A 57,671-nucleotide genomic window follows, 5' to 3' on the forward strand; every position below is an offset into this window, starting at 1 on the left:
AATTGAACCATAACATAAGATGTATTTAAATGGTATTCTTTTTATTATTTCGGGTAGTGCATTAATATTGAACCTTAACATAAGATGTATTTAAATGAATTTCTGCTTGTATGAAAATCTGCTTTTAGTTCACATTGAAACATAACATAAGATGTATTAATACTTCACTTTTTTAAACAAGCAGAATTAGTGTAAACAAAAGGGGATAGTTTGATTTAAAATTAATTAGTATTAAATTTTTACTTGTTCATTTAGGAACAGTGAAACACTATCTTACATAATTAAGAAATATATATAAAAATTTATAAAAAGGAGCTGGTCTAGTTGAAAAAAAGAGATATCATGTCTGGTTTAGTGGCTTTCTTTATAATTTTAGGATTGTTTGCCGCTATACCAATAAATGCATTTGCTCTATCTATTGACATTGATGATTTAGATGTTTTGGCAACGCTCACTGCGCTAGCTAATACTGATCCAACCATATCAATTGATAATTCATCCCTTAGTTATACGGAAAATGAAGATGCAACGCAGATAGATGCAAATGCAACTGCAAGCGATGCTGACGGAGATTGTGATTGGGACGGTGGTAATTTGACAATACGGATTACTTCAAATAATAAAGCTTCAGATGAGTTGAGTATTCCTATAGTTGGCAGTATTAATACTAATGGAATAAACTTACGAGATGGAACAACAGTATTTGGAGCGCTTAACTCTTCTGGGGGGACTGTAACAAACAATACGGCGCTGACTATTACATTTAACAGTAATGCTACAAATGCGCTTGTACAACAGACATTACGTGCAATATCATATAGAAGTACGTCTGAAAATCCTTCAACATCAAACAGAACAATAACGTTTACATTAACTGATGGAAACAGTGGCAGTGTTAGTGATACACGTACTGTGGAGGTTTCGGCTGTAGATGATGCTCCAACGATAGTAACAAATGATGGCTTGACGTTGAATGAGGATGCAAGAGCCACGATTCCTTTAGATCTATTGAAAGCAGATGATGTGGATACAGATAATGCTACCCTAACATATACAGTAACATCAAGTCCATCAAATGGAAAATTAGAAAATACGGATAACCCAGGAGTAGCTATAAGCAGTTTTACCCAGAAAAACTTAATTGATGGGAAAATACAATATGTACATGACGGAAGCAATACAACTTCAGACAGCTTTACCTTTAAAGTAAGTGATGGTACAAATGAATTAATAGGACAGACTTTTAGTATCACAATTAATGCTGTAGATGATGATGCTCCAACGATGACAACAAATAATGGCTTGGCATTAAATGAGGGCGCAACAGCGGCAATTCCTTTAGATATATTGGAATCAGATGATGAGGACACAGATAATGATATCCTAACATATATAATAACATCAAGCCCATTAAATGGACAATTAGAAAACACGGATAACCCAGGGATAAGCATAAATAATTTTACCCAACAAAACTTAATTGATGGCAAAATACAATATGTACATGACGGAAGCAACACGACTTCAGACATCTTTATATTTAAAGTAAGTGATGGTACAAATGAATTAACAGGACAGGTTTTTCGTATAACAGTAAATCCAGGTGTTAATAGTACGATTAGCCCTATAACGGTGAACTTCGATAAAAATACATCAGCGCAATCCGATATTAACATAACAATGACACTTAATGGAAACACGTTAAGTAATATTAAGAATGGAACAGATACGCTTACATCTGGTAAGGATTACACGGTATCAGGCAGTACGGTTATAATATCCAAAGCATATCTTGCAAATCAACTAACAGGGAATGTAACCTTAACGTTTAATTTTAATATTGGTGATGCACAGACACTTTCAATTGTAGTAACTGATAGTACATCCTCTGGAAGCAGCAGTGGAGGTCATTCATCATCATCTAGTAGTGGGGAATCACAATCTGTGGGAACGTCTTCTTCCTTTACAAATTCTAAGGGTCAGACAGTGACCACAGTAAACATTAATACTGCGAAATTGGATAAAGTGCTTGAAACAAAAACTGATAGACCTATAGTAACTATTCCGGTAATATCTAATTCAGATATTGCAATAGCAGAATTAACTGGTCAAATGATCAAGAACATGGAATCAAAAGAAGCTGTCTTGGAAGTCAAGACTGTTTCTTCAACCTATACACTGCCGGCAGCGGAAATAAACATGGAGTCTATTTCTGAGCAGTTAGGTGAAAGTGTAAACCTTTCGGATATTAAGGTTCAGATTCAAATTGCAGAGCCTTCTGCGGATGCCATTAAGGTAGTCGAAAACGCTGCCAAGGCAGGTAATTTTACCATTATGGTGCCAGCGGTAGAATTTAATATAAATTGTACCTATAACGGAAAATTGATTGATATCAGCAAGTTTAATTCTTATGTGGAAAGAACCATAGCAATTCCCGTGGAAGTGGATTTAGCCAAGATTACAAGCGCAGTTGTTATAGAACCTGATGGTACAGTACGGTCTGTACCAACTAAGGTAATTCAAGTGGATGGAAAATATTATGCAAAAATAAGTAGTTTAACCAACAGTATTTATACGGTGATATATAATCCCATTGATTTTGTAGATGTTGAAAACCACTGGGCAAAAGATTCCATCAATAATATGGGTTCCAAAATGATAATTTCAGGCGTAGGGAAAGGAAAATATAACCCAAACAGTGCTATTACTCGTGCAGAATTTGCAGCAATTTTAGTTCGAGCACTTGGACTTGAGACAACAACAGGTGAAAATCAGTTCATTGATTTGAAAAGTACAAATTGGTTCTGTGATTATGTTAATACCGCCAGCGAATACGGAATTATTAATGGAGAGAGTGAGGGTACATTTGCTCCAAATGATAAGATTACTCGAGAACAGGCTATGGTGATGATAGCCAGAGCAATGAAAATTACGGGTATTGAGCCCACAGTGACAGAAAGTGAGATCAGCACACTTTTGGCTGAATATACGGATGCACAGGGCACATCAAGCTATGCCAAGGCAGACGTTGCTTCCTGCTTGCAAACAGGGGTCATATCTGGGACGAGCAGTAGTACATTGGCTCCAAAGAATAATATCACAAGGGCAGAAGTAGCGGTAATTGTAGAGCGATTATTGAAAAAATCAGAGTTAATATAAGTTTATGTATTATAGACACCGTTTTGGGTCAACCAAAACGGTGTTTGTCTTAGCTGAGAAGTTCAAGGGTTACAAGAGAAATGAACCTTTTTAGATTTAATCTAAAGAATTGAGTTGGGTTGGTAAATTTTTAATAAAACCTTGAAATTTCAATAAAAAGTGGTATTATTAAAATTAAGAAATGGCATATTTGCAGGCATTGAACCATAACATAAGATGTATTTAAATTAGTTTTGTTATAAAAGCGTTGTCAGTATTAACACATTGAACCATAACATAAGATGTATTTAAATAAAGTAAAATGATTAACGTAAGATATATGGATTTCAATTGAACCATAACATAAGATGTATTTAGTGACTTTTTTATTATAAAATTTTGAACAAAGTGGCGTTATTTATATTAAGTAATAAGGAGTTTATATGATTATTAAGAATATAGAAAAAGACAAGGTATGTGACGCATTATTATTAATTGAAAAAACATTTATGGAGTATGAGGCTTCAGAGTATTCAAAAGAAGGTATCAGTACTTTTAAGGAATTCTTGTATGATGAAAATTCAATTAAAGACCTTGAATTCTTTGGTGCATACATTGAGAGTAAACTTGTAGGTGTTATTGCTACTAGAAATAATGGAAGTCATATTACTTTGTTTTTTGTAGATGGAAAATATCATAAGCGGGGTATTGGCAAAGCACTTTTTAAACAGGCTCTCAAAAATGGAAAAACAAATACAATTACTGTAAATTCCTCAACTTATGCTGTTGATATTTACAGACATTTAGGTTTTATTCCTGATTCTGATGAACAGATAAAGGATGGTATACGATATACACCAATGACATATACAAAATAAGCATAATCGTAAACTAAAAAACTTGAATTTATCCATAGTAATTTAAATAAATTATCCCTACATACATTTTGTATTAATGATATACATTTTTCATTTAATAAAATTATTTTACCAAGTGGCTAATATATTCAAAGTATTGTAACTTAAGTAATTTCAATGGTTATAAACACTTATTTAAATTTAATCTTAAAAATAGGTTAAGGCTGGTAAATTTTTAATAAAACCTTGAAATTTCAAAGAAAAGTGGTATTATTAAATTTAGCAAATGGCATATTTACAGGCATTGAACCATAACATAAGATGTATTTAAATTCTATTATTTTTCTTTCCACATCTTCAATTTCAATTCATTGAACCATAACATAAGATGTATTTTTGTTGCAGGTGGATTCTACATTCACCTTATTTTTTATCCTTTTATTTATTTTGACATATAAATATCATTTTTCTTCATGTGCTTCTTCATCTTTAGCTTGTTTATAAAGAATCATAATCAACATAATATAATCTTCTTTTTCACACGCTTCCTCAGTTAGTCTTTCTATTTCTTGATCTGTAAGTTCTTCCCCTTGTGCGAACTGATCTACCGTTTCAATATTTTTTACTAGCCAACAAACTGCCTGCTGTGCCTTGTATGGCAGATTTCTTATTAGCTTTTCAATCTGTTTTATTCTTTGTTCTTTCTCATTCATAACAAGATCACTCCTCTTATTTATAATATTGGAATGTATATATTCCAATATTATCACAAACAATTAGGTAAAATCAATAATGTAATGCATATATTCCAAAATAAATTTTTAGGAGGATCTTTCATGTCAAATAAAATTAAACAAGATATTTCTATTGGTGCTAATTTGAGACGGCTTCGAAAGGATTCAAAATTATCTCAAGAAGAAGTTGCTGCTAAACTGGAACTTATGGGACTTTCAATCAGCAGGGAAATTATTTCTCAAATGGAACTAGGTCATTATAGTATTAGAGTTAGTGTGCTGTTGGCTTTAAAACAGATTTACAATGTTGATACCTTTGACGAATTTTTCAAAGATATATAAATTTTTTTGACTAATGTTTGATTTACAATATTTTTCATACTGGTTTTGAATTTCAAGATTAAATTCCTCATTATTATTAAACCAAAGCATAAGATTTCTTTAGATATTCACGGCTTATTCATATAAACATATCAAATTCACCGTACGGCTTAGTTTGTACGGTTTCTTCAACTGCAATAATTTTGGAGGTTTCAAGAAAATAGAATAAATTTTATGTTGATCTTATAAATTTCCCTTTTAAATTTTGGGGATGATTTTTTAAAAAATAACTTCTTGCTGCATGAAATAAAATAATAGTTATATTAAATATAATATTTTATACCAAAATATTCCACAAATTTATACAAAATATGGTAGAATATTAAACAAGAGAAAGAAAATTAGGAAATTTTTCAGGGTAAAGGGAGGGAGATAATTGAAATTTATCGAATTAGTAGTTACCGTAATTCTAAAAAAAGATATTTATTTCGCAGACAGCGGATATGTTATAGGTAAAAATATAAATAAACTTATGCTGTTAGACAAAGATTTAAGAGAATTACATGTTAAAAAGCAATATAAAAATTATGTATTTAATAGCTTTTATCCACTGGAAAAGGACAAGCTTTATAAAAAGGGCAAGGCATATGTCTTTAAAATAAGAGGATTAGACGATGAGTTTATGAAGAAAGTACATAAATACTTAAAAGTATTGGATAGTGATGATTTTGATGTTATTTCGGCAGCATTTGAAGAAATAGAACAAGGTAACATCCGAGAACTATATACACTTACCCCGGTAATTATAACTATAGATGATAGACCTTGGCTTCAAAATAATGATTTACATTTATTTATAGACAGGCTGGAATCGAATCTTGAAAAAAAATATAAAAGCTTTTTTAACGAGAGTATTGATATAAAAGGAAAGCTTATAGAAAATATTAGATTTAAAAATAAAGTTCCCATGTCTTTTAACTATAAAAATGTAAAACTTCTTGGAAATAAAATCAGTATAGATGTTAAAGAAAATATTGAAGCACAAAAAACAGCATTCCTTGCTTTAGCAGTAGGAATTGGAGAAAAGAATTCTGCTGTGGGAGCAGGCTTTTGTAATAGAAAATAATGCAGTTTAAATTTGTTTAATATGTATCTAAGTGATAGTTTTTATATATAGAGGTGGTGTAAAATTGCAAAAGATAAAAATAAAATTAAAACTATTATCTGACATGTACAGTCATGGTGATAATATGGAAAAAGCAGAGTTTAGAATAACTGAATTAAAAGCACTTATGAGAAATACATTCAGAGAAATATATAGTTTTAAAAATTTGAAAGATATGATAGAAAAAGAAGGAGCTTTATTTGGAAATACTAAGCATAAATCTCCTGTATCATTTAGACTAAAGTCTATAGTACCTAAAGAGAAACAAGATTCTAGTTACTTAAGGACTAATACAGAAGTAACTTTATATATGATGATAGATGATTTTAATTCTGATAGTTATGAATTTTATCTTTATTTATTAATACAATCGTCTATATTAGGAGGACTGGGAAAAGATTGTAAAAAAGGTAAAGGTAGATTTAAAATTGAAAAAGTTGAGATAGAGGGAAAAAGTAAGTATGAAAATTTGTTAAATATGGAACACATAGATTTTTTGAAAAACTACAACGATTTACAATATAACATAAAGAGTGAAACTATTAGATTAAGGAAAATAAAAAAATCAACTGATACTATCGTCACTTATGAACCATTAGTAGAAGATTTAAAGTTTCCTTATTTAAAAGAAATATCTTTTGCTAAAGATTTTCCAAAAAAGATATACAATAATGATTTCTAATTAACTTCTTACAAGAATAACCAAATAATAAAAGTCATATAGGGGAAGGAAAAATATAATGAGTTATTTATTAGGTATAACAATTGGGCCGGTACAAACCTTTATACAAGAATCTAGAAAACTAATGGATTTATATAACAGCAGTAAAATAATATCTCAGATTATGATAAATTGCTATAAATATATAGAAACTAACAGTAGTAAATGTGAATTAATATATCCTAATTATGGCGATATAAAAGATGAAGTAAAAGCAGATTGCTCAAATTATATGATATTTGAAATCCAAGATTTGATTGATATGGAGGAAATAGAAAATAAAATATATGAAAATTTTAAAGTAGAAAGTAAGGTCTTAAAAGAAAATTTTCATTTGTTTTGGGCAATGTTAGAAAATGATACAGAGTATAAAGATAAATATAAAGAACTTATTAAAATAATGAAAGGCATAAAAAATACTTATAAATTTGAACAGTACGAGCAAAAAGAAGGACGATATAAATGTAGTATATGTGGAAAAAGAAACGGTACTCATGCAAAAGGTAAAAATGATAAAGCTTTAAGCTCTGATGAACTTTTATGTGAATTATGCTATTTTAAAAGGACTTATAATCATGATGATATAAATAATAAAATTCCATCAATATATGATATTGCAATAAGCAATTGGGAAAATAAATACAAAGAAAAAATACTTCAATATTTAAGTGTTATTATTAAAAATGATGAAAGCATTGATTATTATATTAATTTTAAAAATAAGAAATACTATAATCCAAATGAATTTAAAAACATTATAGCATTGATGGATAATCAAAAAAAATATAAAGATAAGCTTGATGAATATAAGGGTGAAATCAATATTAAGATTAAAGAATTAAATAAGGAGTCTTTAAAAAAAGTATCAGACAAATTAATTGAAATTTATAAAAGTGATAAATTGAATATTCCTATACCAAACTACGAGTATTGTTTTATTCAGTTTGATATAGACAATTTAGGGAAATGGATGAGCAAAGAAGAGGTAATCTGCTCAAAGGATAACCAAAAGGAAATTTCACGTGAATTAATTAGTTTTACTAATAACGTTTCAACTGAATTATATAAAGAAGATAAAAAATTGAGAGACAGCGTTAATATAATATATTCTGGTGGAGATGATTTTTTAGCAATTTCTTCAATAGATAATATTGAACTTATATTTAAAACTATTGAAAAGCACTATAATAAATTATTAAATAACTTAAATAATTTTTTTAAGTATGATAAAAAAATTACTTATTCAATTAGTATTACAATAGCTCAATGCAAAGATCCAATGAGTTATGCATTAGAAAAAACAAGATTAGAATTAAATAAAGTGAAAGAGCTGTATGAAAATGTTGGATATCAAAAGAACGGAGTAGCTATTAACTATATTATTAATAACGGTAAATATATAACCACATATATGAAAAAGGATAAATTAAAAGAATTTCTTAATTTAGTAAAAGAATATAAATCATTAGATAAAAATAAAGATATATCTTTTTCATATATTAATAAATTAAATGAAGATTTCAAGGATTTCAATTATGAAAATTTAACTAATGAGGAAAAGATTTTTCTATACAAAGTAATATCAAAAGACCTAATAAGAATTATTTCAAGATCCATGGATAAAGACAATTATGCAATATATTCAAAGGATTTATATTATTTTATTATGGAAATAATCAAAGATAATTTTAACAAAAGTAAAAGAGATAAAAATCATTTTGATTTAGATATTCAAAATGTAATTAATATTTTAAATATGTATAAAAAATTTTGTGAAATAGAATTTAGGGATGATAAAGATGAATTATAAATTATTAAAAATAAAACCAACAGATAATACTTTCTTTGGAACCGGAAATAGATTTAATTATGATATTAGTGATGTAATAAAAAGCAGAAATATAGCATATCCATCTACATTTTTTGGAGCTGTTTTTACAGCCCTATTATCTCAAAACAATGACTTTAGAGAAAAGTTTTTTAGAGATAAAACATATGATGAAGAAGAAATATTAAGTTTAGGACAAATATATTTATATAGTGAAAAAGAAAACAGAACATATATAAAAGCTCCTTTAGATTTATTTATTAATGAATATAAAGATATTGAATATGGATATTTTAAAAAAATTGATGGGTTTTCGACCTCGTTAAATTCTAATTATTATTTAGATATTGATGTGAAAGATGAAAGGTTGAAAGACAGCTTTATAAGATTGAAAGATTTTTATAAGTCGTATCCTAACTTACAAGATTATAGATTGAAAGTGTTAAATGAAAATAATATTTTTGCAAAGAATAACAAAATAGGAATAGGAATTGATAAAAATACAAAAAACGTTGAAACGGGTAAGCTTTATAAAATACAGCAAACAGAATTTATAAATGATGAATGGTCATTTGTAGTTGAGTATGATATTGATAAAGATTATTTAAAGAGAAATTATAAGACAGAAGTAAAACTAAATGATGGGTTTTTAAAATTAGGGGGAGAGAATAAAGTTTGTAAATATAAAAACATAATAAACGATGAAATAGAGGAATTTTCTAAAACGAGAGAAGAAAATAATAGCCATTTAAAAAAAGATACGATATATAAAATCATTCTAACCAGTGATTCTTACTTTGAAAAAGATATAGAAAATATATTGAATGAAGATATTAATATAAAACTTTTAGGTGTAGTTAATGATAAGCCTATTTATATTAGTGGATATGATATGAAAAAAAGAAATGGTAAAGAAGTAAAAAATGAAAAAGGTATAAAAAAGTCTCATAAAGGATATTCTGCAGGAACAATATTTTTAATCAAGAATAATGCTGAAAACATAAATTTAGATGAAAGTATTAGGAAGAAAAATGGTACAAAGGGGTTTAATAATTATATAGCTGTTGAATGTAATAATATTGAGGAGGTAATAAAATGAGTGAAAGAATAGATACATTGGTTATTTGTTCAACATTAAATCAAATAACTAATTATTTAATGATAAAAAAATATAAACCAAAGAATATCTTTAATATTACATATAGTGACTCTAAAGAAAATGATAAGTGGGACCAATATTTAGATAGTTCAATAGAAGAAAACATTACAAATATTGAAATCGATATTAAAGATTTAAGTTATTTTGAAGACGTTAAAAAGATAATAAAAGAAAAGATAAAGGATATAGAAGAAATATATTGGCATATTACAGGAGGTCAGAGATTAATTTCGTTAGCTATAAAAGATATAATAAGAGACAGAGAAAAAGATAAATTCTTATATATTGAAGGTAATACAGAGAAATTAATGATAAATGATTATAAATTTGAAAATTCAATTGAAGAGGATTACTTTGATTGTAATTTAACCTTTGGAAAAGCTCTAAAACTAGTTGGTTTTAAATTAAATGATAAAAGTAAAGACAAATCAAATAAATCTGAAGATATAAAAAGCATGATTGAAAAACAAATCAAACAAGAGGATGAAGAAAAATATAATTTCTACGTTAATTTATATGACTTTTTAAATGATGAAAAAGAAGAAAATTTTTTTGAAATAAGAAAATGTTATATAGATAGCGTTCCTCAAACAAACAAAAAAGATAAAAAAATAGAATTTACAGAAAATTATAAAACAAGTTATAAAAATGCTTTACTTTTTTCAAATAGATTAAAGGAAAGTATTCAAAAGAAGTATATAAAAGAAGTTTTTGAAAAAATAAAGAAAGAAGATAAAGATAATAAATTAGATATAAATAAAGATAAAGGCTTTAATAACCTTTTAAAAAATCAATCTCCTATAGGATATATTTTTGAAAATATTATATTTTATAAAATTTGTTCAATACTTGAAAAAAAAGATAGTAAACATAATAAAATCGTTGATATCATAGGGAGTATGAAAACTTTATCTGAAAGGAAGGAAATTAAAGGAATTGTTGATGAATTAGATATTGCGTTACTAACAAGTACGGGTAAGATAATAAATTTAGAATGTAAATCAGGTGGGATGAGCGGAGATAATGCGAAAAGCAATAAATATACAACTTACAGACTTTCAGGTGTTTTCGGAATGCCTTATTTAGTATCTCTATTGAAAAAAAATGAAGATTTACAAAATGAAAAAGAGGAATTTATTGTAAAGAATATTATAGGTGCTTACAATTCTGCTAAGAGAGCTGAATTAAATGTTATTAACTTTGATGAACTTGAAGAAGAAATAGAGAAAATAATAAAATAAAGGAAACAGGAGAAAAAAATGTATAATGAAGCAAAAATGATATATATAAAAATGTTGACTCCAACACATGCAGGAGCAGGACAAACACTTCAAAATGTTGATATGCCAATTCAAAGAGAAACGAATACAAATATTCCTAAAATAGAAGGCTCAAGTTTAAAAGGTTCTATAAAGCATAGTATATATAGACTTTTAACTTCTGAAAGAAATAAAGCTACTAATGAAAAGGAAAAAAAAGAAGAATCAGTAAAATTAGATACTCTAGATAAAATATTTGGCAGTGAAGATGGGGATTCAGCTAGTAGAATAGGATTTACAGATGCAAAATTATTATTTTTTCCAATAAAATCAGCTACAAAAATATATAAATTAATTACTTGTCCATATATATTAAAAAGGTGGATAGATGATCTACAATATGTTAAAGGTTGTTACAATGATAATATAAAAGAAATAGATGATAAAATTAATAACATTAATGAAATTAATGTTAATGAAGGAAAATGCATATCGAATGAAACAGATAATAATAAAGAGAAAGAAAAAAGTCAAATATTAGAAGAATACATATTTGATAATTTAACAATCAAAAAAGATAAAGATGTTATTGCAGATATTTGTGATGTATTAAAATCAAACAACATAAAAACTGAAGAGCTAAAGGAAAGAATGGTTATATTAAATGATACAGATTTTATAGACTTGGTAAGTATGTACACAGAGATAATAACAAGAAATAAGATTGATCCTGATTTAGGAACAGCTGAAAAGACAGGTCTTTTTACCGAAGAATATTTACCCACAGAAACGATAATGTATTTTATGGCTTTGTCATCACCTGAATTTAATAAAAATATAGGCGATAAGACAGGAAATCCTTTTGAATATTTAAATGATAAATTAGAAGAAGTCTTTCATATAGGTGGTTTTGCAACTATAGGAAAAGGGTTTGTAAAATGGTTAAATAAGAGTGATTTTTGTAAAAAGGAAAGTAGTGATAAGTTATGAGTTTAAAAAATATAAATCTTGAAGTTTCTAAATATGCACTTAAATGTGTAGAAACAGTAATAAATCATACAAATGAGGAAGATAAAACAAAGAATATAGACGAAAAGAGTTATAAAACACTAGTGAAGAAAATGCCTACTTTAATTCAAAAAAACGGATTGATTAATACTTTAGTTTTTAACTTATCTAAGCCACTTAATAATAAAACTTCTAAAAATAAATGTCATAGAGAGGTTTTAAAAAATATTATAGATTGGACTGTTGAAAATCCAAAATTGTGTAATATAAAAACTAAAACAAGAAACTTTAAAGAAAGTGAAAATAAAAATATAGATAAAAATGATGAATATGAACAAGTAATAATCAATTACATTAAATGGGTTACGGATTTAAACCCTAAAGAGTATAGGTTAGTAACAAAAGAAATGATGATGTTATTTGGATGGATAAAAAGATTTAGTGACGGAATGATAAAGGGGGATGAAGAACATGAGTGAAAAACTCCATATCAAACGTGTAGAAAAATCAGAAAAAAATATTGTTTATTGTGAAGGGAATATAAAAGTTAAGGCTATTACAGATTTAGAATTAAATAAAGATGATATTGCGTTTATAAAAGAAGATAATAAAGGGGAAAGGACTTTACAAAAAGAGTATATTTATAAAGATTTACGTGATTATTTATATCAAGATACTAAAAATAAAAAGCAAATATCTAATATTTCATTAAAACTAAATAAATTTTCAAATATCTTCAATTTAGATAAATCATATACACAATGTCAACTAGATTTATATAAAAGAATAAATAAAAATATTAGGTGTATTTGCAAAAGTTTAGAAAATACTTTTAAACTCGTAAAAATTACAGCCCCAGTAGCAAATAAATTAGTTATTGGTTTAGGGGGACATTCAGTTTTTGAAAATGATATTACATTACATCATACATATGGAGTTCCGTATATTCCCGGACAAGCAATTAAAGGAATGTTTAGAAACTATATACTGCAAAACCATTGTAAATATGATGAGAAAGGAAAAATTATAGATAATTATGAAAAAAAAGCAATTAAGACAGCTTGGTTTTATTCAATATTTGGCGGAGAAAAGGGAGAGGGGAAGAGTATTGCTGGAAAAGTAATCTTTATGGACTCTTTCCCAGCTGGTAAGTTTAATATAAAAAGAGATGTAATAGCTTGTCACCATCAGGATTATTATACTTCTGGTAATAAAGTTCCTCTTGATTCAGATAAGGTTAATCCCATTAAATTTTTAGTACTGGAAAAATATAAAGATGATAATGAAAATAAAGAAAAGAATAATAATAAATTAAATAGTAAAAAAGAAAAAATTAAATTTAAAATTAATATAGCAATAAAAAAAGAGCTGTTGTCCTCAGGTACAGAAAAAAATAGTGAAGAATTTATAGTTGGTGAACTTATTGATGCTTTGAATTACCATGGTATAGGGGCAAAGACTTCTGTAGGATATGGTTATTTTGATATTGATAAAGAAAAGTTTCTTGATAAATTAAAAAAGGAAAATGAAATAAAATTAGCTGAAGAAAAGAAAAAAGAAGAAGAACGAATATTTAAAGAAGAAACAAAGAATATGTCTGAACTTGAAATTGAACTTTATAAAATAGATAAAATAGAAGACACTGAAACTAAAAATAATGATTTGATGAAGCTTTTTAAAGAAAAATAGATTCATTAGAAGGAGAAGAACAAAAAAATCTGGCTTTATATGTAAAGGCATATTTAGAAAGTACAGATAGATGGGAGTATAAACCTGAAAATAAAAAGAAAATTAAAGATGCAAAAAGAATTGAAAAAATCTGTGAAATATTGAAAATACAAAAACCCGTAAACTGATATTTGATAAATAGTATTATAATTTGCAAAAATATGAGTTAAAAATAAAGGTTTAAAGATTTTTTATTGATTTAATTTTAGTAATAATTGATTATAATAAAATATTATATTTAAAAAATATCTCTATTATAATACTACACCATTTTACCAAGCAGGCAATAAATAAAAAGTATTGTAACCTAAGCAATTTCAATGGTTGCAAATACTTTTTTTAATTTGATTAAAAAAAACGGTTGAGGTTGGTAAATTTTTAATAAAACCTTGAAATTTCAATAAAAAGTGGTATTATTAAAATTAGCAAATGGCATATTTTCAGGCATTGAACCATAACATAAGATGTATTTAAATCTGATAATAACAGCGTTACCATTTTTCGTGCTTATATTGAACCAAAACATCAAGGTATTAAATAAATTAATAACAGACATAGCGAAAGGTTTCTTTTATAAAATAAGGAGATTCGTTATGTCTGTTTTATTTTTTCTCTTTTATCATTTCCAGATTATAAAAATATTTAATTTTACAAGACTTATAGAGATAAACATATCTAATAAAACTCCAATTAAGTAAAAATATAGAAAATTTTTTAAAATATGTGTCACATTTCATCATATTTAATAGTTATTAAATATAGAAGAAATAATTTATTAGCTTAAGGAGGTGCTTATTAATGTCTAATATAAAATTTAGATGGAATGGAGATTAGTTGCTTTTTATTAGTAGAGAGGCTATTTTTTATATGGTTTTAAGAAAATATTATGAGAAAATATACGTAATAAAGTAAAACTTAAAATACTTAATATTAAACAAAGGAGAAAACTATGAAAAAGAAAAGAATAATTGAAATCTTGGGAACAGCAGTAGCAATTTTAGTAATGGCAACAAGTGTTCCTATCTTTGCAACTGATTTAGGTGGATGGGACGAAGAAGAAGGTTCTTTTTCTTTACAAAATGCAGAAGGGTATTCACTACAAACTCAAAAGGTAGATTCTTTGCAAAATGATATATCAAATATAAGTACTACAAAAGCTAAATCAACTGCTAAACACACTGGAAAATCAGAAAAAAAACTTATTAACGGAACAACGAATAAAAGAGCACATGGTTGGACTACATGGAAAGGGGTGTATCATTATACAACTGCCCAAATGAAAAGGTATGGAAAAGTAGTAACTACAGATACCGATTGGGATACGGGTGGAACAGAAGCAATTTCTCCATGGTTGGCTTTTGATGGAGAGTCTCTTGGTCATGCTAAAACTTTTTATGGAAATTAGAATGATACTAATTGTTTTAAATTTTAAGAAAGGTCGGGAAACTGACCTTTTATTTTTAGAAATAGTACTTGTAATGGTACACATTGTATGTTCATTTAAAGTAAGTATTGATAAATAAGGGGTAAGTATGAGGAAATATAAAAAATATTTGATTATTGTTATTTTAATAGGAACACTTTTTTTATCTATGTTATTAGACCAATATCAAATTGTAGAGGGGCAATTAAATTTGGAAAGCAATAGAATGTATTCGCAGAACAGTAGAGTAATAGAGAATCTAAGTATAATAGAAAAAAATAAAAATTTAAAGGAATATTCTTTTAGAGTATTTGGAGAACTTAAAGAAATCCCTTTCGTACGATCCTATTACTCCAATAATTATAGAAGCTGGGAACCTATGCTAAAAGAAGGACGATTTTTTAATAAAGAAGATACAAAAGAAGCTATAGTTGGCAAAAATGTAGAGTTAGAGTATAAGGGAAATGAGAGATATTATGTTTTTAATGGGAAGAAGTATAAAGTAATAGGTTATTGGGGAATTGAAGGAAGCAGTTTTATGGATGACCAAATACTCCTAAATGATAGTAGATATTTTGAAGATAAAAATGTAAAAACAGTATTGGATAGTGAAAGTATTGAAGTTTTTGAGACAAATGGTATAAAATTTTTAGATATTCCGGTAAAAGATATATGGAATCCGATTAATGATCAATTTTTTACAGAGTGGATTATGAAGTTGAGCAAATTACTTTCTATATTAGTGTTTGCATTTTGCGGAATTATTATAAGCTTACAATTTAAGAAGGAAAGTGAGATAAAGCATTTAATAGGTACAAGTAAATATAGGATATGGATAAAAAAATTGTGGTTTTTATGTTCACTTTTTATATTATCTTTCATTATTGTTATAGGATACACTTGCTTTACTATGCCTAAGTTAATAAAGTTTGAAATATTGTTGAAAAATGTAATATACTTTATTATTTTAATTACTTCTTTTAATCTTAATGAACTGTATTTAAATTATAGGAGGCTTAAATGTGGAAATTAAAGGAATTTAGATGGTATATATGTAACAATTATTTACTTCTATTTTTGCAAGTTATTATACTTTTTCTGGTTTTAGGTCTTATTTATGTATTTTTACTTTTCTCTCATAATTTATTTGATACAAACAATAAGTTTAACGAAATATATTCAGATAAAACAATGTATGAATTAGTATATTACTTTGAGAATCCAGATAGATTTTCTGATTTTAGAGATTCAGATGCATCAATGGCAAGACTTAAAAATTTTTATGATGTTTTAAGCCAAGAGAAATCATTTGATTTTTTATCTTCTTGCGATCAACAAGTTGCTATAACAAATTTTAGAGGTGATAATAAATTCAAAGATAGCGATCATACATATGATATGAATGGTAAAACCTATATAAATATTAAAAGTATGCAGATGAATCAAAAAGCATTTGAGTTCCATAAAATAACAGTTGATAAAGGGACAAGCTTTCAATGGGATGGAATTGATTATAAAGGTAACAAAATACCTGTTATTCTAGGGGCTGAATATGAAGGAGTTTATAATATAGGTGATATTATTGATGCTAATTTTTATTCCCTTGATGTGGAACTGGAAGTTATAGGATTTTTAAAGAAAGATTCAACAATGTACCATAAATATGAAGTTAGAAGATGTTTAAATCAATATATAATATTGCCATATCCTGAAAAGGGTTATAAAAACATGGAAAAGTATTTTAGAGGTATATTATATTCTTCAATGATAAATGGTAATATTGTAATAGAAAATAAGGATAATGCATTACAATTTGTTTTGGATAAATTAAATGATATCTCAAAAACTACAGGATATTATGAATATACGTTAATTGGTATTCCTATATTTAAAGTGCAGTATAATATGGTAATGACTATCATTCAATCAAATAGAAATTTGATTATAAAAATTCTAGTAACTTTGATATGTATTACAACTTTTATCATGTGCAGCATTTCCTACTTTATATATCAAAGAAGGCAGAGCGTTTATAAGCTTTACAAAATATTGGGCTACTCGCAGAAAGATATTCAAAGTATGATTTTTAGGGAATTGAGTTTTCCATATATCATATCTTTTATTTTACTGTCTATTTATTATTTTCAAAAATGTTGGCTATATTGGCAATGTACATTAAAACTAGCTCTTATTGATCTAGGATGGATGTGGTGCGTATATTTATTTATAGTATATGTTCATAGGCATAATGGTAAAGAATTAAATTTATAGGGGGATATAATGATAAAATTAGAGAATATAAATAAATCGTATAAAATGCCCAATAAAAAAGATGAAATATTATTATTCAACGAGTTAGATTTTAACATGGGAAGTGCAAAAATGGTTTCGATTCAAGGTAGAAGTGGCTGTGGAAAGACTACTTTACTAAACATAATATCAGGACTGGATACTCAATATATTGGAAAATATTATTATGAAGGAAATCTTATAAAAAAATCCCACATGACGGAAAATCGATTTGAAAATATAGGTATTATAACACAAAACTATAATTTGTTAGAAGATAGGAATGTATATCATAATATTGCTATTGCTATTCAAGATTTACATATTTCTAAAAGTGAAATCAAACGTAGAGTAAAAAATTCACTTGATATGGTGGGGCTATTCCGATTTGAAAAAAAATATCCAGATGAATTGTCAGGTGGTGAAGCTCAGCGTGTTGCCATTGCAAGAGCTATTATTAAAGAATCAAAGTTATTGTTAGCGGATGAACCTACAGGGGCATTAGACGAAAATACAGAAATTGAAATATTAAAATTGTTTTTAGAATTAAAAGCAAGAGGGTATTGTTTGATTATAGTAACTCATAATAGGGCAGTTGCAGACATATGTGAAGTACAGTATAAAATTGAAGATCATAAATTACTTAAAATCAGATAGAAATAAGACATATAATAATAAATTATTTTACCAAGTGCCAAATAAATTAAAAGTATTATAACCTAAGTAATTTCAATGATTACAAGTACTTTTTTTAATTTAACTTTAAAAATAGGTATAGGCTGGTAAATTTTTAATAAAACCTTGAAATTTCAATAAAAAGTGGTATTATTAAAATTAAGAAATGGCATATTTGCAGGCATTGAACCATAACATAAGATGTATTTAAATGTAATTGCGATTTTGCCATTATAATCGTTTACGGATTGAACCATAACATAAGATGTATTTAAATCCTCTTGCCAATACACTTTCTGTTTCTTTCTCAGATTGAACCATAACATAAGATGTATTTAAATCTGATAATAGCAGCGTTACCATTTTTCGTGCTTATATTGAACCAAAACATCAAGGTATTAAATAAATTAATAACAGACATAGCGAAAGGCTTATTTTATAAAATAAGGAGATTCGTTATGTCTGTTTTATTTTCTTTTATCATTTCCGGATAATAAAAAAATTAATTTTACAAGACTTATAGAGGAAAATATATCTAATAAAACTCCAATTAAATAAAAACATAAAAACTTTTTTAAAATATGTGTCACATTTCATCATATTTAATCGTTATTAATATATAGAGAATAAAATTGCTAATAATTTTAAAAAACTAATTATTTTTATAAACTTTATCTAATTATATTATATTTTATAAATCGTTTATAGATAATCAAAGGGCAACATTTTGAAAAAGATTAAGAAAAATTTAAAATCAGATTTTATTTTTATTATTTCTTATAAAATAATAAATTTTTTGGACAAGTATTGTGAATATAGATTATTAGCGAAAATTCAATTACATATTTAGTTTATTATAAGACAGTTAGCCAATAAGTAGAAATTTCTGCTTATTATTGATTCTCAATTAAGCTAATTACAGGAGAACATAAAAATCTCTTCAAAAGCTTAATAGAAAAATATATATTTGATTTCTTTGGAAATTGTAAAGGATGGTGATGCTTATGATTGTGATTTAAATTTGTATTAGATAATTTATTTTTTAGAGTAAAACTTATGGGAAAAGATTAATGAGTAGAGAAAATACGAGGAGGAAAAATATGAAAATATTAAACAGAAACAAATGGATAGGGTTATTGGTAATGGTGGTATTTGTTGCATCATCTGCAACTGCCTTTGCAGCCAGTTACACAAACAAGGTAACCTTTAGTGAAAAGCTTCCAATGAATTGCCATAATACTACAGTAGCGCAAGCATCTAAAACTACTAGTGAAGATTATGGCAGAGTACAGATAACTAATACTCCTAGTGAAGATGGTATTGCTTGCTGGTTCCGAACAAAAGATTCTCAAGGTAATTATAATTATGATCTTGATGAACTAGTTTTTATTAAAGATAAAAAGAAACATCATGTTAATTATGGTTCTGATGTTGCAACAGGCAAGAAAACTAAAGCGGAGCTAAGAATGGAAAACGAAACTCTTACTCAATACCATAGAGACACAGTTAAAGGTAATGTTTGGTTTAATTAATAATTATTCGTTAAATAACAATTAAGGTTTAAATTTTACATAAAGTGTGGGTAATGTATAATACCTTGCCCACATTTTATAGTTTGGAGTGAAAATGAACTTATTATATGAAGAAATTAAGAAAATAACCAGGAGGAAACAATTTTTTATAATGACAATTGTACTGTTTGGTGCTGTATTTTTAGATTTTTACGCTACTTGTGGACATTATTATGGCAATCAGTTGTCACTTGTTCCGTCAGCATATCAAAGTATTATTATTTATAATTATTTTCCAACTCCAATATCAATTGTTTTTGAAGGCTTTATTTTCCCTTTAGCAGTTAGCATTATTGCATCAGATATTTACTATGACGAAAAAGTATTGGGGATTAATAATTTAGTGGTTACACGTATTTCTCGTAAAACTTATGTATATTATAAAATTTGGAGTATTATTATTGTAGTTTTTATAGTTACTACATTACCCCTTTTGATTAATATCTTATTATCGTTGATTGCTTTCCCTGTGCAAGGGTATTATACATGTTTTACAACCCCCTTTAAACTTTTGATGAGACCGGATAAAACTAAAGTTTTAGCATCATTGGATGCATGGTACCCATATTTACATGTGTTTGTATTTCTTTGCATAAGAGGTGTTTTTGCGGTTTCATCAGCTATATTTGCCTTTTCGATTTCTTTTGCCCAAAAAGCAAATAAGTATTTTATTTTGTTATCAGCTATGATCTTTTATATTATCTATGAATTGCTAATATCTTTTATTGGAGAAATTCCATTACTGAGTGATAGAAAGTCTGAAATTATATTAACAAATATTCTGGGAGTTAATATTTATGGAAGCATTTGGATGATTATTTTATATTTTTGTATCCAAATATCCATTAGCACAGTATTAATTTGGAAAGGAATTAAATCTGATGATCTATAATATAACTAATAAATCTGAAAAACAATATTGGTGGAAATTGAAAAATAAAAAAAATATTATAAAAAATATTTTCTCATATTGTATAGTATTTATATTAATGATGATATTTATCATTACAGATACTAATCGAGAAATCGAGCATTGTTATGGAGCTTTATATAATCGAGTTTATTTTATATCTTTATATTTGCCAATTTATCTTATAGGATTATTTTCTATAGTAAATAAAATATTGTTATCAGAAATGGTTATTCGTTATTCTAATAAGTTGAATCTTATGTTTTACTTTTTTTCAAAAATAGTTAAGCATAGCTTTTTGTATTCTTTGACTTTTCTGTTTGTTAATGTAATATTATTTTTCTTATTATGCATTGATGGAGACAGTCAAAGTATTACAAATTATATTTTTCTATTGTGGACTTTAATATGTCAGTGGATAGGCTGGGTAATGATTGGGTGCCTTTTTCTTTTATCTTACATAATTTTACAACATATTATAATTTCTTTTATGGGTACTGCTGCGGTAATTGGAGGCATAGCAAGTATACAACATATAGGTGAAAGTACTACTCATGATATGTTTGATATAATGTATTATTTTTATCAGCAAGAGAATGTTTTTCAAGTAATAAAATATTTGTCTTATTATTTAGTAATTATTATCGTAATACAGTTTATAGTTTATAAACTGTTAAAGAAAAAAGATTTTATAAAAAAGAAAAAAGGTGAATCATATTGAAAATAAAATGCACAAGAGATGGATGGATAACTTGCATAATAGTTTCCATTTGCACAGGGTTTATAACATATATGTTTTACAATATAGGAGGATTTAGTTTCTTTGATATTTTCAATAAAACATATGGATATATTGGTCTGAAAGATTATAATTTATTATTTGTAACACTTTTAAAATGGATATTACCACAGTTAACAATAATACTGTTTTGGGGGAACTATTTAGAGAATAATTTTGTAGGAAATGCGGAACTTATTCTAACAAGAACAAAGGATGTAAAAAAATATGTGGTTAGCTTTAGTTTAGAATTATTCGTAGCTGTGATTGTTATGAGTGCTGTTTATTATATGGTTATTCTTATTATTTCAGTATTTTCATATGGCATACCGGTTATATCGGCAAAAGCATGGATTAATATGCTTCTCTACTTTTTATATTTATATGGAATTGTATTGATTGTTAATTTATTCTCTTTATTTATGAGAGCAGCTTATAGTGTGTTTGTGATTATGGTTATACAGATATTCTTCTTAGGGATAGTAAAATTAATTTATGATGGATTGATTGATATGTCAGTATACAAGCTTTTGCCTATATCTAGTGTACTGTTTTATTTAAATGAAAATGAGTTTTCAATTAATAAAGGTTATTCTGTTTTTTATTTGGTTTTTCTTATTGTTATTTTAATTTATTTAACAGTTAAAGTGTTGAGACACAAAGAAATATTGTGATAGTAAAGGAAAGGGTTTTGATTATGGATAAAGTAATATTAAAAAATGTATATAAGGAGATTAAGGGAGTTACAGTGTTAAGGGATATTAATTTCACTTTAAAAAAGAGGATGATATATGGATTGTTTGGACACAACGGTTCGGGAAAGACCATGCTGCTTAGAATGATAGCAGGTCTTATAAAACCTACAAGTGGAGAGGTTTATATTGATGGAAAAAAACTACATACAGATATGGATTTTCCTGAAAGTATAGGAGTTATTATTGAAACTCCTGATTTTTGGAGTAATTATACAGGAAAAGAAGTTTTAAAAACTTTAGCCGAAATTAAGAAAATCATTAATGATAATGATATTGATAAAGCACTTCAAAGGGTAGGTTTAGATCCAAAGGATAAAAGAGTCATAAAAAAGTATTCTTTGGGTATGAAACAACGTCTGGGGATTGCGCAAGCCATTATGGAAAGTCCTGATATTCTACTTCTTGACGAGCCTACCAATGCCTTAGATAAATCAGGGATAGAGCTTGCCAGAAAGATTATAAGAGAAGAGCGAGATAGAGGTGCTCTTGTTGTTATCGCCAGTCATAATGTAGCTGATTTGGAAGAGTGTCAAATTAAAATTGAACTGTCAGATGGAAGCATTGTATAAGAGAAAGGAGCTGCTATGAAAGGCAAAAAGTGGATTATATTTGCTGTAATATTAATAGTATGTTTAACACTCAGCGTTGTTAATGGGTTAAAAACAAAAGCAAGTTATATAGATAATGTGGAACTGAAAAATTATTTGTCAAATAAAGATGTAAAGGTACGGGTTTTAGATTATTTATCTGACAGTGATACCCAAGAAGATCTTCCTGAAGCTAATAAAGTTAAAAAAGTGCAAGAGGTGGAACAGTTATCAGATGATATTGTGAAAGTAAAAATTAAGAATAATTCTAACCGTAAAATGTATTATGAGAGTATTTTGTCACAAGTTGAGATTTTAAAAGTATATAAAGGAGATTTAAAAGAAAACCAAATTATATATGTTTTTGAGCATATTGGTGAAAGTAGCAGCAAGTTTTCAAAGAATATATTATATAGTATGGATGGATATAACATGATGCAGGAATCAGAAGAGTATCTTTTACTTTTAAAAAGATTGAAGAATACATATTTTGGTGAAGAAGGCAGTGAATTTGTGTATGTTCCATCAACATCAACATTCAGTAAGTATAGGTGCGATAATGCTAATATTCCATTATTTGAAAGTATTGAATTAGGTCTAAATGCTGATAATTTTTCTAAGGATAAACTCGCTTTATATTCAGATGTTAAGGATGAAGAAATTTTTTTATGTGACGAAGACCAATATAATCAATATATAAATTTTAAAAAAATATTGACTGAACGTTATAATTAAATAATATTTTAGAGTAAAAATGATCTTATTATATAAAGAAATTAGAAAAGTAACAGAAGGAGAAAATTTTTAAAAATAATAATTATCCTATTTGGTATTAATGACATATATGTTCTATAATAAATTATTTTACCAAGTGGCAAATTAATTAAAAGTATTATAACCTAAGCAATTTCAATGGTTACAAGTACTTTTTTAAATTTAACTTTAAAAATAGGTAGAGGTTGGTAAATTTTTAATAAAACCTTGAAATTTCAATAAAAAGTGGTATTATTAAAATTAGGAAATGGCATATTTGCAGGCATTGAACCATAACATAAGATGTATTTAAATATGTATAGCGCGTCAGGGTTGCCGTTCTCTAAAGCATTGAACCATAACATAAGATGTATTTAAATTTTGTAATTGAAAATAATAAATCACTATCTACTAATTGAACCATAACATAAGATGTATTTAAATGGGTTATTCCTAAATGTAAATGGGGACCTGTACTGATTGAACCATAACATAAGATGTATTTAAATTAGGTCTTGTTATCTTTCAAACTTACTAACTTTTCAATTGAACCATAACATAAGATGTATCTGAATTAATATCATCTAAATCGTTTAATTGATCAAATTTGACTGAATAATAATTACATAATAACTAAAAATAAGGGAGAAAAGGCAATCCACTTCAATTAGGAGTGGATTTTTTCTTGAGAAAAATGTAGAAATATGGGGAAAAATAAAATCAAATATATAATTTTGACATAGGAAATATATGGTAAAATAGAACTAGCCGTTAACTAATAATTTTTACTTTTTATAATTAATCGAGGTGGACGTGTGGATATTACAGTGTATGAATTACGAGTAAAAGTATATTTGTATCAGAATATAAAATATGATGATTGTATGCGTGAAATTGCAAAATTAATAGATACTGTTTTAGCGAAAAAAAATAAATTAAGGGATTTTCATGAACAAAATTGTTTTAAAAACTATGTATTTGGAGGATTTAGCCCTTTTGAAAGTGATAAGCTTTATAAAAAAGACGGCATTTATAAATTTCAGCTCAGAACAGTAAATGATAAATTAGTAAACTATTTTTCTAAGAGGCTGGAGCATTTTCGTAATGAATATATGAATGTTTTGACTATACAAATAAAAAAACTATCAAAAAAATATATAAATAAGATTTATAGCTTAACTCCTATTATTTTAAAAGATTATGATAATGATAGTGGAAAAAGCGGCTATTGGAAAACGAATTTTTCAGTAGATTATTTTCAACGACGTATTATTGAAAATTTAATAAAGAAATATAATGCTTTTACAGGCGAAAAATTAAATGAAGATTTTCAAATGCTTTCAAATCTTGAATTTAAAAATCAAAGCCCAATCCCTTTTCCATATAAAAATATTAAACTTTTAGGAGATAAGACAGACTTAATCATTGAGAGCAATGATGCTGCCCAGCAGCTATCGTATTTTGCATTAGGTGTAGGATTAGGTGAATGTAATGCCAGAGGAGCAGGCTTTGTTAACTTTAAAAGTTTATAAAAAGGTAAAGAGAGGGGGAAGTATTTATGCTAGATCAAGTACTTGAAGTATTTAAAAATGAATATGAAAAAAAGGGCAAAGGAATTATTATGGATACTTATAAATACTACCAAGTATGGGCATCCGTAAGAGAATAAAAAACTTTGAAAAGGAAATTAAATTCATTGCAGATAATAAGAAATCATTATCCTGAATATATAATAATTCTTGATGCTTAAACCCTGTAAAACCTCATTTTAATATTGATATTCATATTTTATAGGAGTATAATTTTATTTAAGGAAATATTTTCATAATAGGGATATTATTATAAAAAAGTATGTTTTTACTATTCTTTAAAAATGATAAAAATACTAAAAAAGATAAATGTACAAGCCAAGCGTTAAGATATCTTTTGAATATATTTGGGAATATTATCAGAATAAAATTTACAGTTCTGGTAATTTATTTTTCCCTAAAATAGACTTAAACATAAAAAATTATGAAGATTATTGTAATATTTTAATAAATTTATAACAAGTCAAATGACATGTTTCTTATTCATTTAAAAAAGTAAAGATCTTTAAAAGGAGGTAAAACAAAATGAAAAAAGTCCTTGCAGTTACCCTGATTTTTTGTATGGTATTTGTATTTTCTGCCTGCGGCAATTCCAGCAAAAACTCAGGAGACGAAATCGTTATTGGAAATTTATTACCTTTGTCCGGTACAGCTGCCTCACTAGGTAAAATTGGAAAACAGGCTCGAGATATGGCGGTGGAAGAAATCAATGAAGCCGGCGGTATCAAGTCTATGGGAGGCGCAAAGATCAAAATGATTTATGCTGACAGTAAAGGCGATTCGGCAGAAGGTGTAACTCAGACGGAAAAGCTTATTACTCAAGACGAAGTACAGCTTATTACAGGTTGTTATCAGTCAGGAGTTGCTATGGCTTCCACTGAAGTGTCTGAACGCTATGGAATTCCGTATTTTGTTCCGGTACCATCTGATGACCAGATTACAGCACGTGATTTTAAGTATGTTTTCAGATTGGCTGAAAAAACTAGCTGGCGTAACCGTGATCAGGTAAAATTTATAGAAGACTTGGCTAAACAAACTGGCACTGATATTAAGACATGGGCTATAGTATATGAAAGTTCTTCTTGGGGTCAGGGTGCTTTGACTGCGTTGAAAAAATATATTCCTGAAGCTGGATATAAAATTGTTTTGGAAGAAGCATATAACACTGGAACGACAGATTTAACTCCTGTTGTACTTAAAGTTAAAGAAGCTAAGCCCGATGTAATTCTCATGGTTGCGTATGTTTCGGAAGCTGCTCTTATGACAAATAGTTTTATTGAGCAGGGCGTTAATCCTAAAGTTTTCATCGGTACCAGCGGTGGTTTTGCAGACCCAACATACTTTGATTTAGTAGGAAATAATTGTGAATATTTCTATGATATATCTACTTGGGAACCTGATGTAAATCGTAAGTATTCCGAAGAAGTTAATAAAAAATTTGCAGAGAAATACGGATATAATATGAATGCTGAAGCAGTTAAAGCTTACAGCGCAATGTACGTTATTGCTGATGCTTTGGAACGTGCCGGATCTACAGATCCAGATGAAATTTGCAAAGCTATGGCAGAAACCAAGTTAACTGAAGGACCACAGCAGTGCTATTCTTCAGAAATCTCGTTTGATGAAACAGGTCAAATGATCAATGCACCACTTGTTATTTCACAGTTCCGTAAAGTTGATGGAGTTATGTCTCGTGTAACTGTATGGCCTAAAGAAGAAGCAAGAACTGGATGGGAGCCAGTATTTCCTTATCCGGGCGTTGGAAATGGTCCTGAAGATAAATAATACAGTAAAAATTACGGGAGTGTCATTTGGCACTCCCTGAAATGTAATAGGGGGAGTTGAAAGAATGTCATTAATGCCTGCAATTGTAAATGGTATCAGTATAGGGGCAATATATGGTTTAATAGCTATGGGGCTGACGTTAATTTTCGGTATTATGCGAGTTATTAACTTTGCACAGGGCGCCTTGCTGATGTTTTCAATGATGATATCTTATGGAATATGGACTATAACTGGAGTAAACCCATATATATTAATTATTATTGTGGGGCCTATCATGTTTTGCTTTGGTTATATTGTAGAAGTGACAATGATTCGTCCTGTATTAAAAGCGCAGAGTGATGTACGTGAGCCACTTAGCGTTTTGTTGCTGACGGCAAGTTTTGCTGTCGTATTGGAAAACTTGGCATTGATGATCTTTGGCGGAAATTATCGTATGGCACAATCCAGCTTTTCAGATAAGACTTATTCGGTTGGAGATGTATTTTTAAGTGCACCTCGTCTTTATGGCCTGATTATAGCTCTTGTGGTAAGTTTGCTGTTCTATATTTTCCTTAAAAAAACAGAGATAGGAAGGCAGCTGAGAGCTACAGGGCAAGATCGTAATACAGCAGCCCTAATGGGGATAAATGCCGAGAAGACTTTTGCAATTGCATTTGGTCTTGGTACCGCGCTACTCTCAGTAGCAGGTCTTGTTTTATTGCCTTTTTATTATGTACATCCCACTGTAGGTGAAGTTTTTATGACTAGAGCTTTTATTGTTGTTATACTTGGTGGCTTGGGCAGTGTCCCAGGTGCGTTGGTCGGTGGTATTATAATTGGATTGATTGAAACTGTAGGCGCCCAGTTTATGACTGCATCAATTACCAGTGTCTTGATTTATTTGGTATTCCTGATAGTTCTATTTGTTAAACCGTCCGGTCTGTTTGGATCGCCGTTTGAATGGTAGGTGAGAAAATATGCAGTTAAAATTAACAAAAAAACAAAAGATTAAAAAATGGAGTCTTATCATTGTTGCATTAATTCTCTTATGCATACTACCGTTTTCTCTTTCCAGAGCTTATTATGTTCACGTAGCTATCATGTGTTTATTCTGGGCATATCTATCCACTTCATGGAATATGCTGTGCGGATTTTCGGGCTTGCTTTCATTAGGTCATGGAATTTATGTTGCGGCTGGTGCATATGTGACAACTATTATATTTAATACCTTTGGATTAACCCCTTGGATTTCATTGTTATTTGCTTGTGTAGTTGCAGTTTTAATGGCTGTAATAATAGGTTTCCCTACTTTTAACCTGAGAGGTGCATACTATGCATTATCCACGGTTGCCATAGGAGAAGGTATCGTAGTTCTTCTTGAAAACTTCCGAGTTTGGAAAATTGGGAAATTAACAATTCAGATTGGCGGTGCAGAAGGCTTGACTATGCATAATATGGGCAACGCTCCGTTATATATGCAGTGGCATGGCAAAATACCATATTACTTTATGATTTTGATTATGCTGATTATTGCACTGCTTGTTTCAAGATATATAAAGGAAAACAGGTTGGGATATCAATTGGCTGCTGTTAAAGATGATGAAGATGCGGCAAGGGCTTTGGGTATTAATATTCGTAAAGTTAAACTAGAAGCTGCGATAGTTAGTGCAATTTTTACTGCCCTTGGCGGTGTATTCTATGTACTAATTATTCGATTTCTTGAACCTGAATCAGTGGCAAGTGGGGCTTACATGTCAAACCAGATTGTCTTTGGTGCCATTGTTGGCGGAAGTGGTACGGTACTTGGACCTGCAATAGGAGGATTTCTTCTGAACCTTATAAGCTCCATTATTCAGTATTTCCTTGGAGGCTCTGTGCAGGGTCTGCATTTATTCATATATGGTTTGATTGTAGCTGTTATGATTATATTTAAACCTGGCGGAATTATGAGTATCTTCGAAAAATTATACTATAAATATTTAGGTATAACTGTTTCTGAAGGTTTAGATGATGAAGAGGGAGGTGTGGATAGCAATGGGTGATAATGTTTTGGAAACAAGTGATTTGACTATCCGATTTGGCGGTTTGACTGCTATAGATCATTTAAACCTCTATGTCAATAAGGGCGAAGCGGTAGGTTTGATTGGTCCTAATGGTGCGGGTAAAACAACTGCTTTTAATATGATCTCAGGCATTTATAAACCTACAAAAGGACATATTATATTTCAGGGTGAAGATATTACAGGTATGCCGGCTAATGAAGTTTGTAAAAAAGGTATAGGCAGAACCTTTCAGGTTGTAAAACCATTTGGAGGCATGACCGTTTTGGAAAACGTTATGGTTGGCGGTTTTGCACATACTCGTAAAACTTCTGAATCCAGTAAGATTGCTAAAGAAGTTCTGCATCTTGTGGAATTAGATAAGATTGCAAATCGTAAGGCGAAAGACTTGACTTTACCTCAGAGAAAACGTCTTGAAATTGCTAAGGCACTGGCAACTAAACCAAAACTGATTCTCCTTGATGAGGTATTGGCAGGCTTGAATCCTACTGAAATCGAAGAAGCAATATTGCTGATACGTAAGATTAATGATACTAATGTAAGCGTACTTATGATAGAACATGTGTTACAGGCTATTATGGCTATTTGCTCAAGAATATACGTATTAGATTATGGAAAACTTATTGCAACCGGAAGTCCCGATGAAGTAACAAAAAATCCGGATGTAATTAAAGCATATTTAGGTGATGATTATGAAGCTACTTGAGATTAATAAATTAAATTCTGGTTATGGAGATGTTCAGGTATTAAAAGATATTTCTCTTACTATTGAACAGGGAGAGATTGTAAGTATTGTAGGAGCCAACGGGGCAGGCAAGACAACGCTAATGAAGACTATATCTGGGCAGATTCATGCGTACAGCGGAGAAATCTTATTTATGGGTGAACAGGTAGAGCATCTTCCGGCACATAAAATTGCAGCAAAGGGCATTATACAAGTTCCGGAAGGAAGAAAGCTATTCCCTTTTATGACTGTTTATGAAAATTTATTAATAGGTAGTACCATGAAGCATGTACGTAAATCAAGACAAAAGAACTTAGAGTATATATTTGACCTTTTACCACGATTAAAAGAAAGAGGCAATCAAGTTGCCAGTACGCTTTCCGGTGGTGAACAGCAGATGCTTGCTATCGGTAGAGCCTTGATGGAAAATCCTAAAATTTTAATGTTGGATGAACCGTCTTTAGGGCTTTCTCCATTACTTGTAGGTACGGTATTTGAGATTATAGAAACCATTTCAAAAGCTGGGACTACAGTTATGCTGGTTGAACAAAATGTAAAACGGGCACTTAAACTCAGCAAGCGTACTTATGTTTTGGAGAATGGTATCATTGCAATGGAAGGAGATTCTTCCCAGCTTATTGATGATCCTCATATAAAGAAAGCATATTTAGGTTTGTAAGTGCACAAATGTATACAACGAAGTTAGATAAAGAATGGAGGAATAAAAATGGACTATACTAGTAAAATTAAACATTGGGATGATATAAAATTAGGTGACGTAGAAACTTTTACAAAAACAATTTCAGAGACAGATGTTATTTTATGGGTTGGTCTAACGGGGGACTTAAATCCCGTACACATAGATAAAGAGTATGCAAAAACCACTCGTTTCAAAGACGTAATTGTTCCGGGATTGATGGTTGCAGGACTTATTTCAACTGTTATGACGCAATCAACTTTTGGCAATGTTTATTCAGGTCAGACACTTAAATTTTTAAAGCCTGTGTATGTTGGAGATACTATCACAGCTGTGGCAACTGTAATAGAAAAGATGGAGGAAAAACACAGAGTAAAAATTAAGACTGAATGTTATAATCAAAAAGAAGAGTTAGTTATTGTTGGAGAAGGCCAAGAATATATAATGTAAAATTTAAATATGAATGAATAATTTTTTATATAATAATAAGAATCTTACTAAAACAGTAAGATTCTTATTATTATATAGTCTCAATCTTTTAATGAAAGCCAATGGGGTATATATGGTAGTTTGCTATAATAACTATAAGTATTTTAGTTATTATTTTTCTCATGAATTTTATTATCGTTGGAAATGCATTTATCTATAAAGTCATCTATCTCTTTTTTATTCTCATACATATATTTTGTATCAAGTTTTAAATATTTTATTTCATTTAATTGTTTTTCAGATTTACTTTTTATGTCATTTCTTACAGACCATGCTCCATTTTGGAGATAGGGTTTATAGCCCTCACCTTGACCGTCCGTTTCTCCTAAAATCCATCTTATGAAAAGTTTGGCAGAATTTATATTTTTACACCCTCCTGCTAACATAATATCGTTAGAGGAGTATACACCTGAAAATATATCCATATCAAAGATAGGCTGAATTTTATATCCAAGTTTTTTCATTCTGATTTTACTGGAGATCATAATACCTATTGGGGGATCAATTTGACCAGGAGTTCCTACCATTTCAAAAACTTCATCACTTGAGTTAACGAGAATTAGTCCGTTATTAAACAGTAATCTTAAAAATGCTTCGCCGGCAGTTTCATTAGCAAGTAATGGGACTTGCTTTCCATAAAGATCATAATAAGCTTTCTCCATAGCCTCATTATTTTTTAAAATCATGCTTACAAATCCTTTAGTGGATATTGATTTAAAAGGACTGGACATAACTACTTTATCTTTGTATTTTTCCTCTGTAAGTTCCCACCAATTATGTATAGGAGGAGAATCATAAACTTCGGAATTATAGAAAATTTGCTGTAGTTCAATTACTATTGGAAGAAGTGGCTGCATATTTGCAGATGGTATTTTCTTTGCAATATCATATGGCATGTAATTAAAAACAGCACCATTTGGAAGAAGTTTTTGAGATAAATCTCCATTATCATCACAAAACACAATATCACAAGCATATTCTTTTGCTGCAAATTTGCGAGATAGTGTATTAAGAAGATCAACACTTCTAATATCTTCAATATAAACAGTTAAACCGGGATATTGTTTTTCAAAAGATTTTTTTACATCCATAATACGTGTGGAATTACTGTAAATAATCAATGTATCTTCAGATAAAGCCTTTTGATATAGTTCTTCAGGATTTTCCTTTGCATCAAGCTTAGCATTTTTCAGCCAGCTTTCCATTTCTTCGCTAAGTTGATTTTTCGTATCCAAGGAAGCAGCAGTATCAATTGTATTATTATGTTTCGCACAAGATGTTATTGAGAGTACTGTAATTGTAATTACTAATAAAATAATAGCTTTTTTCATTTATGTTACCTCTAATTACTATTTTGCAGAGAATTGTACGAATTTTGGATTGCTGTAAGCAATTTGTCAATTTCCAGACTTTTATACTGATTTATATATTCTGTCCATTGAAGATCGTCATAAGGATCTAATTCTCCTTTGATAAATTTTTGAAGATTTATATCAGTATAAAGATTAATATTTCTTTTGATCTCCGATAATTCTGATGCTTTATCACCATCAAATATTATTGTTTTAATATAATCCTTAGGTCTATATTGACGGTAAAGCTTGTAAGCATGAGCATTGATATACTCCTGATCAAATTCTATTCCATTCCAAGCTACCCCATGAGTATATTCTGTATATGCGAAAAATGGTCCAAGTTCTTGGATATTTTTATTTTGAACCTTATTACGTAATTGATTTTTAACAAGAATAACAGCATGATTTCCAAATAGATCAATATCATCTGAATTGGCGTAGACCCAATCAACACCTTCTTGTCCATAGCGACCAATTAAAAAGGCCTGCTTGCTTAGCATCAATTCAAAAATATGAAAAACAGTATCAGGATCTTTACAGGTTGATGTTATAACGCCGTTAGGTTTTGGGAGAGGTGTTTGGATTGTAGCGTAGGGAGTACCGTAATCACCTGTAAGAGGAGGGACACGGACATAATTGCTCATAATTTCAGGGGATCTTGATAAAAGTATATCGGTTATACTTGAACTTGTAAAAGCACCTAATAAATTACGAGGATCATTGGCAAGCTGTACAAGCTGATTATGGTTTATATTAAACTGAAAAGAGTCTAAAAGATTATCTTTGTATAGATCATGAATATATTGAACTGCTTGTCTCCACTTTGGATCAAAAGGAGCAAAATATACGATTCCATCTTGTACAATCATTCTGCAGTTTTCGGTGTCATTATATATAAATGAATTGATAAGGAAGTTGTAAGATTGTTCGCTTAGAATATCAGTACTTCCTGCAAGAGGAATTTCATCACTTTGACCGTTTCCATTAGGGTCCATGTTTTTAAATGCTTGTAAAGTATCTTTAAATTCATCTAAAGTATTTGGTATTGGTAAGTTAAGAGCCTTGAGCCAGCTTTGATTTATCCACATAATTTGTGGGTATTTTTCCTCTATGGAAGTATCTAAACCGGGCATATAATAAATGTTACCATCGGTAGAAGTCATGGCTTTTTTTAAATCGTAAAGGGGAAAATCAGAAAAAATATTTTTCATTAAAGAGGATTTCTTAATATAGCTATTTAAAGGGATAATATAGCCTTTCTCACCATATTCCTGCAATATAGAGTTGACAGAAGCAGTATTATCCTCACATGGGAAAGAAAATAATGCATCTACAGTAATATTTTCGGAGCGAAACATTTGAGAGAGATATTCAGAAGTATAATCCTTTGGAATTAAAACGAATTTAAGTTTTACGCCCATTTCGTTTTCAATCCATTCTTTATAATAGTTAGTTGAAATATCTTGGATATAAGGGTTAGCAGGAATTCCAATGGTTATAACATTATCTTCAGTAGCAGAAGATGAATAATATTTTATTTGTGAAAAAGAAAGTATAATAAAAAGAATAATAATATTTATTAAGATTAATTTTACTTTTTTAACCATATGTAACCTCATATCTATTGAAATTTTCCTTTCTTTAGTATACTATAACATGGAAAATATTCGCAAGTATTTGCAAAAAAAATGTGAAAATTCAACAAAGAGTTGTGAATATATTACAAATGATTTTTTTGCTCTATAAAGGAATATCTTGTAAAATGTTTTTGAACATAAAATTATAAATATTATGTAATAAATTATGTAATAAAAATTTTGTACTATGATACAAATTAAAATATAATCTACAATGGAGGAATCTATGCATAGCGTTTATCTTATTGATGATGATCCTTTAATAATTGAAAACTTAATAAAAACTGTTCAATGGATGGAAAATGGTTTTCAAGTTGTGGGAAGCAGCATTGATCCTCATCATGCTGTTGAAGAAATTATTGAATTTTCTCCTGATGTTGTTTTCAGTGATTTAAGAATGCCAACTATGAGTGGGACACAGTTGATTAAGATTCTGAAAGATAACGATATTTCGTGTGAATTTATTTTGCTTAGTGCCTTTGGAACTTTTGAAGATGCGAGAAATTTTTTCCTTATGGATGGATTTGATTATCTTTTAAAACCTCTTCAGCAAGCAGATGCAGAGATTGTATTGGAACGTTTGAGCCGAAAATTAGCTAAAAAAGAATGTATTCAGCCATCTGTTTCTTTTGCACCAACCAGCAATGCTAATTTTGATGATTTAGTAAAATATTTATCAGATAATTTTTTTAAGAAGATTACTCTCAATTTTCTGAGCAAAAAATTTAATATTAGTTCCAATTATATATGTAATTTGTTTGCAAAGCATTATAATTCAACTTTGACAATTTTTCTCACTAATTTACGTATGAATGAAGCCGCTGCGCAAATAAAGGCTTCGGAACGACCTTTTAAAGAAATTGCAATAGATTGCGGATATAAAGACTATTTTTATTTTTGCAGAGTTTTTAAAGAGTATTATGGTATCACACCGAGTCAATATAGGGAAGATAGTTTACTGAAATGAATATAAAGAAAAAATATTATATGTGGAGCATGATTTTGATTGCATTTGTATTTTTGGTATGGGGAATCTTTTATTATTATTTAACGGAGCTCATTCAAAAAAATACACAGTTACAGCTTAATAATACTGGGAATCAGATTATGAAAGATTTAGGTGATGAGTTTTATAATATGGAGCAAATTACATTTACACTTTCTCAAAGTGAAATGGTGAAAGCTTTTGTATCAGAGGATAGTGTAAAAGAATATTATCTTCGTGCCCAGCCGATTAATGAAATGATTTTAGGTATGATTTCCAATGAAAGCATGATTGGAAGTGTTATTACTTATAATAAAGAAGGAGTTTTTTATCGTTTTCTCGGAGAACAAGGCAATACAGAATGTGATAAGATTTATTATATGATACGTGACAAAGAATCTCCTGAGCATTTAGTGATAAAGACTAAAGATAAAAGACTTATTGGTTATGGCAGTGGTATTTATAATATAAATAATAATCGGATTGGAGCAGTTGTTGTTCTTCTTGATGAAGAGGCAATTCTTACAAGGCTTGATGAATATAATCAACCTGATACACTGCATATATCAGTAGCGGCTAAAAATGAAATAGTTATTTCAGATACAAAAGAGTTAATGGGAAAAGATATACAAGATGTTCGTAAAAATGCTTATTATTATGCTAAGAAACATATGGGAATAACCCCATTCTCAATATTGGTAACAGCAGATATTGGTTATTTAGAATCATCAAAGTTTTATTTTACAGTAGCAGCTCTAATTACAGGAATCGCTCTTGTGTCTTTACTCCTTATTTTTGGGTTTGCAATGAGAAAATATTTTTTCAAACCTATGATACGTGTTTTGGAAAGTGTAGAGCATTTGGATCTAGAAAAAACTCCAGGCTCCTTGTCTTATATAGGAAGTGAAGAATTTGATAAGCTTGTAATAAAATTAAATGAGATGCTCAGAAAGATTGATACAAAGAATAAAAACATACAAGAAGCAATGCTTTTAGTAAAAAATACAGAAATTAAGAGGCAAAAAGCAATAATTCTTTCGTTAAAAAAGCAGATAAATGCGCACTTTACTGTGAATATGCTTAATCTTATTCGAATACTTGTGACGAAAAAAGAATTAGAACGTGCTGTGGATTTGTGTGATGGCCTTTCTATGCTGGTGCGTTATGCCCATGATGAAGATGAATTTATTAATATTTGGGATGAATTTTACATTTTACAAAGCTATATCAATATTATGAACATTAGATATAACAATAAATTTGAAGTAAACTTTGATTTGGATGACAGATTGATGGATTATAAAATGCCGCGTATGCTGCTTCAGCCTATTGTTGAGAATGCTGTAGTTCATGGGTACAGTAATTTTAAAAATAAATGTCTGATTGATATCTCGGCTAAAGTTGAGGCAGACAAAATTTCTATTCATATTAGGGATGAAGGGGAAGGGCTATCGGAGGAACTTTTTTCAGAACTAAAACTGCGGATGGAAAATTCTGCTTCGGAGCCTGAATCCACAGGAGGAATTGAAAAAGTTGCAATGATTAATATCAATCGCAGGATAGGGTATTATTATGGAGATGAGTACGGTCTTGTGCTTAAAAATGTGATACCTCATGGTCTGGAAGTAGATATTATTATAGGAAAAGTTCCCAAATGTAATGTAGATGTATAAGAAAATACACATGGTGTAGGAAAACTAAAAACTAGTATAAAATAAAAGAGCAATTTATTTTATGAATCGAAATCTGTAAGGCAGACAGGTAAAATAATTAAAAATATTTAAAATTATGCGATCACATAAGTGGTCGTATTTTTTTGCTGATTGTTTGATTTTCCAATTTAAGACAAAGGCATGTGAAGATAGTCTATACCAATAATAGATAAAATCAAATAAAATTAAATCAAAAAAAGAGATAACAAAAGAAAGGGAAAGTGTTATGAATAAAAACGTATATAAAAAAAGTTTAGCATTGCTGATAGTCGTGAGCATGTTGGTAACCTTATTACCGGTTACTGCTTCGGCTTTAAGCTTTCCAACGCCAACAGGGCTGAAACTGGGAATAGGAGAGATTGGCAATGAGCATTATTCAGGAGGATATACAGAGCTTGGTTTACATTTTGATAGAGTGGAAGAAATAGAAGATGAGATGTATGCATATTCTTTTCAAGTGGACATAAACGGCAGGATCAATAATGATAGCTGGATAGACAAAATTCAGGGGGGGAGTGTTAATCCTTTTGTTGGATTGTGTGGTTGGATTACACGTAATGGAGAAAGTGTTGCTGAACGTTACATCGATTCGGTTACTATTTCTTTTACAGATGATAATAATGAAAACAATGGTCCATCTGCTACATTGAATACTAATATTACTGTTGAACAGGTTGAGAGCGATGCTGCTTATACGGCCTATTATGTGGGAACAAAAAATCCTTATCCGCCGGATGATCAATATTATCATCCAGATGATAAAGAAGCTACCTTTAAGGTTAGAGGAGTACCGGTCGAACATACATTTGAATTTGTGTATGGACAAGTGTATGGACAAGGAGGATCTATAATAGAGTCAAATTCAAACGGTATAGTCGATATTAGAGATCAATATCCGCACTATAATGCTAAATGGAATTATGGCTTGGGAGATATGGTAGTTGATGCAAATGATGAATACTATCTTGATGTATACGATACTCATATAATAGATGATACGACTGCAACATTAACAATTACCCGCCATCCGGTAAATTTTGTTTTTGATAGTTTTCAAGCAACTGTTGAAGGAAATCTTACTTACAACGGCAGCCAAATTACACCGAATATTATAGTGAAAACTACAGATGAGACACCAGTAACTTTAACAGAAGGAACAGATTATACGGTATCTTTTGAAAAGAATGGTTCTGCTATTTCTGCAAATGAAGTAAAAAATGCAGGAAACTATACAGTTGTTATTAGTGGAAAAGAAGGAAGCGAATATGAGGGAAAAGTTGCAACTAAATCTTTTACCATAGCAAAAGCAACTCCAAATAACCCGGAGCCTATTACCGGAATTACAGCAGAATATGGAAAAACTCTTGCGGATATAGTCTTGCCATCAGGGTTCAGCTGGCAGGACGCAAAAACTACCTTGGTAGGGAATGTAGGAAACAATACATTTAAAGTGCAGTATACTCCGGATGAGGAGAATTATAATGCTATTACAGGAATTGATGTTACGATTACAGTAACAAAGGCAAATCAGGAGGTACCGGTTCTTAATTTGTCATCGGAGACTGGCATTTTAGGATTAACCCCGCCTGCATTGAAGCTAACTGGAGGCAGTGGCACAGGTGCACTTCATTATGTGAGCAGCAATCCTGACGTTGCTGCGGTGGATGAGGCTACAGGAGCGATTTCTGTCAAAGGGGTTGGAACTGCAACTTTTACTGTAACAAAGGATGGAGATTCAAACTATAATGCGTCAAGCCAGAGTGCCGGAGTTACACTTACAGTAAAGGACAAGATAGATTTGACTGTTAAGGATACTGCAGCAACAGAAACAGCATTAGTTGCCCATTTAAAAAATCAAGGTCAAATTAACGTAGGAACACCATTAAGAATTGGCTTGACCAATAACTTTACAGTTGATGTAAAAGGGAAGAAAGCTTTGACTACTTATGCCAGCAGTGATACACAGCAAGGAGAAGCTAAGTGGATTGGGTTGATTATTGGAAATTTGAAAGTTAATAATGGTTCTTCTTATCTTATGACGGATTTATACTATAAAACTGCTGAAGCAGGAAGCTATGCAAAGCTCACAGAGAAGGATAAAAATGAATCATTACAAGTTGGCGGAACGGATAAAGAATTGGTATTATGGATCAAATCAGATGTAGATACTACAAAAAATATTTGGCTTGCAACCTCTGCAAGCGGAGAAAATGAAACTAAACTGACTGTTAACTTTACGCCATATTCAGATTCTCCAAGTGGCGGAGATAATGATGAAAATAGTGGCAGCCATAGTAGCGGGCACAGTGGAGGGCACAGTGGCGGTTCTTCAACGACAACAACAAATAAAACAACAAATTCCACAGAAGTAAAAACAACTTCGCAAGAAACAACTACCATATCAACGTCTGTGAATGCCACAACAGATGCAAAGGGAAAAGCTTCTATCACAATGCCTGCGAAAACTATTACAGGACTCATTGAAAAGGCCAAAGAGGCAGAAAAGCAGGATAAAAAAGCTGTAATAGAAATTAGTGTAAAAACAGATGCAGCTGCAAAAGCTGCGGAAGTGACAATTGAAAAAGCTGTTTTTGGTACTATTATAAAAGAAACAAAAGCAGGGATGAAAATTGAAACTGGAATCGGTTCCATTATCTTTGACCAAAAAGCGATGAAAACAATTGGGGATAAGGGGAATGAAGATGTCAGTATTCGTATGGAAAACGTTGATAAAATAAATCTTTCTGATGAAGTAAAAAATTTAGTTGGCGAAAATCCGGTTTATGATCTAACTGTTTTATCAGGAGATACGAAAATCAGCTCCTTTGATGGCGGCTTGGCAAGCATCAGCATTCCGTATACATTAAAATCCGGAGATGATAAAAATGCAGTAGTTGTTTATTATATAGACGATAATGGAAATCTTCAGACCGTACGAGGTAAGTATAATGATAAAACAAAAAATGTAGATTTTGTTGTAGGTCATTTCTCACAATATGCAGTAGGCTACAATAAAATTATGTTTTCTGATGTAAGCAACAGCGCATGGTATTCTGATGCTGTTACGTTCCTGTCAGCGCGTGGAATTGCAAATGGAACATCACAAACTACATTCAGTCCCAATGTGGCTATAACAAGGGGTGAGTTTCTTGTAATGCTTATGAGAGCATATGGAATTGAACCGAAGGAAAACAGTGTAAGCAACTTTGCAGATGCAGGAAATACATACTATACGGCTTATCTTGCTGCAGCAAAAGAATTAAATATTACACAAGGTGTGGGTAGTGATCTCTATAAGCCTAATGCTAAGATCAGTCGTCAGGACATGTTTACTATGTTGTATCGTGCACTCGAGGTACTAGGTGAAGTTCCAGATAAAAATTCAATGGCATCTTCTGCACAATTTACTGATTCACAAGAGATAGCAGACTATGCAAAATCTTCTGTAGAGGCGTTGGCAGATGCAGGTATTATTTCTGGAAGCAATGGAAAACTTGATCCTATAGGAGAATCAACAAGAGCACAAATGTCACAGATTATATTTAATCTGTTGTCTGAATAAATTTGTAAGATAAAAAAACACCAGTTTAAAGTTTAAGTAAAAAATAGGGCGGAGAAATATAAAAATCTCCGCTCTATTTTATGTGTGTCGGTAGAATTTTTTATGACATGATAAATAAAATGTACAATTTAAGACATATGAATGTGAAAATAATCTATACCTTAAAATGAAATTATGAAATAAACTTATAGGGGAACTTAATAATATGTAAAAAGAGAGCTTAGACTACTGCTATTTATTTATAAAAAAGAGGCAGTAAATGTGGCATCAATAAATATTATTAAAATTAGATAAAAGGAGCATAACTTATGCAAGATTTCAGCAGTTCAAAACCAAATGATAATATTAATAATTTTCAATCTAACCCAATAGAAAATCAAAACAAGAAAATGGCGCCGCCGCCGCCACCAATACCAAATCAGAAAACAACGGCAGCAGCACCGCTGCCGCCAATACCAAACCAGAAAACAATGGCAGCACCACTGCCACCAATAACGAATGAAAAAATAATGGCACCGCCGCCGCCAATACCAAACCAGAGAACAACGGCACCACCGCCGCCAATACCAAATCAGAAAACGACGGCAGCACCACCCACGATACCAAATCAGAAAACGACGGCAGCAGCACCGCCGCCGCCAATACCAAACCAGAGAACGATGGCAGCACCACCGCCGCCAATATCAAACCAGAGAACGATGGCAGCACCACCGCCGCCAATATCAAACCAGAGAACAATGGCAGTGCCACCGTCACCAATACCAAATCAGAAAACAACGGCAGCAGCACCGCCACCAATACCAAATGAAAAAACAATGGTAGCGCCACCGCCGCCAATACCTAATTATAAAGCAGAAGCACCACGAACAATAACAAATAAAACAAATATTGAAAATAAAGTTCATACTTCAGCAGATAAAATAAAAGAAGCTTCTGATAAAATAAAACAAAAATCAGATAAAATAAAACAAAAAGTTGAGAATTTGAACAAGGAAGAATCTGTAAATAATATAAAAAAATATTTAAAAATTGCTTTGGACTGTTTATCAAAAATATATATAATAGACTTTTTCAGAAGATTGTTTAAAAAGAATAATATTGGAACTATTATATTTCTAGCTTTGAACCTTCTTCTATACATAGCTTTATTTGGCGGTTTTGCTATGCCTCAAATAATTCCTATGGCTATATTTCTTTATATAATAAGCTTAATGATTGCACTCTCTCCTTTTGGGGAATTTATTTTACGATTTCAAAGTGGCTGTAAAAAATTAAGTAAATTTAAAAATAAAGAACAAGCACAGCGAATACAACGAATTTTTGAAGAAGTTTATGCTAAAGCAAGAGAATTTGATCCTTCAATATCACCAAAAGTAAAAATATTTATTTCTAAAGATGAAGATATGAATGCCTTTGCAACAGGAAGAAAAACCGTTTGTGTGACAAAAGGTCTTTTGAAGCTTAGTGATGGAGAAATTAAAGGGATTTTAGGGCATGAATTCGGACATTTAGCCCATAAAGATACAGATCTTTTACTTGTTATTCTTGTCAGCAATATACTTCTCAGTATTATGTTTGTTATTCTTAGAGTTATTGTGACATTGTTTATTTTCCTAATAGGTGAGGGGGAAAGCAGCTTTGGAGGTATAGGGAATCTTATTGTAAGGATACTTGTAGATTTGCTTTTACTATCCCTTATTAAATTATGGACAAAATTGGGTGTGCTGCTTGTTATGCATTCAAGCAGACAAAATGAGTTTGAAGCTGATAAATTTTCAGCTGAAATAGGTTATGGAAATGAACTTGCCTGTGGATTAAACACAATAGATGGAGATTCATTTAAAAAAGGCTTTTTCGCCAGCCTTAGATCATCTCATCCTGATACAACAGATAGAATAGATAGAGTTAAAAACTGGTTATCTGTAAATAAAAAAGAATTTGTTCCCAATAATATTTCATCAATAAATACTTATTCGGCTGGAACAGCTCCTATGGGGATGGCAGCAGCTTTCCCTCCTTCACCAAAAGCACAAAAGCCTGTGCCTAATAAGCCAATAGAATTTATGAGGACAGAAGAGATTGAAATAAATAATTTTTGTTACGGCAGATTCAGTGAAGATGGACGTATGCATTATGGGCAAGTACTTAATATACAGGATGTTTATGCAGATTTTCTATTTTTAAATAATAATCGCGAATGGGTTCATATAAACTGTCTTACTTCTGTTAAAGATGCATTGAATCAATTGAAAGCTTTTGGATTTAATAAGCAAAAGGGTACTTATGATCCTTGTCATATACAGCAGAAAAATCCTGACGGAAATGCAGTTGTCAAATTTAATGACGGAAGAGTGGAAATGTTAAACGAAAAATCATTAATATTTATATGTCCACCGAATATGTAATATCAGAAAGTGGGGAAAAAATTATGCAGCATTATATTGCACCGGAAGGATTTAGTTTTGATGAAAATACAGGGTTATATTATAAGTATGATTATATAGATGAGCAACACGGAGGGCAGACATGCTGGATTACATGGTTTGATGCAGATACTGGTGAATATAGTCAGCAGTGCTGTGAAATTTCTGACTCAACAGGTGAAGCAAATGATACAGTCGAAATTGATCCTCCTGAAATTAATTTACAGCCAGAATCTGAAGAGGGGCAATATTTGTCTCCTGAGGGTTTTGAACTTGATGATGAAAGCCGACGTTATTTTAAAATTGATTATGTAAACGAAGATGACGGCAGTATTACAAAATGGATCACATGGTTTGATTGTGTAAGCGGTGAATATACACAGGAAAATATAAATAACTTTAATCCTTCTTATGAGAGTTCGCAGACTCAAGAAATCAATATTGTTCAGCAAGAGGTTGAATCCGTTGAAGAAAGTTCTTTAACAGAAGAATATAACATTGATAAAATGAACTTAATGGAAAGTGATAACACTGACACAGAGATTAATTCAGAAGAGTTATTTGACCAGGAAAATTATGTTTCTCCTGAAGTTAACTTACAGTCAGAATCTGAAGATGAACAATATTTGCCTCCTGAGGGTTTTCAACTTGATGGTGGAAGCGGGCTTTATTATTCAATTTATACATATGATGATGAATTGGGGAATACAGTGGACTTTGTTACTTGGTTTGATACACAAACTGGCGAATATGCACAGGTTGAGTACTTAATCAAGGATTACCAATATACTGAACAGAGTTTACCTATACCTGAAGAAATTACTGTGAAAGAGGATTTTAATGAAGAAGAATTTAATAAGGAGGATAATAGAAGTACCAAACCTCAAAAACAAATCTTAGCTCTTTGTGTTCTAATCGTAGCTATTGTAATTGGAATAACATGGCATTATGGAATATTTGACAATATAAATTTCCCATTTATAGGGCATGAAAAAGAAACCGATAAAGAAGTAATGAAATCTGCTGAGACGTGTGATTGCAGTTTACAAGTTCAGATTATATCACCAGAGGAAGCGGTTATAAAATTGGAAGTTCCCAATATGAAATCAAATTATCCGGCTTATGACTCTTCAAGAGATGATGGAGATATGATCTGTGATTGGGAAGTCTTATTTGGAGAATATTCTGTAGCGTTAAATTCTTTCAATGAAAAAAGTGAAAAAGGGGAAAAAGTAAAACCTGAAGAGATGCAGTCATATCTATGGCAATATGAAAAGAATGGTGATGCCAGTACTATAGCAGAGTTAGATGAAACAAATATTGAGGGTAATGTTATAGAATGGACTGTTGATATGCCAATAGAAGATTTTGATTTCAATAATATAAAAAAATATAAAGTTCAAATTATGAATAACGGAAATATTACAAGTTCGGTATTTAATTCTGAAGATGTGGTAAATACAAAAAAGATTTTAACATCCTCATTTAGTCATACAAGTTTATATTCTCTTTTAGCAGATGAAGATGAAGATTATATTTATACAATTAATCAGTCAGAACCTTATCTGTTTACGCAGGGCGATGAAGAAATGAAAACTTATGAATATATAGAACAACAGACAGATCCTAATTGGAGGCCCTCAACGTATAATATAGGAGGAGAGATATACAGGATAAAAAAGAATGATAAAAATGCAGTCCCTGAAAAAATAATTTCTTTAGGAGATGATATAAAGACAGCTTCTTCCATTGCTGTTATTGGTAACTATATCTATTTCTCTTCCAAAATCAATAACGATACAAACCAGTATGCTTATTTTAAAGCACCAAAAAAAGGTGGCGAGGTTGAGCATATATTTGATGAAGATGAGGCATTTATGCGAGGGTATGAGGGAGATCTATATTTACTTTTCAGTGATAGAAATGAATATGGTTGTTTTAATACTAAAAAAGAAGAAATGAAATATGTGAATATAGATACTACAAAGCTATGTGATGTATTGAGTGGTGGAGCAAAATCTGAATTTCATATGTTTAAGCCTTTCTCAATTTGTGACGATGAGATGTATTTAGGCGGAAGTTATGATTATATAGCATATTATTCGAGAATAAATTTAGCTGACGGAAATATATCAAGAGTAGGAAAATTTTCGTTGTTGGATATAGATTCTTCGGATGAAGATTTTGTTTCTGCTTACGGAGTTAATCCTATTTATTACAATAATCATTTTATTGTAAATGAAGATCTTAATGCTTTCCTTTGCAGAATAAGTGAAGATCTTATTGCCGTGGATAAGTCTAATAATGGAGCGGGATTAGTTTTTAAAAGTATTAAAACAAATGGAGACAAACTAGATATTAATCAAGTTTTTGACATGAAATTGAGTGACAATTCTAAGCCATATGCTGCAGTAGGAAATTGGATTTTATTAAATGATAAAGCTATTTGTATAGAGTCACAGAAGATTAAAAAAACAATATGGTTTAAAGATGAAAAAGATAAGACAAAGAAATGGAATCTTGAGCAAGTTGAAAAAATGACATATTAATTATCGCTGATATATTCAATTATCAATAAGGAGGTCAATAATAATGTTTTGTATTTACTGCGGTGAAAAAATAGAAGATGATGGTCTTGAAGTATGCCCAAATTGCGGAAACAGTATTTATAAAGAGACACCTGTTACAAATGAAATTCCTGTTACTGCCGTTAATGAAAAAGAAAAACAAATAGATATTGGAGAAATGAGAGTTATAAGTGGTTCGGACGAAATGTTAAGACGTATTCCTCTGAAATCTCCCAGAATTATTTAGATATGCTTAGATTAATATAGTTTTAAACTGAAGTGAAATATTTTAATTGTCATATTTCTAAAAAAGAAAGATAGTATTAAGAATTTAATAAACTATCTCAAGTTTGAAAATATAATGTTGAAAATGGAGGAAATTTGATGATATGCCCAAACTGTGGAAATCATTTACCTGATGAAGCAAGGTTTTGTAATAGTTGCGGAAGCAATCTAATACAGTCTGAAATGAGTAATAATAATGGAGAAAAAGAATCTAAAAATTTAAAAAATCATGTTTTTCATAGGGGGCATGTTTCTCGTTCTGCCGCGAAAATTGTGGCAGTTATTGGAGTAGTTGGCGGTATAATAGCTTTGCTGTGGACGCCTTTTATTCAGCATGTTTTACTGTCAAAATCTGTTGGCCCAGATGATCTTACAGGATATCATGCGGAAATGGATTATAAAAAAGCTGATGTAAATAGTAGCCAATTTCCTAATGGCAAATGGGTAAGAGATGATGGCAAAGCTGTTATTTATATTTCTAATATTGATAATGGTGAAAAATTTGAATTTGAATTATTTGCAAAAGAAGATAAGGAAAAAGATGCATGTAAACTTATGGCACAGGCAATTGTAGGTAATAATTTTCAAGCAGATGATGAGAATAAAGCTATTGCGGAATATAGTGATTTTCAAAACAAGGAGAATGTTGAAAGTATAAATTTTGCAGCTCTTACTAAGAAAGAAGCAATAAAAATAACAAGTGATGAAGGTTGGAAGAGTAATCATCAAAATCAAGTCACTCCTGATGGAACTTATTATAGAATTAAGAAAGTTTGGTTTTGGAAAAAAATTAAAGATGGTGAATGGAGTGAGGGATTTATTCCTAATGATAATAACAAAGAGAATGATCCGAAAACTCCTAATAAAGAGAAGGAAAAAAAGAAGGATGGCGGCGTGGCTGTGAATCCTCCACAGATACCTGAAGATGGTAAAGTGCCAAAGAGAGTAAAAGGCGGAGGTAAATATATATCGGAAGAACTTATGAAGAGGATTGCTGAAAACGGATTTTATGTAAAGCTGGATGGAGTGTATTATATTATAAGGACTGATGTAAAAGACTTTGATAAGTTTGTAAATTATTACTATTATGATGCGTATAAACCTGATAAAGATAATTTAACAGGTATGCAGCAAGGTATGCAAGTAGCCCAAGCCAGATTTGAAAGTTTGCAAAAAATGGAGCACAGCTGTTTTGGAAAAACAGTATGGGATTTTTCTTGCGATGTAGATTTTATGCCTGATTTTACAGGTGCTCAAATAGAGACATCAGGTGAATATAAAACATCAGTAGGGCTTCCTCAATATAAGGAGTATAAAGTTGGATATGGGTGGAATAATTTTCAATTTAAGGGGACATCTAAAAATTGTTCTTATGAAATAAAGTGGGATCCCAATAATCCTTATCTAATAAATTTAGTTGGTGAAATAAAAATACCTAGAGCTGAGAAATCAAATGAAGTTGCAGAAAAAGCTGAGTATAACTTGAATATATATTTTTATAAGGATGGAAATATTGATGCAGAAGGATTTTTTACAGTTACAGGTCTTGGAACAGAAAAGATTGTTTTTTGGCTGCAGATGTCAGCTGTTGAATTTCAAGTAGATACTAGTATTGACCAATACTATGACTTCAAAGAAGCAGAATATGTGTATGAATTTGAAACTTTGGATGACGATGTGGCTGAGTATTCTACTGAAAGAGTGGAAGATTACCTCGAAAATGGTGAAGGTTATGAATATAAAAGATATCAATATTTAAACCAATACCAGACTGTTAATTAAAGGGGGAGAGAAATGTTTTGTCCATATTGTGAAAAAGAATTGCCTGATAATGCCCGGTATTGTGCCAATTGCGGAAGCTCCCTAATAAGTTTTATTGATTCGGAAATAAAGACAAGCAGCTTGGAAGAGACCAATAACATAGGTAATGATGATGAGAATCAAAATAAGCATAAAAGTGTAAAAGGAAAGCGTATTTTAATTTTATTATTTATTATTTCATTAATATTTCTCATTTTGTTTAAATTTCATACACAGATAGTAAAATTTACACCATTTAATGGCATACATAATAGGATTAGTTCTGAAGAGGGAGATGAGAAGAATAAAGAACACAAGATTATATCACTAAGCGATACAGACTTAAATATTTATTCTGATAAAGATTATATTTATTATTTAAGCGATAACGAAATGGGTATCTTTTACAGAATTGATAAAAATACTCGTGAAGTGGATCTTATGTTTGAAGTTTATGCAGATATGGGAGAAATAGATGGAGAAAGACTTATACTCAGTGCAAAGTCCTTTACAATTTGCGGAGATTATATGTATTTTTCTTTTAAACCTATAGAAATGGGATTTCCATCTGCTTATTTTAGAATGCCAAAAGAGGGAGGAAAGGCCGAATTTTTATTTTTACTCCCAGAGTCTTTTATGGTGGAATACAAAAATAAGATTTACTTTTTGTTAGAGGATTCAAAAAAAATTGCCGTATATAATCCGGAAAAGAAGGGGCTGCCTGAGTTTATTAAGGTAATGGATAACCCAAAGGGTCAAAGGGGAATGAAAGCGAAAGTCGCCGTAGCAGATGGGTATTTATATTACACAGGAACTCGTGATAATGAAACCGCTTTGAATTGCTATCGAACAAAATTGTCAACCGGAAAAAGCGAGATATTAATAGACAATAAAAACAGAGGATTTGAAGAGATTTTAAATGGGATTTTTGTAGATAATTATTTTTATTATTCAACCTTGTTTTATGATGATATTAATATTGTCAGGAAGTATAATCTGGATACCGGAGAAAATAGAATTTTAACCGGATTTGAAGGAGAGGATTCATTCCTTTCAACATTTAATGGAGACCTCATAATACCATATTCTGAAGTTGGGAAATATGTACAAGTTAATCTTGAAAATAATGAAGATGTTACTGAGTTTTATGAAGGTGAAAAATATGAAACCGATAATAGTATAGAAAATGCAGTAAATGCTGCTCTAGGTAGACCATTAGAAGAAAATGTGAAAATCATTAATAGAGAAACTTTAAGAAAACAAATTGATGGATATGCGCTGGAGTCCTTTAGAGGCTGTGATACGAAAAAAAATAAGAAGTTTGAGTGGAGTTCCGATAGAGATGATTATACCCCCGTTTGTGTCATAAAAGATCAGGCTGCAATGCGTGAAGCGGTAGAACTTATGGTTAAATATAAAAATACAGATTGTAGTAATGGAGTAAATGAATAGTTTAATTACAGCAAAAAGAATTAAATACAAAAAATAAAACAAGGACGTGATTCTACTAGGATTAAAATTAATAAAAGCTTAAGGATTTCGTAAGATTAAGTTCAGATATGGCTTGAAAGAATATATCTTTAAATATAAAAGGAAAACAATGTTTAAATTAGAACCTAAGAAACTAATTAATTTTGTTAAAATAAAGAAAAATACAGGGTGGAATATTTTTGCTACTAATGAATAGGCAAGTGAATAATTATTGCATTTATTTTCATTTTGTAATATCATTAGAAATGAGAAACAAAGGGACAATTTAATAGATATAGTCTCATTAGGAGGATGAATAATGTTTAAAACTATGATTGAGAAATTAAAAAACGATCAACAGAAACTTGTATTTACAGAGGGTTCAGATCCTAGAATACTTGAAGCAGCAAGTCGTTTAAAGCAAGAAAAGATACTTGAACCTATATTACTTGGAAATCCTAAGGAAGTTCAAGATGCAGCACAAAAAAATGGATTTTCTATAGATGGTATTGAAATTATAGATCCTATGAGTTATCCTGAAATGGATGCTATGGTTGCAAAGCTTATAGAAATAAGAAAAGGAAAAATGGATGAAGCAGCATGTCGTGAAGCTTTGAAAAAAACAAATTATTTTGGTACAATGCTGGTTAAAATGGGACATGCAAACGGTCTTTTAGGCGGTGCTACATATTCAACAGCAGACACAGTACGTCCTGCACTTCAAATTATTAAGACAAAGCCTGGAAACAATATTGTATCAAGTTGCTTTATAATGCATCGTGTAACTGAAAAAGGTGACGAAAGATATACTATGGCAGATTGTGCTATCAATATAAGCCCTGGTGTTGATGATTTAGTTGAGATTGCTGTTGAAAGTGCTAAAACAGCAAAGATCTTCTCAATTGAACCTAAGGTTGCTATGCTTTCATACAGTTCAGTAGGATCAGGTAAAGGAGAGTCTGTAGACAAGGTTCGTGAAGCAGTAGAAAAATTAAAGGCTAAGGATTTAGATTTCCCAGTGGACGGTGAACTTCAATTTGATGCTGCTTTTGCTCCTGAAGTAGCAAAAACAAAAGTACCTAATTCACCTGTTGCAGGCCAAGCAAATACATTTGTATTCCCTGATATAAATGCAGGTAATATTGGTTATAAAATTGCACAAAGACTTGGAGGCTTTGACGCTTATGGTCCTATTTTACAAGGATTAAATGCACCTATTAATGATCTTTCAAGAGGCTGCAATGCAGATGAAGTTTATAAGATGGCTATTATCACAGCTTCAATAAAATAATTCAAATAATAAATAAAGGCCGTAGGATTTTTAAACCCTATGGTCTTTCCCTTTTTTCCTATCTCATAAAGTTAGATATCAAACTAATGATTGTAGTTTTTCTCTTCCATTACTCGGAACGCTCATGAGTAATACTCTTTATAAATGTATTCCTTTGCTTTCATTGAAATTGTTTAAGTTAATCAAATATAATATAATGATAAATGTACAAATTATCATTTCACAACATAAGAATGACATTTTGCAACAATTCTATTGAAATGAACTGCTTTATTTGAAAAAATAATAAGAATAGGCTTGAGATAAAAAGTTAAGATAAATCATTAAGGTTATATTTATGAAAAAGTAAAAGCTGTACAAATGGTTAGGGCAATATTATGATAAAAATAGCGATATGTGATGATGAAAAAATCTCATGTGAACTTTTAAGACAGAAAATATTAGATTACATGGCAGAATGGAAAAAGCATTGTGAAACAGAATGTTTTTTTAATGCTGCGGAACTTTTGCAGACCTCGTGTGCTTACGACATATTTTTTCTCGATATACAAATGCCTGAGCAAGATGGTATTACATTAGCTAAAAAAATAAGAGAAAATGAAAATTCCGGATTAATTATTTTCACTACTGCTTTAGCAGAACATGTATACGATGCCTTTGAAGTTGAAGCTCTTGACTATATCTGTAAACCAATTGATGATATTCGGTTGAAGAAAGCATTGAATCGAGCAATTAAGAAACTAGAAGAGCAAGAAGGTAAAAGTATATTTATCCAGACTATGAATTGGTGTAGATCAGTTAAATTGGATGATATTTATTTCTGTGAAGTGATTAACCGAAAAATATATCTTCATACAAAAAATGGTGTTATTGAGTATTACTGCAAATTGGAAGATGTTGAAAAACAACTTGATTATCGTTTTGTACAATGTCATCGCAGTTATCTTGTTAACTTGGATTATTTGTTAGAGTACACCAACAGGCAAATCATATTAGAAAATGGAGAGCGTGTTCCAACATCAAGACTTCGGCATCAAGATTTTATGGATGCTATGATGTTGTATATGAAAAGAAAGGGAACGTAAAATGAACATTATGATCGTTGGATTGTTGTATTCAGGTATGGTTTCCGTGTTGTTATATTATTACTTTTGCCGTCTGGAGGGTGCTGGTTTCCGATGGTATAGGGGTGCTGTATATGCAGTTTTATCATGCGGTTTAGCTGTTTGCAGGTACTTGGAATGGACTACGGAGTTTTGGGATGTACTTTTGGGAATAATGCTTTTGGCAGGTTGCGGGATGTTGTTTCATAAGTCAAGATTTATAGAATCTTTGGTTTCATCTTTATTGATAATTTCTTTGTACAGCATTATAGTGGGGATTATGCAGTCTGTCACTTTTTGGCTGCTTTCCAGTGTCAATTCTAAAATGATATTAAGATTTGGGGATTTATTTCAAAATACCGTAGTTATTGTTTTGCTGATTTTAACCTCACGAATGTTATTAAAATTTTTTCCAAGAAATATGTGTAAATTTGATGAGCCAATTTTACTGGTGTTACTTCTGCCAGTTGTGTTCATTACTTTTTTTGAGGCCTTTGTGTCAGACTTTATTTATGGTAACACGATTATTTGGGATACGGAAAAAGGATTAATTTTTCCAAAATTAAATAGTTTTGAGTTACTGGTTTTACGTTTGCTTGCTTGCGGAGGTTTGATTTCTGCTTTAGTTGCTCATCAGAAATTGGTTACTACAATTCAACATGAACAGACAATTCAGCAATTGGAACAGCAGACACAAAATCAAGAAGTGTATGTAAAAGAAGCGAAATTAAGATATGAGCAGACCAGGTCATTTCGTCACGATATTAAAAATCATTTGCTTATTTTACATAAATTGATAAAAGAGGGTAAGACAAATAAAGCAAGGGAATATTTGAAACATATGGAAGTGATGTCTGATAGCATGTCATTTCAAGTACAAACGGGAAATATTGCGGTAGATGCATTACTTAGCAGTAAGCTAGGTGTCGCAGCACAAAAAGGAATTCACATTCATTGTTCCATACTTATTCCTGCACAGAGTTTTATGGCTGATATAGATTGGTGCATTATTTTATCCAATGCTCTTGATAATGCAATAAATGCCAGTGAGACTATTGCTGAACAAGACCGGTGGATTCATTTATCTGGCATGCAGAAAGGAAATATATATCTACTAAATATTGAAAATCGTTGCAGGGAAAATACAAAAACTCCTTTAGAGGGAATAGGGCTTTCAAATATACGGGCTGTCATTAAAAAATACAATGGAAAAATGGAAATTGAAGTGGTGGATAATATATTTAAGCTAAATATATTGCTTATCATTTCGCAACATTCCCAAAACATTCTGCAACAAACTTATTGAAAGTGGCTATTTTATTTATAAAATGGAAATATGAGCACGAGTATTATATGACAAAGGAGGAAGAAGTTATGATAGGAGCCGTTAATAATACTGTTTGTCAGCAAAATTCTTATATTTATAAAGAGGGAAATAGTCAAACGGTAAATTCTACTGAAGAAACATATAAAGCTTCTCAAAAGGATTTGGATGTAAAATCCCAAATTAATCAGCTTACTTCTGATATTGAAAAAGAAGAGAATGAACTTTCAAAACTGAATAAAGAATTTACACAACATGTTGCAAATGGAGATAAAGAGATGGCAAATTTAAAAAGTGCCGAACTACAAATGAAACAAATGTCCATCGCCCTTATGCGAACTAAAGTTAAGGAACTTAATGCGTCTAAAACTGAAAAATCTGGGGTGTCCGCTACCTTGCCCAGAACACATGATGAATATATTAAGAGTAATGACCAGCCAGAAGAATTTCCTGGTATTTACCGATTGGAAAATGATGGAAATGGGCAAAAAATTGTATTTGATCGTCCTGAGCCACTGTCAAAAACACAACAGACAGATGCTGTAGAGAAACAAGAACAAAACAACGTACCATCTGAAGCAGCAATGGACAAGGCGAAAGACAGCCAAAAAGAGGGAAAAGGCAAAGGCCCTGAAAAAAGTGATAATAAAAAAGAAGTTTGGAATACAACAATTAATACCGATAAGGTTGACGCTGAAATCAAGAAACTGAAAGAACAAAAACAGCAGATTGAACAACAGTTAAAGGGTGCTGCTGATAATGAAGATAAGCATAAGGAGTTAGAACAGTGTTTATCTAAGATAGAGTCTGAGCTACGTACAAAAGACAATGACACCTATAGGAAGCAGCATGCCACTAAACAGACATTAAAAGTTTAGTAGATATATTCCCCTTTCTAGTCCCATTTAAGTTTTTACTAAAATAGTCGATATAGTAAATAATGGGATTTATTTTAAAGTATTAAAGGAAGGGTGGATTAAGATTAATGAACATTTCAAATTTAAGCAATAAATATCTTCAATGGATTAAGAGCATGCCTACTGCAAAGAATTATGCCAAACAAAATGCAGGGGTATTAAACCATATTAATTCAGCAAATACAATATCAAAAAGAAGTAGCGCACCTGTAGAGATAGATAAAATATTATATTCAGGTGAAGTTGTGAAATCTGATATGAAAAATTATACGGGTACACCGATAACTGAGTGTGAGATTGTTCCTTCATCACAACGTGAATATACAATAGGGGATGCACTGAATTATCAGTATAATAAGCAATTTACAATAAACCTTGAAGATATAATGAGCGGTAATTGTGAAAATATAAAACTGCGTGATCCTAATTCTTCTGTACCTCAGGATTTTATTGAAAGATTACAACAGCAGGGCATTCAGGAGGAGTCTTATGACAGCAGTAGAACAGAATTTTATATAATGGGATTAAATGAAGATACTGCATCAATTGGACATAGTATAGATTATCTTGCTTCAGGCTATGCAGTTTCAAAAAAGCATATTGAAGATAACTACGTTGGAGAAGAAAAAGATAAGTTATTAAATAAATTGGAATCTGAATATAATATGTCTGTTGAGATTGTTGCAGAGAAAACAGCAAAAGAAATCGGAGAATTTTTTAGTGAAAACGGAGTAAGTGGTGAAACACAAAAAATACATGATAGCATTGTAAAAGCATATAACGAAAGTATAGATAAATATTCCGAATACATAAAAGACGGAAAGGATTATGCAAACCTTAACGGAACACAAAACCAATGGTTAAAAAGTGACGATTCTTATATGGCATGCCAACTTAGAAAGGCTGCGAAAGAAGACGAAGTGTTAAAGACATCAGAAAATGTAGATAAATATTATTCCCTAGAAGAAATTGAAAAAACTAAAGCAATGGTGTCTGAAATAGGAAGTTATGATAATAATGGGCAAAGAGCTATAAGTTGTTATGACAGTGAAGAAGAGATAGGATTTAAACTTGCGGAGCTTTCTCTTAAAGGTGAAGTTTTTAATAAATACAGTGATGTTTCTGACAGTCTTAAGGATGCTGTTACTAAATCTATACAAAATTTTGTCACTAATATTACGGACAAGTTAAATGAAGAATTAAAAGCTGAAAGAAAGAATGTAGCAGAACCTGAAACAATGGCTGACCTTAATAAAAATGAAATATTTAAAGTCTATAATAAAGTTATCAGCACTTATAAGACCATAGGTGATATGGTAAAAGCGTTGAAAGAAGGTGCCGTATTCGGGAAAAATCAGCATATGGATAAAACCGATAATTTGCAGTATTCAAATCTGAATCGTTATGGAAACAGTGGTTCAATATTTTGGAACAATTTTTTTCAAAATACATTAAAATACAGCGAAAATGCATTAGTTCCTGATTTTTCTAACAATGGCTATATTGATAAAGAGTCAGGAATTGAAACTCTTTCAAAGAATTGGAATAATTTTGTTTCAAAATTTACCAATGACAATAGTGTTAAATTGAATATAAGCAGTTTTTTTGGTTACGCATAAAAATTTGAATGAGATAACGTTAAGTAGTATTTTAATATTTTCTCTGATATAATATATCTAATAATGATGTTGTTTATTATTAAATATTCATAACATTGATTAGGCTGAAAAAACTGTGATGGCGCTAGAATTTTATAAAAAAATATTTTTCAAATATATATATTCAATATAAAAATGCGAAGACTGTTAAAATTAGTATGAATATTTTTTAATTATGTGACATTGTTACGGATAAAAATAAGCTATGGTAGTAGAATAAGTGCATGTAGGAAAGGAGTAAATATTATGGATTTAAAAGAAACAATGGAACAAAAAGTCTTTGCGGTTGTTGGAGACACATTAAATGAAGAAAAATATGCTTATAAAATAAAAAAGCAGATGCAAGATGCTAACTATAAGGTTTATAGTGTGGGGAAAGAATTAAAATCAATAAATGATATTCCAGAAGATGATATAGATGTAATTGATTTATGTATTAATCCCGTAAAAGGTTTAAATCTTATGAAAGAATGTAATAAAAAATTTAAAAATGTGGTAATTCAACCAGGAGCAGAAAGTGAAGAACTCCTTGATTACCTAAAACAGAATGAAATTCCTTATATTGAAAGCTGTTTATTAGTTGGCTTAAGTCTATATAAATAATAATACGATAAAATGATTTGTTATAGATGGAAAAACTTTGACTATATTAGAGCGGTAAAAAGTGTAATATAAAAAAGCAGACATTATGTTTTTAATTTTCATAATGCCTGCTTTCCTTTTATTTTGAAAAAAGAAGAGTAAAAATGTATTTTAAAGTTATATAACTTTTTCCTCAGGAAAAGGAACTATAACGGGAATTCCCATATGTTCAACGATATGGACATGAATTCGGTAAACTTGCTCAATATTTTCAGGAGTCATTGTTTCAAGGCCTCCATAAGAGAAAAGCTGTGAATCCTTAAGAAATAAAAATCTGTCACAATAACGAATAGCAAGATTGAGGTCATGTATAATGATTGCTACGCAAATATTATGTTCTTGAGCAATTTTTTTTACTATACGTAGAACTTCATGCTGATTACGTGGATCAAGATTACTTGTAGGTTCATCAAGTAATAAAAGCTTTGGTTCTTGTGCCAGAGCTCTTGCAAGCATAACCTTTTGTACTTCGCCTCCGGAAAGTTCTGAGACATTACGTAATGCGAAATCTCCTAAATTCATCTTCTGTATTAAATCACTTACAGTTTTCCTGTCTTCAGAGGTTATATCCCATTTTATATATGGCTTTCTTCCAAGAAGAATAGAATCAAATACAGTCATATTAATAGATGTACTACTTTGGGGTACATAAGCAATATTCTGTGCCATTTCATTTTTAGTCATTTTAAATACATTTGAGCTGTTAACAAATACCATACCCTCTTGAGCAGGACAAATACGGTCAATACATTTTAGTAATGTGCTTTTTCCTGCTCCATTATTACCTAAGATAGCTATACATTGATTCTTTTGTATATCAAAACTTACATCTTTAAGAATTTTTCTTGAGGCTTGATTATATGCAAAAGTTATATTTTCTATTTTAACCATTATGATTAAACCCCCTAAACAGAATATAAAGGAATAAAGGAGCACCTAAAAATGAAGTGATTGCGCCTATTGGAAGTATAACTGGTGCAATTATAAGTCTGCCAAAGGTATCTGCTAAAATAAGAAGCAAGGCTCCGGTAACAGTTGAGCATGGTATAAGATAACGGTAGTCATTGCCAACAAATCTTCTCATAATATGTGGTGCGACAAGCCCTACAAAACTTATAATTCCAACAAATGATACTGCAACTGCTGAAGTAAGGGATGCAATCCCCATACTGATCAGCATAACTGTTCTAGTATTTACTCCAAGGCTCCTTGCTGTATCAGCTCCGCTTTCCATTGCATTATAGTTCCAACGATTTAGAAGAAAATATATAAGAGCAACAAAGAAAACAATTGTAAGAATTAATATTTCAGCCCAGCCTGTAGAGCCAAGGTTTCCGAATGTCCAAAATACTACAGCACTTATTTTTGTTTCGTCTGCAAAATATTGAAGCAGTGTACTTCCTCCTGTAAAAAGAGAACTTAATGCAACACCTGCTAGGATAAGTCCTGCGGGACCTAAATCCTTTTTAAATTGTGATAGAACAATAACTACCAATGTTGACAATGAGCCGCATACAAAAGCACATAAAGTTACTATATAAGGATTATTTATTGTAATTGCTGTTGCTGCGGAGTCAGAATTCACAACCCCTCCACCAAACACTATAATTCCCAATGCTGCACCAAATGCTGCACCTTGGGAGACACCCAAGGTTGATGCTGATGCCAGAGGGTTTTGCAGTACACATTGCATTACAGCACCGGAAGCGGCAAGAGACGCTCCTACAATGATGGCAGTTACAACTCTGGGAAGTCTGATTCCCATTATAATCATTTCAGATTGTATTTGTCCTTTTCCGATAATAGTTTTAACAACTTCAGGAATAGGAATATCTAATGAACCGGCGCTAACTGCAAAAAGTGCAACTATAATTGTTATAAAAACAGTTATTACAAAGATGAATTTTTTACGTTTTACAAAATTATTATATGCTTGAAGTTCAATTGTTTGGTCATAT

The 57,671-nt window shown here is 30.4% G+C and carries 47 protein-coding genes and 1 CRISPR repeat array (1 of these 48 only partly in view); of the genes, 42 read left to right on the forward strand and 5 right to left on the reverse strand.

Annotated features, from left to right (window positions below):
- The first annotated feature begins 324 nt into the window (after positions 1-324).
- Positions 325-3,159 (forward strand): cadherin-like domain-containing protein, encoded by a 2,835-nt coding sequence (locus K292_RS18125; protein ID WP_051280852.1) that lies wholly within the window; start codon positions 325-327, stop codon positions 3,157-3,159.
- 422 nt (positions 3,160-3,581) lie between these two features.
- Positions 3,582-4,016 carry a GNAT family N-acetyltransferase gene (locus K292_RS0114915; protein WP_027400508.1) on the forward strand — a complete coding sequence of 145 codons (435 nt, stop codon included), beginning with the start codon at positions 3,582-3,584 and terminating at the stop codon, positions 4,014-4,016.
- 440 nt (positions 4,017-4,456) lie between these two features.
- On the opposite strand, the gene K292_RS0114920 is transcribed toward K292_RS0114915, so the two are convergent.
- Complete coding sequence (locus tag K292_RS0114920; RefSeq protein WP_027400509.1) at positions 4,457-4,708, reverse strand: hypothetical protein; 252 nt, start codon at positions 4,706-4,708, stop codon at positions 4,457-4,459.
- A gap of 123 nt (positions 4,709-4,831) precedes the next feature.
- Here K292_RS0114920 and K292_RS0114925 point away from each other — a divergent pair, with 123 nt between their 5' ends.
- From K292_RS0114925 to K292_RS0115060, 26 genes are all read left to right on the forward strand, one after another.
- Complete coding sequence (locus K292_RS0114925; RefSeq protein ID WP_027400510.1) at positions 4,832-5,071, forward strand: helix-turn-helix domain-containing protein; 240 nt, start codon at positions 4,832-4,834, stop codon at positions 5,069-5,071.
- A 415-nt stretch (positions 5,072-5,486) separates the two neighbouring features.
- Positions 5,487-6,176 carry a CRISPR-associated endoribonuclease Cas6 gene (gene cas6 / locus K292_RS0114930; RefSeq protein WP_027400511.1) on the forward strand — a complete coding sequence of 230 codons (690 nt, stop codon included), beginning with the start codon at positions 5,487-5,489 and terminating at the stop codon, positions 6,174-6,176.
- 64 nt (positions 6,177-6,240) lie between these two features.
- Positions 6,241-6,897: an RAMP superfamily CRISPR-associated protein gene (locus tag K292_RS0114935; RefSeq protein WP_027400512.1), complete on the forward strand. Its 657-nt coding sequence runs from the start codon at positions 6,241-6,243 to the stop codon at positions 6,895-6,897.
- Positions 6,898-6,955: 58 nt separating this feature from the next.
- Complete coding sequence (locus tag K292_RS0114940) at positions 6,956-8,746, forward strand: Cas10/Cmr2 second palm domain-containing protein (RefSeq protein WP_027400513.1); 1,791 nt, start codon at positions 6,956-6,958, stop codon at positions 8,744-8,746.
- Positions 8,736-9,863, forward strand: a complete 1,128-nt coding sequence (locus tag K292_RS0114945) for a type III-B CRISPR module-associated Cmr3 family protein (RefSeq protein WP_037373385.1) — start codon at positions 8,736-8,738, stop codon at positions 9,861-9,863. Before K292_RS0114940 ends, K292_RS0114945 begins: the two co-directional genes overlap by 11 nt.
- Complete coding sequence (locus tag K292_RS0114950; protein WP_027400515.1) at positions 9,860-11,164, forward strand: hypothetical protein; 1,305 nt, start codon at positions 9,860-9,862, stop codon at positions 11,162-11,164. The genes K292_RS0114945 and K292_RS0114950 overlap by 4 nt, the downstream gene beginning before the upstream one ends.
- 18 nt (positions 11,165-11,182) lie before the next feature.
- Positions 11,183-12,172, forward strand: coding sequence for a type III-B CRISPR module RAMP protein Cmr4 (gene cmr4 / locus K292_RS0114955; protein ID WP_027400516.1), 990 nt, complete (start codon positions 11,183-11,185; stop codon positions 12,170-12,172).
- Positions 12,169-12,669: a type III-B CRISPR module-associated protein Cmr5 gene (cmr5, locus tag K292_RS0114960; RefSeq protein ID WP_027400517.1), complete on the forward strand. Its 501-nt coding sequence runs from the start codon at positions 12,169-12,171 to the stop codon at positions 12,667-12,669. The genes cmr4 and cmr5 overlap by 4 nt, the downstream gene beginning before the upstream one ends.
- On the forward strand, positions 12,662-13,879 hold the full coding sequence (gene cmr6 / locus K292_RS17490) for a type III-B CRISPR module RAMP protein Cmr6 (protein WP_027400518.1): 1,218 nt from the start codon (positions 12,662-12,664) through the stop codon (positions 13,877-13,879). The genes cmr5 and cmr6 overlap by 8 nt, the downstream gene beginning before the upstream one ends.
- 988 nt (positions 13,880-14,867) lie before the next feature.
- Positions 14,868-15,323, forward strand: coding sequence for a hypothetical protein (locus K292_RS17495; RefSeq protein WP_051280854.1), 456 nt, complete (start codon positions 14,868-14,870; stop codon positions 15,321-15,323).
- Positions 15,324-15,450: 127 nt separating this feature from the next.
- Positions 15,451-16,374, forward strand: coding sequence for a hypothetical protein (locus tag K292_RS0114980; RefSeq protein ID WP_027400519.1), 924 nt, complete (start codon positions 15,451-15,453; stop codon positions 16,372-16,374).
- The gene (locus tag K292_RS0114985) at positions 16,362-17,612 is read left to right on the forward strand and encodes an ABC transporter permease (protein WP_027400520.1); all 1,251 of its coding nucleotides are present in this window, start codon (positions 16,362-16,364) and stop codon (positions 17,610-17,612) included. The genes K292_RS0114980 and K292_RS0114985 overlap by 13 nt, the downstream gene beginning before the upstream one ends.
- Positions 17,613-17,621: 9 nt before the next feature.
- A complete protein-coding gene (locus tag K292_RS0114990) occupies positions 17,622-18,287 on the forward strand; it encodes an ABC transporter ATP-binding protein (RefSeq protein ID WP_027400521.1) in 666 nt (221 codons plus the stop codon).
- A 1,118-nt stretch (positions 18,288-19,405) separates the two neighbouring features.
- Positions 19,406-19,837, forward strand: coding sequence for a hypothetical protein (locus K292_RS0114995; RefSeq protein ID WP_027400522.1), 432 nt, complete (start codon positions 19,406-19,408; stop codon positions 19,835-19,837).
- A gap of 94 nt (positions 19,838-19,931) precedes the next feature.
- Entirely contained in the window at positions 19,932-20,768 is an 837-nt protein-coding gene (locus K292_RS0115000; RefSeq protein ID WP_156900553.1) for a hypothetical protein, read from the forward strand.
- Complete coding sequence (locus tag K292_RS0115005) at positions 20,758-21,507, forward strand: hypothetical protein (RefSeq protein WP_027400524.1); 750 nt, start codon at positions 20,758-20,760, stop codon at positions 21,505-21,507. The genes K292_RS0115000 and K292_RS0115005 overlap by 11 nt, the downstream gene beginning before the upstream one ends.
- Complete coding sequence (locus tag K292_RS0115010) at positions 21,504-22,238, forward strand: hypothetical protein (protein WP_027400525.1); 735 nt, start codon at positions 21,504-21,506, stop codon at positions 22,236-22,238. The genes K292_RS0115005 and K292_RS0115010 overlap by 4 nt, the downstream gene beginning before the upstream one ends.
- Before the next feature lie 23 nt (positions 22,239-22,261).
- Entirely contained in the window at positions 22,262-22,888 is a 627-nt protein-coding gene (locus tag K292_RS0115015; RefSeq protein WP_027400526.1) for an ABC transporter ATP-binding protein, read from the forward strand.
- A gap of 15 nt (positions 22,889-22,903) precedes the next feature.
- Positions 22,904-23,641 carry a hypothetical protein gene (locus tag K292_RS0115020; RefSeq protein WP_027400527.1) on the forward strand — a complete coding sequence of 246 codons (738 nt, stop codon included), beginning with the start codon at positions 22,904-22,906 and terminating at the stop codon, positions 23,639-23,641.
- Between the two features lie 303 nt (positions 23,642-23,944).
- Positions 23,945-24,234: direct repeats of the CRISPR family, unit length 30 nt; unit sequence ATTGAACCATAACATAAGATGTATTTAAAT.
- Between the two features lie 240 nt (positions 24,235-24,474).
- A complete protein-coding gene (gene cas6 / locus K292_RS0115025) occupies positions 24,475-25,191 on the forward strand; it encodes a CRISPR-associated endoribonuclease Cas6 (RefSeq protein WP_051280855.1) in 717 nt (238 codons plus the stop codon).
- 582 nt (positions 25,192-25,773) lie between these two features.
- Positions 25,774-27,033, forward strand: a complete 1,260-nt coding sequence (locus K292_RS17500) for an ABC transporter substrate-binding protein (RefSeq protein WP_051280857.1) — start codon at positions 25,774-25,776, stop codon at positions 27,031-27,033.
- A 64-nt stretch (positions 27,034-27,097) separates the two neighbouring features.
- On the forward strand, positions 27,098-27,979 hold the full coding sequence (locus tag K292_RS0115040) for a branched-chain amino acid ABC transporter permease (protein WP_027400529.1): 882 nt from the start codon (positions 27,098-27,100) through the stop codon (positions 27,977-27,979).
- A gap of 10 nt (positions 27,980-27,989) precedes the next feature.
- A complete protein-coding gene (locus K292_RS17505; RefSeq protein WP_051280859.1) occupies positions 27,990-29,054 on the forward strand; it encodes a branched-chain amino acid ABC transporter permease in 1,065 nt (354 codons plus the stop codon).
- Entirely contained in the window at positions 29,047-29,778 is a 732-nt protein-coding gene (locus K292_RS0115050) for an ABC transporter ATP-binding protein (RefSeq protein ID WP_037373387.1), read from the forward strand. The genes K292_RS17505 and K292_RS0115050 overlap by 8 nt, the downstream gene beginning before the upstream one ends.
- On the forward strand, positions 29,765-30,475 hold the full coding sequence (locus K292_RS0115055; protein WP_027400531.1) for an ABC transporter ATP-binding protein: 711 nt from the start codon (positions 29,765-29,767) through the stop codon (positions 30,473-30,475). The genes K292_RS0115050 and K292_RS0115055 overlap by 14 nt, the downstream gene beginning before the upstream one ends.
- 48 nt (positions 30,476-30,523) lie before the next feature.
- Positions 30,524-30,943, forward strand: a complete 420-nt coding sequence (locus tag K292_RS0115060; protein ID WP_027400532.1) for a MaoC family dehydratase — start codon at positions 30,524-30,526, stop codon at positions 30,941-30,943.
- Positions 30,944-31,086: 143 nt separating this feature from the next.
- Here the strand turns inward: K292_RS0115060 and K292_RS0115065 are convergent, their stop codons facing one another.
- Together K292_RS0115065 and K292_RS0115070 are read right to left on the reverse strand one after the other, a co-directional pair.
- Positions 31,087-32,313, reverse strand: a complete 1,227-nt coding sequence (locus tag K292_RS0115065) for an ABC transporter substrate-binding protein (protein WP_027400533.1) — start codon at positions 32,311-32,313, stop codon at positions 31,087-31,089.
- An 11-nt stretch (positions 32,314-32,324) separates the two neighbouring features.
- Positions 32,325-33,944: a type 2 periplasmic-binding domain-containing protein gene (locus tag K292_RS0115070; RefSeq protein WP_027400534.1), complete on the reverse strand. Its 1,620-nt coding sequence runs from the start codon at positions 33,942-33,944 to the stop codon at positions 32,325-32,327.
- Between the two features lie 256 nt (positions 33,945-34,200).
- Here K292_RS0115070 and K292_RS0115075 point away from each other — a divergent pair, with 256 nt between their 5' ends.
- The 14 genes from K292_RS0115075 to K292_RS0115145 all read left to right on the forward strand — a co-directional run bounded on the left by K292_RS0115075 (position 34,201) and on the right by K292_RS0115145 (position 55,674).
- On the forward strand, positions 34,201-34,941 hold the full coding sequence (locus K292_RS0115075; protein ID WP_027400535.1) for a response regulator transcription factor: 741 nt from the start codon (positions 34,201-34,203) through the stop codon (positions 34,939-34,941).
- Positions 34,938-36,632, forward strand: coding sequence for a sensor histidine kinase (locus tag K292_RS0115080; protein WP_027400536.1), 1,695 nt, complete (start codon positions 34,938-34,940; stop codon positions 36,630-36,632). The genes K292_RS0115075 and K292_RS0115080 overlap by 4 nt, the downstream gene beginning before the upstream one ends.
- A 265-nt stretch (positions 36,633-36,897) precedes the next feature.
- Positions 36,898-40,233, forward strand: a complete 3,336-nt coding sequence (locus K292_RS0115085) for an S-layer homology domain-containing protein (RefSeq protein ID WP_027400537.1) — start codon at positions 36,898-36,900, stop codon at positions 40,231-40,233.
- A 308-nt stretch (positions 40,234-40,541) separates the two neighbouring features.
- Positions 40,542-42,638 (forward strand): zinc metalloprotease HtpX, encoded by a 2,097-nt coding sequence (locus tag K292_RS0115090; RefSeq protein ID WP_027400538.1) that lies wholly within the window; start codon positions 40,542-40,544, stop codon positions 42,636-42,638.
- A gap of 23 nt (positions 42,639-42,661) precedes the next feature.
- Positions 42,662-45,205 (forward strand): hypothetical protein, encoded by a 2,544-nt coding sequence (locus tag K292_RS0115095; protein WP_156900554.1) that lies wholly within the window; start codon positions 42,662-42,664, stop codon positions 45,203-45,205.
- Positions 45,206-45,248: 43 nt separating this feature from the next.
- Complete coding sequence (locus K292_RS0115100) at positions 45,249-45,470, forward strand: hypothetical protein (protein ID WP_027400540.1); 222 nt, start codon at positions 45,249-45,251, stop codon at positions 45,468-45,470.
- Between the two features lie 137 nt (positions 45,471-45,607).
- Positions 45,608-47,290, forward strand: a complete 1,683-nt coding sequence (locus K292_RS0115105; RefSeq protein WP_027400541.1) for a zinc ribbon domain-containing protein — start codon at positions 45,608-45,610, stop codon at positions 47,288-47,290.
- Positions 47,291-47,302: 12 nt separating this feature from the next.
- Positions 47,303-48,760, forward strand: a complete 1,458-nt coding sequence (locus tag K292_RS0115110; protein ID WP_027400542.1) for a zinc ribbon domain-containing protein — start codon at positions 47,303-47,305, stop codon at positions 48,758-48,760.
- A 337-nt stretch (positions 48,761-49,097) separates the two neighbouring features.
- Positions 49,098-50,069 (forward strand): phosphate acetyltransferase, encoded by a 972-nt coding sequence (pta, locus tag K292_RS0115120; protein WP_027400543.1) that lies wholly within the window; start codon positions 49,098-49,100, stop codon positions 50,067-50,069.
- 377 nt (positions 50,070-50,446) lie between these two features.
- The gene (locus K292_RS0115125) at positions 50,447-51,154 is read left to right on the forward strand and encodes a LytR/AlgR family response regulator transcription factor (RefSeq protein ID WP_027400544.1); all 708 of its coding nucleotides are present in this window, start codon (positions 50,447-50,449) and stop codon (positions 51,152-51,154) included.
- Position 51,155: 1 nt separating this feature from the next.
- Positions 51,156-52,478: a sensor histidine kinase gene (locus K292_RS17510; RefSeq protein WP_027400545.1), complete on the forward strand. Its 1,323-nt coding sequence runs from the start codon at positions 51,156-51,158 to the stop codon at positions 52,476-52,478.
- 68 nt (positions 52,479-52,546) lie between these two features.
- A complete protein-coding gene (locus K292_RS17515) occupies positions 52,547-53,374 on the forward strand; it encodes a hypothetical protein (RefSeq protein ID WP_051280861.1) in 828 nt (275 codons plus the stop codon).
- Positions 53,375-53,481: 107 nt separating this feature from the next.
- Positions 53,482-55,032: a hypothetical protein gene (locus K292_RS0115140; protein ID WP_027400546.1), complete on the forward strand. Its 1,551-nt coding sequence runs from the start codon at positions 53,482-53,484 to the stop codon at positions 55,030-55,032.
- 285 nt (positions 55,033-55,317) lie between these two features.
- The gene (locus K292_RS0115145; RefSeq protein ID WP_027400547.1) at positions 55,318-55,674 is read left to right on the forward strand and encodes a CoA-binding protein; all 357 of its coding nucleotides are present in this window, start codon (positions 55,318-55,320) and stop codon (positions 55,672-55,674) included.
- A gap of 156 nt (positions 55,675-55,830) precedes the next feature.
- Here K292_RS0115145 and K292_RS0115150 read toward each other — a convergent pair whose 3' ends face one another.
- Positions 55,831-56,604 (reverse strand): ABC transporter ATP-binding protein, encoded by a 774-nt coding sequence (locus K292_RS0115150; protein ID WP_027400548.1) that lies wholly within the window; start codon positions 56,602-56,604, stop codon positions 55,831-55,833.
- A protein-coding gene (locus K292_RS0115155) for a FecCD family ABC transporter permease (RefSeq protein WP_027400549.1) crosses the window boundary here: on the reverse strand, positions 56,597-57,671 show its 3' portion. It continues 5 nt past the right edge of the window; 1,075 of the gene's 1,080 nt are visible here — the last part of the coding sequence; the start codon falls outside the window, past its right edge — the gene reads right to left on this strand; it ends in the stop codon at positions 56,597-56,599. The genes K292_RS0115150 and K292_RS0115155 overlap by 8 nt, the downstream gene beginning before the upstream one ends.

Source organism: Anaerovorax odorimutans DSM 5092 (genome assembly GCF_000426305.1).
Classification (GTDB): Bacteria; Bacillota; Clostridia; order Peptostreptococcales; family Anaerovoracaceae; genus Anaerovorax; species Anaerovorax odorimutans.

What these genes read in the sequence shown, in the direction of transcription:
- K292_RS0115015 (WP_027400526.1), top strand. Translation starts at nt 22,262, where the DNA reads ATGGATAAAGTAATATTAAAAAATGTATATAAGGAGATTAAGGGAGTT.
- pta (WP_027400543.1), top strand. Translation starts at nt 49,098, where the DNA reads ATGTTTAAAACTATGATTGAGAAATTAAAAAACGATCAACAGAAACTT.
- K292_RS0115105 (WP_027400541.1), top strand. Translation starts at nt 45,608, where the DNA reads ATGATATGCCCAAACTGTGGAAATCATTTACCTGATGAAGCAAGGTTT.
- K292_RS0115100 (WP_027400540.1), top strand. Translation starts at nt 45,249, where the DNA reads ATGTTTTGTATTTACTGCGGTGAAAAAATAGAAGATGATGGTCTTGAA.
- K292_RS0115090 (WP_027400538.1), top strand. Translation starts at nt 40,542, where the DNA reads ATGCAAGATTTCAGCAGTTCAAAACCAAATGATAATATTAATAATTTT.
- K292_RS0115080 (WP_027400536.1), top strand. Translation starts at nt 34,938, where the DNA reads ATGAATATAAAGAAAAAATATTATATGTGGAGCATGATTTTGATTGCA.
- K292_RS0114915 (WP_027400508.1), top strand. Translation starts at nt 3,582, where the DNA reads ATGATTATTAAGAATATAGAAAAAGACAAGGTATGTGACGCATTATTA.
- K292_RS0115060 (WP_027400532.1), top strand. Translation starts at nt 30,524, where the DNA reads ATGGACTATACTAGTAAAATTAAACATTGGGATGATATAAAATTAGGT.
- K292_RS0115005 (WP_027400524.1), top strand. Translation starts at nt 20,758, where the DNA reads ATGATCTATAATATAACTAATAAATCTGAAAAACAATATTGGTGGAAA.
- cmr4 (WP_027400516.1), top strand. Translation starts at nt 11,183, where the DNA reads ATGTATAATGAAGCAAAAATGATATATATAAAAATGTTGACTCCAACA.
- K292_RS0114980 (WP_027400519.1), top strand. Translation starts at nt 15,451, where the DNA reads ATGAGGAAATATAAAAAATATTTGATTATTGTTATTTTAATAGGAACA.
- K292_RS0115085 (WP_027400537.1), top strand. Translation starts at nt 36,898, where the DNA reads ATGAATAAAAACGTATATAAAAAAAGTTTAGCATTGCTGATAGTCGTG.
- K292_RS0114950 (WP_027400515.1), top strand. Translation starts at nt 9,860, where the DNA reads ATGAGTGAAAGAATAGATACATTGGTTATTTGTTCAACATTAAATCAA.
- K292_RS0115125 (WP_027400544.1), top strand. Translation starts at nt 50,447, where the DNA reads ATGATAAAAATAGCGATATGTGATGATGAAAAAATCTCATGTGAACTT.
- K292_RS0115095 (WP_156900554.1), top strand. Translation starts at nt 42,662, where the DNA reads ATGCAGCATTATATTGCACCGGAAGGATTTAGTTTTGATGAAAATACA.
- K292_RS0115040 (WP_027400529.1), top strand. Translation starts at nt 27,098, where the DNA reads ATGTCATTAATGCCTGCAATTGTAAATGGTATCAGTATAGGGGCAATA.
- K292_RS0115070 (WP_027400534.1), bottom strand. Translation starts at nt 33,944, where the DNA reads ATGGTTAAAAAAGTAAAATTAATCTTAATAAATATTATTATTCTTTTT.
- K292_RS0115065 (WP_027400533.1), bottom strand. Translation starts at nt 32,313, where the DNA reads ATGAAAAAAGCTATTATTTTATTAGTAATTACAATTACAGTACTCTCA.
- K292_RS0114940 (WP_027400513.1), top strand. Translation starts at nt 6,956, where the DNA reads ATGAGTTATTTATTAGGTATAACAATTGGGCCGGTACAAACCTTTATA.
- K292_RS17510 (WP_027400545.1), top strand. Translation starts at nt 51,156, where the DNA reads ATGAACATTATGATCGTTGGATTGTTGTATTCAGGTATGGTTTCCGTG.
- K292_RS0114945 (WP_037373385.1), top strand. Translation starts at nt 8,736, where the DNA reads ATGAATTATAAATTATTAAAAATAAAACCAACAGATAATACTTTCTTT.
- K292_RS0115050 (WP_037373387.1), top strand. Translation starts at nt 29,047, where the DNA reads ATGGGTGATAATGTTTTGGAAACAAGTGATTTGACTATCCGATTTGGC.
- K292_RS0115110 (WP_027400542.1), top strand. Translation starts at nt 47,303, where the DNA reads ATGTTTTGTCCATATTGTGAAAAAGAATTGCCTGATAATGCCCGGTAT.
- K292_RS0114985 (WP_027400520.1), top strand. Translation starts at nt 16,362, where the DNA reads ATGTGGAAATTAAAGGAATTTAGATGGTATATATGTAACAATTATTTA.
- K292_RS0114995 (WP_027400522.1), top strand. Translation starts at nt 19,406, where the DNA reads ATGAAAATATTAAACAGAAACAAATGGATAGGGTTATTGGTAATGGTG.
- K292_RS0115000 (WP_156900553.1), top strand. Translation starts at nt 19,932, where the DNA reads ATGAACTTATTATATGAAGAAATTAAGAAAATAACCAGGAGGAAACAA.
- K292_RS0115075 (WP_027400535.1), top strand. Translation starts at nt 34,201, where the DNA reads ATGCATAGCGTTTATCTTATTGATGATGATCCTTTAATAATTGAAAAC.
- K292_RS0114925 (WP_027400510.1), top strand. Translation starts at nt 4,832, where the DNA reads ATGTCAAATAAAATTAAACAAGATATTTCTATTGGTGCTAATTTGAGA.
- K292_RS17515 (WP_051280861.1), top strand. Translation starts at nt 52,547, where the DNA reads ATGATAGGAGCCGTTAATAATACTGTTTGTCAGCAAAATTCTTATATT.
- K292_RS0115145 (WP_027400547.1), top strand. Translation starts at nt 55,318, where the DNA reads ATGGATTTAAAAGAAACAATGGAACAAAAAGTCTTTGCGGTTGTTGGA.
- K292_RS0115020 (WP_027400527.1), top strand. Translation starts at nt 22,904, where the DNA reads ATGAAAGGCAAAAAGTGGATTATATTTGCTGTAATATTAATAGTATGT.
- K292_RS0115150 (WP_027400548.1), bottom strand. Translation starts at nt 56,604, where the DNA reads ATGGTTAAAATAGAAAATATAACTTTTGCATATAATCAAGCCTCAAGA.
- K292_RS17495 (WP_051280854.1), top strand. Translation starts at nt 14,868, where the DNA reads ATGAAAAAGAAAAGAATAATTGAAATCTTGGGAACAGCAGTAGCAATT.
- K292_RS17500 (WP_051280857.1), top strand. Translation starts at nt 25,774, where the DNA reads ATGAAAAAAGTCCTTGCAGTTACCCTGATTTTTTGTATGGTATTTGTA.
- K292_RS0115055 (WP_027400531.1), top strand. Translation starts at nt 29,765, where the DNA reads ATGAAGCTACTTGAGATTAATAAATTAAATTCTGGTTATGGAGATGTT.
- K292_RS0114990 (WP_027400521.1), top strand. Translation starts at nt 17,622, where the DNA reads ATGATAAAATTAGAGAATATAAATAAATCGTATAAAATGCCCAATAAA.
- cmr6 (WP_027400518.1), top strand. Translation starts at nt 12,662, where the DNA reads ATGAGTGAAAAACTCCATATCAAACGTGTAGAAAAATCAGAAAAAAAT.
- K292_RS0115140 (WP_027400546.1), top strand. Translation starts at nt 53,482, where the DNA reads ATGAACATTTCAAATTTAAGCAATAAATATCTTCAATGGATTAAGAGC.
- K292_RS17505 (WP_051280859.1), top strand. Translation starts at nt 27,990, where the DNA reads ATGCAGTTAAAATTAACAAAAAAACAAAAGATTAAAAAATGGAGTCTT.
- cmr5 (WP_027400517.1), top strand. Translation starts at nt 12,169, where the DNA reads ATGAGTTTAAAAAATATAAATCTTGAAGTTTCTAAATATGCACTTAAA.
- K292_RS0114920 (WP_027400509.1), bottom strand. Translation starts at nt 4,708, where the DNA reads ATGAATGAGAAAGAACAAAGAATAAAACAGATTGAAAAGCTAATAAGA.